Below are 53,918 nucleotides of genomic sequence, written 5' to 3'. Positions count from 1 at the left end.
CTGTGCCGTGATGTCGGCCTGCGCCGTGATGTCGCTTTTCGCGGTCGCGTCGTGTGTCGTGGCGGCGTCGCCTTCCGCCGAGGCCGCGCCGTTCCGCGCGGGCGGCTCACCGGCACGCGCGGCGCTCCCGTCCGGGTGGGACGTGCGGCGGGTGGTGTCGGAGACGACACGGCCCTCGTGGATGCGGATGACGCGGTCGGCGAGCTCGATCATGGCGGGCCGATGGGCGACGATGACGGCCGTACGGTCCTGGGCCAGGTCCGAGGTGGCCGCCACCACGGCCGCCTCGCTCCGGCCGTCCAGGCGGGCCGTGGGCTCGTCGAGCAGCAGCACCGAGGCCTGGGGACGGCAGAAGGCCCGCGCGAGCGCGACCCGCTGCCGCTGACCGGCCGAGAGGTTGGTCCCGCGCTCGCCCACCACCGTGTCGAACCCCTGCGGAAGCCCGTCCACGAAGTCGGCGTGCGCGGCGGCGGCCGCCCTCCGGACCTCGTCCAGGGTGGCCGAGGGAGCCCCGAGCCGGATGTTGCCGGCCACGGACGTGGCGAACAGGTGCGGCCGCTGCGCCACGAACGCCAGCCGCGCCCGCCAGCTCCCCAGGTCCAGTTCGCGCAGGTCCGTCCCGTCGATCAGGACCCGGCCCTCCGACGGGTGGATGAAGCCGAGGATGAGGTGGAGCAGGGTGCTCTTGCCGCCGCCGCTCTCGCCGACCAGCGCCACCCGTTCGCGCGGGCCGATGGTGAGCGAGACGTCCTCCAGCGCGGCGCCGTCCCGGCCGGGGTAGCGGACGGTCACGTTCTCCAAGCGGATCTCCGGCGCCCCGGCCGAGGGCGCCTTGACGGAGGACGCACCGCCCGAGGACTCATCGCCCGACGACGCCGGCGCGGGCCCCCGTACCGGATCGGAGCCGGATTCGTCCAGCACGGCGAAGGCCGCGTCGGCGGCGGCCACCCCCTCCATCGAGGCGTGGAAGCGCGTCCCCATCGCCCGCAGCGGCAGGTACGCCTCCGGCGCCAGCAGCAGCACCAGCAGCGCCGTCGTCAGATCCAGCGACCCCCCGAGCAGCCGCAGCCCGATCGGCACCGCCACCAGCGCCAGCGACAGCGACGCGCACAGCTCCAGCACCAGCGACGACAGGAACGCCACCCGCAAGGTCCGCATCGTCGTGCTCCGGTGCGCCTCCGCGACCTGCTGGATGACGCCCACCTGGTACCGGGCGCGCCCGAAGGCCCGCAGAGTGGGCAGGCCGCGTACCACGTCCAGGAAGTGGCCGCCGAGCCGCGACAGGGCCAGGAACTGGCGCTCGGTGACGGCCTTGGTGGTCATGCCCACCAGCGCGCCGAAGATCGGGATCAGGGGGAGCGTGACCAGGACGATGACCGCGCTCGCCAGGTCGGCGGCGAACAGCCGTACCAGGACCGCGAGCGGCACCACACCGGCCACCGCGATCGACGGCAGATAGCCGGTGAGGTACGCGTCGAGCCGGTCCAGGCCGCGCCCGGCGAGCGTGACCAGCTCGCCCGAGCGGTGGGCGGTGAGCCGCGCGGGCCCGAGGTCCCGCAGGCGCCCGAGCAGCCGATGGCGCAGCGCCGACTTCACGCCGGTCGCGGTGCGCCCCGCGAAGACGCCCTGCGTCCAGGCGAGCAGGGCGCGCACGCCCACCACCGCCGCCAGCCCCGCCAGGGCCGCGGCGGTGAACCTGCCGGACAGCACCCCGGCCAGCAACTCGGCCTGCACCAGGACGAGCAGCCCCGCGAGCACCGCCGCGACCATGGTCACGGCCAGATGGCGGCGAACCGACCGCTCGGCCCGCATGAGCCGGAGGAGATCCCTGTGCACGTGCCCTCAGAAGAACGATGGGAGTCGGAAAGCGTCCTTCCCTGGGCGGAAAGTGCGCCATACCCATATTTGCGCGCCCAGCACGATGGGCGCGAACGGCAGCACCATGACACTGAGCACATTCAACGTAGCCGGAGGCGCGCTGTGCTCCAGCAGGTACGGCATCGCGCCCGCGAGCACCCCCAGCGCCGGGACCGCCGCCACGAGCGCCGACACCGCCAGGGCGCGCCCCGACCTGGACGCCCCGAAGGCCCCGGGCGTCCGCCAGGCCAGGAACGTCCACCCGTGGAAGGCGAAGAGCAGCGTCACGACCGCTCCCAGCATCACCCCCACCGGATGCACGACCGGAGTAGCGAACCCCGTGGCCGCCGCGTGGATCGCCATGCCCCACCCGAAGGAGAGCCCGAGAGACCCGAACGCGATCATCGCGTCCCAGAACCCGCGCCACCTGAACCCGTGCAGCCGGCGCCTGAACCACAGCCCCGCGTCCCGTACGACCCAGCTCAGCAGCATGGCCACCACCAGCGGGTACAGCTTGAACAGCACCTCGCCCTCGAGCAGCGGATAGACCCCGAACAGCGCCCCGGCGACCGCCACCAGCCAGACCTCGTTGGCCAGCACGTACGGCGCGATCGCGGCCACCATGCGGTCGCGGCCCTCCCGCGTCCTGCCCAGCAGCGGCAGCAGCAGCCCCACCCCCAGGTCGAACCCCTCAAGGGCGAAGTATCCGGCCAGCAGGATCGCGAAGAGAACGAACCACAGCATTTCCATGTCAGCACTCCTCAATAGCTCAGCGCGGGGGAGCGGGACTCAGTGGCGGGAACGGCGCCGAGGTCGAGGTCGCGCGGCCCGCGCCGGATGATCCTGGCGATGAGCACGTAGTCGACGACCGCGAGCAGTCCGAGCACGCCGGCGAACCCCACGAGCGAGCCCGTGATCATGCCCGAGGTCAGCCCGGGGGACATGGCGTCGGCCACGGTCAGCTTGCCCCAGATCATCCACGGCTGGCGCCCCACCTCGCGCGCCAGCCAGCCCATGATCGCCAGGATGAACGGCAGCGGCGTCATCAGCATGAGCAGCGGATGCGTCCAGCGCCACCGGTGGAGCACGCCGACCATCGGCAGCAGCGCGAACAGGACGACCAGTCCGAGCAGCTGGCCGAACTCGATCATGAGCCCGAGCGGGATCGCCGCGCCCGGGTTGCCGTCGAACTTGCCCTCCTGGACCCCGGCGAACTGCGCGTACCCGAACCCCATGGTGAGGAAGATCCCGAGGGCCGCGGCGACCACGCCGGTCCGCAGCGACCTGGTGAAGAACTCCACGTGCTCGGTGCGGCGGCGCAGCTGGTACGCGCTCGCGCCCACCAGCACCATGGCCCCCGTGAACAGGCCCGCCCCGATGACGTGCGGGAAGGAAAAGATCAGCGCCTTGTTCGTGAGCAGGGCGCCGGCGTCCACCAGCTCCAGGCGGCCCCCGCGGGCGACGGAGCCGGCCGGGTTCTGCAGGAACGAGTTGGCCATCATGATGAAGAACGCGCTCGCGTACGCCGTCAGCGTGACGAGCCAGATGCACGCCAGGTGCAGCCATCGGGGCAGCCGCCCCCAGCCGAAGATCCACAGGCCCAGGAAGGTGGACTCCAGGAAGAAGGCCACCAGCGTCTCCATGGCCAGCGGCGCGCCGAACACGTCGCCCGCGTAGTGCGACAGGCCGCTCCACGACAGGCCGAACTGGAACTCCATCACCAGCCCGGTCACGATGCCCAGCGCGTAGTTGACGACGTAGACCTGCCCCCAGAAGCGGGTCATCGCCTCGTGCACCGGTTTGCGGGAGAGCGCCCAGCGCGTGTTCATGATCGCCACCAGCGGCGCCAGGCCCAGCGTGAGCACGACGAACAGGAAGTGGAGGCTGCCCGTCACCGCGAACTGCGTACGTGCCAGTTCGAGTACATCCATCACGACTCCGTCGGTTGTTATGCCTACCTACATATAGACAGCCTACATGTAGACTGTCTACATGAGCGCACACCTCCGTACTTCGGCTGGGCTCTTCGGGGACCTAGGATCGACGTCATGAATCCGGACGCGCTGCGCGGCCACATGGACGCTCTCCTGCTCTCTGTCCTGGAGAGGGAGCCGCTGCACGGGTACGCCATCATCGAGGCGCTGCTGGAGCGGAGCGGAGGCGCGCTGAACGTGCCCACCGGCACCGTCTACCCCGCGCTGCGCAGGCTGGAGCGGATCGGCTACCTGTCCAGCGAGTGGGCGACGGTGGGCGGGCGCAAGCGCCGCACCTACCGGCTGACGGACTCGGGCCGGAAGCGGCTGGAAGGCGAGCGCTCGGCGTGGCAGGAGTTCGCCACCGTGATCGGCGGCGTGCTGCGCCCCGAAGCCGCCGAGGTCAGCTCCGTGCGAGCCGCGGACGGCTGACGCGCAGGCAGCGCGTGGCGCCGTAGATCTGCAGGCCCCAGAAGGCGGACGTCACCACGTTGGCGAGCACGGAGGGCAGGGCGGCCACCTGGCTCGCGCCGTTCGCGCCCAGGGTCAACGCCACGCTGAACACCCCGGTGACGGGCAGCATGGCCCAGACCAGCACGCCCAGCGACCTGGTCACCAGCCGCGGCCGGCGGATCCAGCGGGCGCCCCGGCTCAGGGCGAACAGGGCGAGCCCGCCGTACAGCCCGACGCCGAGCTGGAGCACGTCGAGCAGCCGCGAGACGGGCATGTACCAGACGGGCGCGTGCTGCCAGGTCAGCTCGTTGCCGGGATAGAGGCGCCAGATCACCGACCACATCAGCGCGGTCATCGGCACGCTGATGAAGAGCAGGAAGCCCAGCCGGCGCCCCGCCGAGGCGGTCAGCTCGGCCTGGTAGCCGGGCGCGACCTCGGCGACCTGCCCGAACTCCGCCACCGCGACCCGCTCCGCCTCCACCCGGTCCAGCCCCTCGGCCTCCAGCGCGTCGGCGGTGTCGGTCAGGCTGTCGCGTGCCTCGACGACCAGGTCGCGCTTCGCCCCGTGCGGACCTGCCAGGGCGCGGTCGAGCTCCGCCACATAGTCGTCGATGCGCATGGGACCCAGTCTACGGAGAGCGATCTCGGGGGCCTATCGGGGAAGTCCCCGATATCTTCCAGGGACGACTTGATATGTAGGAAAAATCCTACGTATAGTGTTCGACATGCCGATATCCCAGATCCGCACCGTCACCGTGCCCGTCGCCGACCAGGAGCGGGCGCTCGCCTTCTACGCGGGCGTGCTCGAGTTCGAGGTACGCGCCGACAACCCCTTCCCGATGGGCCGCTGGCTCACCGTCGCCCCCAAGAGGGCCGAGACCACGTTGCTGCTGGCCTCCTGGTTCCCCGGCATGGCGCCGATCGGCGGCCTGGTGGTGGCCGCGCCCGACCTCGACGCGCTGGCCGCGCGGCTGCGCGAGCACGAGGTCGCCTTCGAGGGGCCGAGCGACGAGCCGTGGGGCCGGCAGCTGCTCTTCCACGACCCGTTCGGCAACGGGTTCGTGGTCAGCCAGGCATGACCCCGGACCACGTGTTCGCCGCGCTGGCCAGCCCGGCCAGGCGGGAGCTGCTGCGCCTGCTGCTCGACGAGGGTGCCCAGCCCGCCGGGCGGCTGGCCGAGCGGTTCGACATGAGCAGGCCCAGCGTGTCGGAGCATCTCAAGGTGCTCAGGGACGCGGGGCTGGTCGCCGAGACCCGCATGGGGCGGGAACGGCACTACCGGCTGGAGGCGGCGCCGCTCATGGAGATCCGCGACTGGCTGACCCCGTACGAACGGTTCTGGCGGGAGAAGCTCGCCGGCCTCACGACCCTGCTCGACGAGATGGAGGACGACGACCATGCCCCACGACAGGACGGCTGAAGACCTGCGCGCGATCAGGCTCGACCAGTTCATCGCGCACCCGCCCGCGAAGGTGTGGCGGGCGCTCACCGAACCCGAACTGCTGGCGCGCTGGCTCATGCCCAACGACTTCAGGCCGGAGGTGGGGCACCGGTTCACGTTCACGACCGAGCCCAAGCCCCAGGTGGGCTTCGACGGGATCGTCCACTGCGAGGTGCTGGAGCTGGAGCCGGAGAAGCTGCTGAAGCTCAGCTGGAGCGACCGCAAGAAGGCCGACTGGACGGTCACCTGGCGGCTGGAGCCCGAGGGCAGGGGCACCCGGCTCTTCCTCGACCACGAGGGCTTCGACCCGGACGACGAGATGCAGCAGCTCTCCCGCCGGATCATGGGCGGCGGCTGGCGCTCGCACGTCTTCCGCGCTATCGCCGCACTCGTCGACGAGCTCTAGGGGCTCTAGGGGTGCACGGCCGGGCTGGGCGGCTCGGCCTGGCGGTCGGCGTGTGAGGTCGAGGTCCACAGCACGGCGGCCGCGACGATCGTCAGCAGCATCGCGAACCAGCCCGCCGCCCGCCCCATGCGCAGGCCGTACCCGCACAGGAGCCAGGAGAGCGACAGCCACCAGCGGTGATCGGCCTGGCGGCGCATCTCCATGGCCGCGAACGCGAAGTCGGTCGAGGTGGCGCTGTCGCTGGGCCGCAGCCCCGCGTAGAGCGCGGCCAGCCCGTCGGGCGTGGCGCCGGGGTCGCCCGCCGCCGCCCAGCCGCGCATGGTGTGCTCGTCGGCCAGTGCCCGGCGGCGGGAGAACCAGCGCAGCATCGGCCAGCGCAGGCTCACCCGCACGCCGCGCGGCGTGAGAGCGAACGTGCAGTCCTTGACGCGCACCCCCGAGGGATGGGCCAGCCCGGCGAACCGGCACGCCGACAGGTCCAGCCCGAACAGCGCCAGGCTGGCCGCGTCCACCAGCCGCAGCGACGACAGCATGGACCTGCCCCGGCCGGTCACGGTGGCGGGGCCGCGCAGCACCGCGCCTTCGAGGTCGGCCTGCGAGTCGGTCAGCCGCAGCGTCGTCGAGCCGGCCACCTCGACGCCGCGCAGGTCCACGCCGCACCGCGCCACCGCCACGTCCAGCAGCCCGTCGGCGCGGGCCCTGGCCACCGAGAGCCGGCCGGTGGCCGAGAGGTACGCGTCGGCGGCGAAGTGCGCGCCCTCGAACCCGGCGTGCCCGCTGACCTTGCGGAAGGACACGGTACGGCCGAAGCGCGCCCCCCTGAAGGTGGCCCCGTCGCCCAGCCTGGCGCCGTCGAAGGTGGCGTACCCGTCGAACCTGGCCCGCTCGCAGGACAGCCCGTGACCGAACACGGCCTGGCTGAACAGCGCGTCACGCGACATCACGGCCCGGTCGAGCGAGACGTGCCCGCGCACGGTGACGCCGTGGAAGGAGAGCTCGCGGGTGAACCTGGCGCCCGCCAGCGACACGTTGCCCTCGAAGCGGGCGTCGAAGAACGAGGCCAGCCGCTCGAACCTGGCTCCGTCCAGCGACACGTCGCCCGTGAACGTCACGCCCGCGAGCCGCACGTCGCCGGTGAACCTGACCCGGTCGAGCCGGGCCCTGCCCGGCTTGGCGCCGACGGCCTCCAGGACTCTGGACAGCAGCTCGCTGTTGATCGTGGTGCCGCGCAGGTCGAGCAGGCGACCAGGGACCATCTCGTCAAGGACCTCGGAGAGCCGGTCAGGAGTGAGGTGTGCGAGGCAGAAGCCGGTCGGACGGCTAGCGATTCCGGTGCAGGCAGCCGAATACGCGCAGGTGACCCAGTCCATGCACTGGTTCATACCCGCGGGACGCCGATGTCAAGGTTCGAGTTTTTGGCGTGCTATTCACTTTTCGGGGGCATCGGCCCGGCGCAGGGCGGCGGCGGCGCCACTCCGCCCTCTTTTCTCGTTCTGGGATCAGCCGTAATCTCGACACCAAGGGGACTCGCTGAGTTGAAGAGGATTCGATGGACGGTAATGCGTTCAATCGCCTCACGAGTGCTCTCGCCACGAAAGTCTGCCCCGCCGGAGCGGGCGTCCTGTCTCCCGTGACGGCCCGCAATTTGCTGCGCATGGCCCTGGGGCAGCTGGCCGGCGATCCGGCGCAGCGGGAATCGGTGGCGCGCCGTTCGTACGCGCATCCGAACGGGTTCGACCGTATATCGCTTTACTCCGAGTCCGGAGGCATGGAAGTCCGCGTGCATCTCTGGTGGACCGGGATTGTCTCGGACGAGACCATTCACAACCACGCCTGGGATTTCAGCTCCCTCGTGCTGTGCGGATCGCTCCGTTTCCAGCTGCTCCAGGACGTCCCCGGCGGCGATCCGTACGACCGTTACGACTCCACGATGCCGCCGGGCGGCGTGCCGGGCGACTACGGGTTCGAGCTGACCGGACACGCCTCGCTCGAGGTGGCCGTGGACGCCGAGGTGCCGGCGGGCTCGTTCTACCGCATGCACCGTGACACCTATCACCGGGTGCTGGCCGCGCGGGAGGGGGCGCCGATGACCGCCACCATCGTGGTCAGGGGGCCGGTCCGGCGGAGCTTCTCGCACGTGCTGGTGCCCGCGGGGACGCCGATCCCGCGTACGCGCTCCATGAAGCGCCTCGAGGGGGACGAGATCATGGAGAAGCTCGGCTTGCTCCTCGGCCTGCTGGGCGGGCCGTGACCGTCATTCGGCGTCGAAGACCTGCTCCTGGCCGGGCCACCAGGGCGGCGTGGAGGTCAGCAGCATCCTCAGCCCGTCGCCCTCGTAGGTGAACTTCGAGCCCTTGGGGATGGTGACGAGATCGCCCGGGTTGCAGTGCTCGCAGCGGTCCTCGATGTGGAACGTGCCGCGCCCCTCGATCACGTAATAGACGAAGTCGCACTCCTGCTGGAGCAGCCGGGCGGGCACCCGGCCGGTGATCTCGATGATGAGGTGGCTGCTGCTCGTCAACCGGCCGCTCGACCCGAAAAGCTTGCCCCGATGCCCCAGCTTGTCGAAGCTCCATTCGGCCGGCTCGACGAAAACGTGGGTGGTCATCGTCACCTTCCCGGTCCGGTGCAGAGCTGTGGTAGAGCCTAGGCGGTGGTGCGGCCGCTTGTCGGGGAAATGGTGCTCGGGCATACTGATTTTTCTATGATCGCACCTGGGGGCGCGATCTTCAATTGCCGGTCAAGGCCGATTCTTCTGCGCTTTGCCGATGCGTTTTCCGGCCCAGGCCAGGGCGAGCGTGAGCGCCAGCCAAATGAGAGAGCTAATCAGGTTCGTCCAGATGCCGGGGATGTCGATCTTGAGGCCGCCGAGAGCCGCGGCCAGTACCGGCTGGATGTATTGCCAGGTTTGGGCCACCAATAAAGCCCCGAAAGCCAGATAAAGGAACGACTCGCGCGCCCATGTGCCGGCCCTGCGCAGGACCTTGGTCAGCTCGCTTTCCAACGTTCCAACCGGCTGCGTGGGACGGACCTCCAGCCATTTGGTCAGGGCGACCATGATCTGCGTGGTGCACCAGACGAACTCCGTCGGGTCGTACTCCTCGAACAGCCACGCCCCGGACGGCCGCTGGCGCTCGAGCAGGTAGCGGACCGCCCGCTCCGCCGCCTGCCGGCAGCGCGGATCGGAGGGGAAGTCGGCGAGGGCCAGCAGCGCCCACCCCGTGCCGTAGTGGACGCACCGCGACGGCGTGCCCTCCAGTTCGGCGGTGAACCATTCGTCGTAGCTGTTCTCCCAGGACCCGTCCGCCTTCTGGCGTCCCAGGAGGTACGTCACGCCGTCCCTGACCCAGTCGACCTCCTCCGGCACGCCGGCCAGCCGCACCGCGTGCAGGACCTGCGCCGTCGTGGCGGCGTTGGGGGTCGCGCCGACCTTGATGCCCCAGCCCTTGCTCTCCGGCTCCTGCATCAGCCGCAGCCGCGTCGTGATCAGGCCGCGGAGGTCGTCGAGGCCGTCCTGGAGGGAGAGCGCCCAGAGGGTGAGGGCCGTGGGCAGGGTGCGGGGGTTGCCGATGTCCCGTCGCGTGGTGGCCGCGGCGCCCTGGTCGTCCACGCAGCCGCGCAGGTACTCCACCGCCCGCTCCACGTGCGGGTCGTTGCCGCGGTGCCAGCCCATGTCGCGCAGCGCGATGACGACCCAGGCCGTGGCCTCGGCGGGGGAGTACTTCATCTCCCTGGACGGGAAGCCCCCGTCGGGGTTCTGCCGGCGGCGCAGCCAGTCCGCCGCGCCGGTCAGCATCTCGGAGTTGGGCTCGCCCCCCACCGCCAGCATGCCGCGGATGCCGTCGAGGGTGCCGCCCCACTCCGTCGGATCCTCGTCCACGTGGTGACCCCAGCCTGACCCGTTGGGCAGGGACTTGTAGCACCCGCGCAGCCACTCCTTCGCCCGGCGGAGCCCTTCCCTGGCGTCGGGCTGATCCTGTCGAGTCGGTCCTGCCATGTCCCCCCAAGCCGAACGCGATGCCTCTCCTACCCTTCTATCGGAACAGAGTGACGAACGTCACAACACCCGCCGAACCGGGTGTACTTCCGGGCCGATAGCGTCGTGTTCCTGGATGGCGTCGGGCCTGACCCCTGGGGCCCGGGGAATTCTGGGAGAAGGTGAGCGTGCAATGGCGCACGTTGATCGATCCCGGACGCGTGTGCTGCGCGTCGGGACATGGAACATCCACGAAGGCGGCGAAGACTGCTCGGCAGCGCACGACGTGGTGCGGCTGATCCAGGAGCAGGACCTGGACGTACTGGCCCTGCAGGAGGTCGTTTTCGACGGCGCACGCTCGCCGATGCTCGACGCGATCGCCGGGCGGACGGAGCTGCGGCACATCGAGGGCCAGCCGCTGTCACCGGCGGTGCGCGCCGCAGGGTCCTCCGGCATCGCGCTGGCCGCCAGGTTCGAGCTGCGGGACGTCAGGCGCGCCGTCCTGCCCAACCCGGAGCTGGTCAAGGACGACTGGCGCTCCTACGACAAGGGGCTCATGACCGCGCGGCTGGCGTACGGCAGGCGCATGATCACGGTCGGGAGCCTGCACATGGTGCCCTTCCACCGGTTCGGGCGCCGCGCGGAGGAGCCCGTGTTCGGCCACATCTGGGAGCAGGCGGCCAAGGAGATCGCGTACGCCCTGCTGCCCCTGACCTTCGTGGGCGGAGACCTCAACACCGTCCGGCGCGATCTCCTGGGCCTTCCGCTGCTCTCGACCCACGAGGGCGGCGTGGACACCATCCTGCACCCCCCGGCGGTCCCCAGCCGGCCGCTGGAGCCCATCCCGACGTTCTCCGACCATCCCTGCCACGTGGCGGAGTTCGCGGTGGCATAGTCAGTGGAATGCCCGGGAACGGGTAGGGGTTCATACCGATGACTCATTATCAGCGACGAACGAGGAGCCACTTGTGGCGACCATCGAAGTAACCGAGAAGAACTTCAACGACATCGCCGACAAGGGGATCGTGCTGCTCGACTTCTGGGCGGAGTGGTGCCCGCCGTGCAAGAAGTTCGGCCCGATTTTCGAGCAGGCTTCCGACAAGCACGACGACATCACGTTCGGCAAGATTGACACGGACGCCGAGCAGGGGCTTGCGCAGGGCTTCGACATCACCTCGATCCCCACCCTGATGGCGATCCGCGACGGCATCGTGGTCTTCGCCCAGGCCGGCGCCATCCCGGCACCCGCGCTCGAAGACCTGATCCGGCAGGTCCGCGCGCTTGACATGGACGCCATCAGGGCCGAGCTCGCCGAGGAGCTCAAGCAGAACTAGGCGTTGTCCGGCTTGCGTCCCACTCCGACGTACCCGAACGTGATCCCGTTGCCCGGCGCGTCCGGGTCGTCGGGGCGCCAGCCGTTCGGGTACGTCAGCCCCGGCGCCTCCAGCTCGTAGCCGTCGAAGAAGCGCAGGATCTCGTCGTGGGTCCTGAGGCTGAGCGCGGCCGTGGCCCTGCGGTAGATCTCGACGGCCTGCGGGGTGGTGTCCGGCGTGTCGTCGATGGCGTGGCTGATCACCAGCCGGCTGCCGGGCGCGCTCACCTTGCGCACCTTCGCCACCAGGTCGTACGCGATGTCGTCCGGGATGAAGTGCAGGATGGCCAGCATCAGGAACGCCACCGGCCGGTCGAAGTCCACCAGGCCGCCCAGCTTGTCCAGCAGCGCGTCCGTCTCGCGCACGTCGGCCTGCAGGACGTCCACGTCGTCGGTCCTGGCCAGCAGGGCCCTGCCGTGCGCGCACACCACGGGGTCGTTGTCCACGTAGACGACGCGCGCCTCCGGGGCGATCTCGTGCGTGTTCCCCTGGGTCGGCAGCCCCGCGCCGAGGTCCACGATCTGCCGCACCCCGGCCTCGACCAGGTGCCGCACGGCGCGGCGCAGGAACGCCCTGTTCGCGCGGGCGCCCTCCTTGGTGTGGGGGAACGTCTGCAGGATCTGCTCGGCGGCAGCCCGGTCGACCGCGAAATTGTCCTTGCCGTCGAGGTAATAGTCGTACATACGCGCGACGTTGGGGATGTTGGGGTCCACCCCCTCGGGGGCACTGTCCACGGTTACTCCCGAAATTCGCCCTCTTTGCGGGCGATCATAGCCGCGGAACCCCACATTTCTGCCGAATTCGGTTCTCTTTTTCGTCCCAATGAGACGCGTTTCACCCGTTATCAGCGCCTGGTATTGGGGCCGCTTCATTCCGTTCTCGCCGTGGCGCCGGCGTGCTGTCACGCGTCCGCCCCGAGCGGAGTGGAGCACTCGGGGCGGGCAAGGGGTGAGCAGGGGTCAGCCGCGGTAGAGCTCCGCGACGCGGAAGGCGAGGTCGAGGGACTGGCCGCGGTTGAGCCGGGGGTCGCAGGCCGTCTCGTAGCGGGTCGCGAGGTCGCCCTCCACGATCTCGTGCCCGCCCCCGACGCACTCCGTCACGTCGTCGCCGGTGAACTCGATGTGGATCCCGCCGGGGTGCGTCCCCAGCGACCGGTGCACCTCGAAGAACCCCGCCACCTCGTCGAGCACGTCGTCGAGCCGTCGCGTCTTGTGCCCGCTGGGCGCCTCGAACGTGTTGCCGTGCATCGGGTCGCAGATCCAGGCGACCTGCGCCCCCGTGGCCGTGACCTCCTTGACCAGGGCCGGCAGGTGCTCGCGGATCTTGGATGCGCCCATCCGGGTGATGAACGTGAGCCGCCCCGCCTCGTTGCCCGGGTTGAGCTTGTCGATGAGCGCGAGCGCCTCGTCAGGCGTCGTGGTGGGCCCGAGCTTGACGCCGATCGGGTTGCGGATCTTGGAGAAGAAGTCGACATGCGCCCCGTCCAGCTGGCGGGTGCGCTCGCCGATCCAGACCATGTGGGCCGACACGTCGTACGGCCGCCCCGTACGCGAGTCGATCCGCGTGAGCGCCCGGTCGTAGTCGAGGATCAGCGCCTCGTGCGAGGAGTAGAACTCCACGGTGTGGAACTCCTCAGGATCGGCGCCGCAGGCCCGCATGAACGCGAGGGCCTGGTCGATCTCCCTGGCCAGCTGCTCGTAGCGGCGCCCGGCGGGCGACTCGGCCACGAAGTCCTGGTTCCAGGCGTGCACCTGGCGCAGGTCCGCGTAGCCGCCCTTGGTGAACGCGCGCGCGAGGTTGAGGGTCACGGCCGAGGAGTGGTACGCCTTGAGCAGCCGCCACGGATCGGGCCTGCGCGCCTCGGCGGTGAAGTCGAACCCGTTGACCATGTCGCCCCGGTAGGCCGGCAGCTCGACCCCGTCGCGGGTCTCGGTGGGCTTGGAGCGCGGCTTGGCGAACTGCCCCGCCACCCGGCCGATCTTCACGACCGGCACCTTGCCCGCGTACGTCAGCACGATCGCCATCTGCAGCAGCGTCTTGAGCTTGTTGCGCACGTTGTCGGCGGTGGCGCCGGAGAAGGTCTCCGCGCAGTCGCCGCCCTGCAGGACGAAGGCCTCACCGCGGGCGACGGCGGCCAGCTGCTCCTTGAGCTGGTCACACTCCCCGGCGAAGACCAGCGGGGGCAGGCCGCCCAGCTCGGCGACGACCTTGTCGAGCTCGCCGCGATCGGGCCAGTCTGGCTGCTGCGCCACGGGAAGGGCACGCCAGGAATCGAGATCCACGAGATTGCTGCTCACGAGATACGAGGGTAATCCACCGGCTCCGCCCTGCCGACCGTGTTGTCCACGTTTTGGATGCCGCCGGGGCGTGAGAAACAGGTTCCCCCCGCCCCGGCGGAGGTCAGGACTCCCGCACCATCACGTGCTCGGGCCGGACGCCCAGCCCGATGAACCGCCGTACCAGCCGGTTCACCAGCGGAATCTTCGCGAAGTCGCCCGGCAGCGGCGACGGATCGAACTCCTGTCTCAGCGCCCGTCTGATCACCATGTTCTGGACCACTCGCTGGGCCGCCTGCGTCATCCTGGTGGGCAGCATCCGCCGCTTCTGCAGCAGGTGCAGGGTCGACTCGGGGATCGGCGCGCCGGACCTGAGCGAGCCCGCCAGCAGGTTGGCGGCGGCGACCGCGTCCTGCACGGCCAGGTTGATCCCGACCCCGAACACCGGCGACATGGCGTGCGCGGCGTCCCCGATGCACAGGAATCCCGGCCGGTGCCAGCGGCGCAGCCGGTTGATCACCACCGTGAGCACGCTGACCTGGTCGTAGCTCTCGATCTCCCCGATCCGGTCGGCCAGCCACGGCAGCAGCGACGCGACCGGCCGGCGGAGCGCGCCGATGCCCTCGCGTACGAGCTCGTCGAACCCGCCCTTGGGGATCACGTACGCGAGCTGCCAGTAACTCTCCCTGTTGATCGCGACCATCATGCTGCCGCTGGAGATCCGCAGGAACGTGTCGTCGCGGTCGGAGGCGTGCCTCGGCAGCCGGAACCACACCACGTCCATCGGCGCGCCGAGCTCCTCGGGCACAAGCCCCGCCCGTTCGCGCAGGATCGAGTGGCGCCCGTCGGCGGCCACCGTCAGGTCGGCCCTGATCTCGTGCTCGCCGGACGCGTCGCGGTAACGCAGCCCGCGTACGGCCCGGCCCTCGCGGATGAGGTCGTGCGCCTCGGCGTTCATGAGGAGCCGGAAGCCCGGATACTTCTCGGCGGCCGACGTGATGAGCTTGAGGAAATCCCACTGCGGGACCCACGCGATGTAGTCGTAGGCGCCGGGCAGCCCGCGCAGGCTCGCCAGCCTGACGTCCCCCGCGTCGGTCACCATGCTGATCTCGCGCGCCTTGCGGTGCGGGATCTTCAGGAAATCCTCGGCCAGCCCGACCTCGTCGAGCACCTGCAACGTGGACGGATGGATCGTGTCGCCCCGGAAGTCACGCAGAAAGTCGCCGTGCTTCTCCAGCAGCGTCACCTCGACGCCCGCCCTGGCCAGCAGCAGCGCGAGCATCGCGCCTGCCGGGCCGCCCCCCGCGATTACGCAGTCCATAATTCATCACCCGATGAGATTGTCTCACGTCATGAGAAAAGAGCAACCCCCCATGGCCATCCGACATGCCCGAACGGCCGAAGTACATGCGTGAGCCGCCTCTCACACAAGGGAGTGGACATGACCGACGGACTCCACACCCTCTCTGGCGCCTACGCCGTGCACGCACTGCCGTACGCCGAGTGGGTGCTGTTCGAGGAGCACCTGGTGGCGTGCCAGGTGTGCGGGACGGAGGTACGGCGGCTGCGGGAGACGGCGGCCAGGCTGGCGACGGTGGTGGCCGCGCCGCCGCCCGCCGCGCTCCGCCCGCGCCTGCTCGCCGCCGCGCACGACTCCCGGCGTCCCGCCGCCCGGCCGGATCAGGTGCCCGACGACAGCCCCGCTGCCTGGCGCCCCCCGCAGCTCGTGGTCCCGCCCGAGCGCGGACCGGAGAACGCCCCCACGCTCGCGCTCCCGCCCCAGCCGCCGCCCGTGCCGCCTGTGCCGGCGAGCTCGCCGACGGTCCGTGTCCCGGCCGCTCCGTGGCAGCCCGCCCCCACGGAGCCGCCGGAGGTGCGGGCGGTGCTTGAGGAAGGCAGGGTGGTGCCGTTCAGGCGCGGGCGGAGCAAGGCGCTGGCGGGCCTGGCGGCGGTGGCCGCGGCGGCCGCCGTCGCCTTTGGTGCGGTCGCCATCGACGCCCGCCGCGACCAGGACGACCTGGCCGCGCGGAACAGGGAGGTGGCCGCCGTGCTGGCCGCGCCCGACGCCGAGACGGTACGCCGGCCCGTCACCGCGGGCGGCACCGCCACGGTCGTGATCTCCCGGTCCAGGGGGCGCATGGTGTTCGCCTCGTCCGGCCTGCCCCGGCTGCCCGGATCCAAGGGGTACGAGCTGTGGCTGATGGGCCGCGACGGCCCCCGCCCCGCCGGCATGCTGGGCCCCGCCGAGGACGGCGTGACCACGCCCCTGCTGGTCACGCCGGAGCGGGAGGACGACCGGGTGGCGCTGACGGTCGAGCCCGCGGCCGGATCCGGCAGGCCGACGACCCGGCCCATCCTCCTGGCCGATCTTCCGGGAGCCTGACGCATGGTGACGACGTGCTGTCCGGACCGCTCGCCAGGTCCGGCGACACCTACGTCTACCACAGCCCGTTCTCCATGCGGCCCACCGGCGAGGACGACCGCGACGGCAAGCTGCCGCGCGGCCGCCACACCGTCGAATACCGCCCGATCGACGCCGCCGGCAACTACGGAGCGCCGAAAAGCTTCACCGCCACTACGATCGCCGTCAGGCTATCCGCGGGCGCCAGGGGAGGAGCCTACGAGGCGGTCGAGCACCGCGGACAGTGAGCCGAACGCGGCGTCGCGGAGCCCGGCGTACTCGTCCTCCGGATACTGCCGGGGCCCGTTCTCCACCAGCAGGATCAGATAGAGGTAGGCGCGGTAGAGGTCGAGCCGGGTGCGCGCCGCCGGGGTGAGCTCCAGCGGCGTCACCTCGCGGTAGCCCGCCAGCAGCGGGTCGTCCTCCGTCAGCTCGCCGAAGATCGTCGGCGTGACGAACTCGGCGATCGGGTCGCCCCAGAAGGCGCGCTCGTGGTCGATGATGGCCTGGATCCGCGGCGGGCCGCTGAGGTCGAGGAAGACGTTGCCCAGCCACACGTCGAAGTGCACCAGCCGCGGCGTCGTCACCTCGTCGAGCACGGGCGACGCCGCCTCGACCACGGCCATGATCTCCGCCGCGGGGCGCGGCAGCGGCGTCGGGTAACGCTCGGTGTCGCCGAGCAGCGCCCCCACCATCGCCAGGAACCCCTCCCGCCAGGTGGCGCCCACGATGCCGGCGTGCGGGTAGCCGAACACCTCGCCGGTCACCGCGTTGAACCTGGCCAGGTGGCGGCCCAGCTCCCGGCGCAGCTCCTGCTCGCCCTCGGGCTTGGCGTCCTTCCACGGCACGCCGTCGAGCGCGTCAAGCAGCAGGTAGTCGCCGCCCAGCACCGGGTCGTCGAACCCGGCGCGCAGCAGCGTCGCCACCGGCACCCCGGCCTGCGCGACCAGCTCGTAGGCGGCGGCCTCCATGCGCAGCAGGTTGCGCTCGTAGCTGAGCTGGTCGAGGTCGGGCGACGGCGACAGCTTGAGCACCACGTCGCGCCCGTCGTCCAGCGTCAGCCGCCAGACGGCGTTGGCGTAGCCGTCGGTCAGCTCGGTGGCGGCCGTCACTCCCGTGCCCAGCGCGCGCCGCACCAGGGCGTCGAGCTCGGCGTCCGTTAAGCGGCGCTTGGTTCTACTGTCCACGGGAGCCTTTCAGGCGGACTGACGGCGTACGAGATGAGTGTCGAGGATCACGACGGGCTGCCGCAACTGCTCGCCGTTGATGCGGGCCACCAGCAGCTGCGCCATCTGCCGGCCCATCTGCTCGGTCGGCTGGTGGACGGTGGTCAGCGGCGGGTCGGCGTGCAGCGCGGCCTTGGAGTCGTCGAACCCGATCACGGCCACGTCCTCCGGGATCGACCGGCCCGCGGCCTTGAGCACGCGCATCGCGCCCAGCGCCATCGGGTCGGAGGCGGCGAACACCGCGTCGAGGTCGGGATGCTCCGCCAGCAGCTCGGTCATCGCCGTCGCGCCGCTCTCCTCCGAGAAGTCGCCGTACGCCACCAGCTCCGGCAGGCCGGTGAGCAGCAGCGCGTCGCGATAGCCGGCCAGACGGTCGACGCCCACGCCCATGTCCTGGGCGCCGGCGATCGCGGCGATCCGGCGGCGGCCGAGCCCCAGCAGGTGCTTGACCGCCTGCCGGGCCCCCGCCCGGTTGTCCATGTCCACGTAGCTGTACGGGTGGAGCCCGACGGGGAGGCCGCCGAGCACGGTCGGCACCCCCATGTCCTCGAGCCTGCCGGGCAGCGGGTCGGCGCCGTGCAGCGACAGGAGCAGCACGCCGTCGACGTGCTGCCCCGTCAGGTAGGTCTCCAGCCGTTCGTGCTCCTCGGGGGTGCGGGCCATCGCCAGGATGAGCTGCAACCCCGTCTCGGCCAGCGCCGAGCCGATGCCGCGGATGGTGCCGGCGAAGTAGGGCTCGTCGAACACCCGCAGCTGCGACTCGGACACCACCAGCGCCACCGTGTCGGTGCGGCGCGTCACCAGGGCGCGCGCCGCACGGTTGGGCACATAGCCCAGCTCGCGGATGGCCAGCTCAACGGCCTCGCGGGCCCTGGCGCTGACGTTCGGCGAGCCATTGATGACTCTCGACACCGTGCCCCGGCCTACCCCGGCCCGAGCCGCGACTGCCTCAAGAGTCGGTCGGTTCATGGCGCCTATTCTGCCGGATGACCTCCGAGTACCAGAGCGCGCTGTCCTTGAACAGTCTTTCCTGGGTCTCGAAGTCCACGTGCACCAGGCCGAACCGCTTGCCGTAACCCCAGGCCCACTCGAAGTTGTCCATCAGTGACCAGGCGAAATAGCCCTCCAGGGGCACGCCGGCCTCGATGGCCTCCTTGCAGGCGCCGAGGTGCGCCTCCACGTACGCCCGGCGCTCGGCGTCGTGGATCCGGCCGTCATCGAGCACGTCGTCGAAGGCGGCGCCGTTCTCGGAGACCACCATCGGGATCGGCGGGTACTCCCGCGCCACCCTCGTGAGGACCTCCACCAGGCCGCCCTCGTCGATCTCCCAGCCCATGGCCGTCACCGGCTGGCCGCCGCTGACGAACGACACGTGCTCGCTGCCCACCCACGGCGAACCCGTGTCCGTGGGGGCCGCCGCCGCCGACTGCCTGCCGCCTGGTGCTCCCGATACCGTGAAGCGGCTGTAGTAGTTGACGAGCAGCACGTCGATGGGCGCGTTGATGATCTTCATGTCGCCCGGCTGGATGAAGTCGGCCTCGCCGGGGAGGTCCTCCAGCACGTCCTCCGGGTAGCGGCCCAGCAGCAGCGCGTCCAGGAAGAACCGGTTCTGCAGCCCGTCGATGCGCCGGGCCGCGTCCAGGTCCTCCACGCTGTCGGTGGCGGGCGTGATCGCGTACAGGTTCACGCAGCCGCCGACGCGCCGGGCGCCCATCGCCTGCACGGCCAGCCCGTGCGCCAGGTTGAGGTGGTGCGCGCCCCTGATCGCGTTCTCCGGCTCACGCCTGCCCGGGGCGTGCTCGCCCGAGGCGTAGCCGAGGAACGCGGCGCACCATGGCTCGTTGACGGTGCTGAAGGTGTGCACGTGGTCCTTCAGCGCCTCGTGGACCGTCGCCGCGTACTCCGCGAAGCAGTACGCCACGTCGCGGTTCGGCCAGCCGCCCTTGTCCTCCAGCTCCTGGGGAAGGTCCCAGTGGTAGAGGGTCAGCCACGGGTCGATGCCGTGCCCGCGCAGCTCGTCGGCGAGCCGCTTGTAGAAGTCCAGCCCCTTCTGGTTGACCTTGCCGGAGCCGGTCGGCTGGATGCGGGGCCAGGACACCGAGAAGCGGTAGGCCGACAGGCCCAGCTCCGCCATGATCCCGACGTCCTCCCGGTAGCGGTGGTAGTGGTCGATGGCCACGTCCGCGTTGTGCCCGTTGAGAATCCGGCCCGGCGTCCTGGTGAACGTGTCCCAGATGGAGACGCCGCGCCCGTCTTCGGCGACCGCCCCTTCGATCTGGTACGCCGAGGTCGCCGCGCCCCACGCGAAGCCCGCAGGGAAGCGCAGCCCGGCACGCGTCTGTTCCTCTTGTGTCGTCACGCCTTGACCGCACCTTCCATGAGGCCGCCGACGATTTGACGGCCGAATGCGACGAATACTGCGATGAGGGGGATGATGGACAGCGCTGTCCCCGCGAAGATCAGCGTGTAGTTCGTGGAGAACCTGGCGTTCAGCGAGGTGATCGCGATCTGCACGGTGGGGTTGTCCGGGGTCAGCACGATCAGCGGCCACATGAAGTCGTTCCACATGAGCATGAACGTGTTGATGCCGAGCACGGCCATGCCGGGGCGCACCGCGGGCAGGACGACGTTCCACCAGATCCGCAGCGTGGCGGCGCCGTCCACCCTGGCCGCCTCGACCAGCTCCATCGGCACGGCCTGCCGCGTGTACTGCGTCATCAGGAACACCCCGAACCCGTTGAGCAGGTACGGCAGGATGACCGCCTTGAGCGTGCCGGTCCACTCCAGGCTCACCATCAGCCGGTAGAGCGGCACCACGCCCATCTGCTGCAGCGGCACGGCCATCGTCAGCAGCACGAGCACCAGCAGCACGTTCCTGCCCTTGAAGGTCAGGTTGGCGAACGCGAAGCCGGCCAGCGTGGAGATGATCACCACGGAGACGGTGACGATGCTCGACACGATGAACGAGTTCGACAGGCCCAGCAGGAACTTGGCGTCCTCGTTGTTGAGCACCGCGACGATGTTCTCACCCAGGTTCCCGCCCGGCAGGAACGGCGGCGGCACCGCGACCGCGTCGGCGTTCGTACGGGAGGCGATGACGAGCATCCAGTACAGCGGGAACGCCGACAGCACGACGGCCAGCGCCAGCATGAGCCGGGTGGCGAGGGTCGGGGAGAAGTTGTTCATCTGGTGCCCCCGATCCTGCGCACGAACAGGAAGTTGATCGCCGCTCCGATGAGAATGAGGAGGAACAGCAGCCAGGCGGCCGCCGCGGCGTAGCCGTAGTCGAACTCGCGGAAGCCCTGCTTGACGATGAACATGGCCACCGTCTGGAACTGTCCCTGCGAGCCGCCGTCGACGTTGCCGTTGTAGAACGTGGTCGGCTCGGAGAACAGCGTCAGGCCGCCGATCGTGGAGTTGAGCACCACGAAGATCATGGTGGGGCGCAGCATCGGCAGCGTGATCTGCCAGAACTGCCTGCGCCGGGAGGCGCCGTCGATCGCGGCGGCCTCGTACAGGTCGCGGGGGATCGTCTGCATGCCGGCCAGGAAGATGATCGCGTTGTAGCCGGTCCAGCGCCAGTCGACCATGGTGGCGATGGCGATCCACGACGGGATGCGCTCGGCCCGCCAGTTCGTCTTGTCCACGCCGAACCAGCTCAGGACCCAGTTGACCAGGCCCCAGTCGCGGGCGTACAGCTGCGTGAACACCACCGCGACCGCGACCACCGAGGTGACCAGCGGCAGCAGCACGCTCATGCGGATCGGCAGGCGGAACCTGAACCGCTTGTTCAGCCCGTTGGCCAGCAGCAGCGCGAGCAGCATCTGGGGGATCGTGGCGATGAGGAACATACTGACCGTGTTGACCACGGCGTTCCAGAAGTCCTCGTCGCCCAGCAGCGCGGTGTAGTTGCCCAGCCCGGTCCATTCGACGGTCCCGGCCAGGTCGTAGTCGTAGAGCGAGTAGTAGAGCGTGAAGGCCAACGGGAACAGCCCGAAGGCGGCGAACAGCAGGAAATAAGGGGACACCAGGGCGTACGGCATCGCCTTGACGTCCAGACGGGAACGCCAGCGGCGGCCGGGCGGCCGGTCGCGGCGATGGTTGTTCCGCACCGCCCGCGGAAGGGTGTCGAGGCTCATGGCAGAACCTTTCGGCAGCTTGTCAACGGCAACGAGCCCGGCCCGCTGATGGCGGGCCGGGCGGAGGGACTAACCCGCGGCCTTCACCGCGTCGTCGACCAGCTGCTGCCAGGCCTTGTCGTACTTGACGGAGCCGTCGTCCATGCCCTGGATGACGGACTCGATGGCGTTCTTGACCTGGGCGTGCTTCACGCCGAGGAAGACCGGCTGCAGGCTCGAGGCGGACTTGGCGAAGATCTCACCGATGGGGGCGTCGTTGAAGAACTCGTTCTTCGCGCCCTGCACGGCCGGGTCCTGCTGGGCCTTCGTGTTGCTCGGCATGTTGCCGAAGTCCTTGAAGATGCTCGCCTCGGTCTCCGCCTGGGTCAGGTAGTCGGCGACCATCGCGGCCTCCTTCGGGTGCTTCGACTGCTTGGGCACGGCCACCCACGAGCCGCCCCAGTTGCCGCCGCCGCCCGGCACGGACGCCACGTCCCACTTGCCCTTGCCGCCGTCGCCGGCGTTGCCGCTGACCACGCCGAGCATCCAGGACGGGCAGCCGACCGTGGCGAACGCGCCCTTCTGGGTGCCCGCCGCCCACTCGTCGGTGAAGTTGCGCAGCTTGGCGGTCAGGCCCTGCTGGCTCATCTTCGTGGCGAAGTCGAAGGCCGCCTTCACCGCCGGGTTCTTGTCGACGATGAGGTTGTTGTCCTTGTCGAAGTACGTCACGTTGCCGTTCTTGGCCGCCTCCTGGTAGAGGACGACCTGGTACAGCGTGTTCGTGCCGTCGGCGAACTTCGTGTCCTTGACCTTCGACTGGAACGTCTTGCCGACGTTCATGAACTCGTCCCAGGTCGGCCAGAGCGCGCTGACCTTCTCACGGTCGGTCGGCAGACCGGCCTTCTTGAACAGGTCCGTGCGGTAGCAGAGGCTCATGCCGCCGATGTCGGTGCCCAGGCCGAACAGCTTGCCGTCGGCCGTGACGCCGTTCTCCCACTTCCACGCCGGGAAGTCGGCCTTGCGGGAGTCCAGGCCGTACTCCTTCAAGTCGGCCCACCACTCGGGGTGCGCCTTGGCCAGGCCCATGCCGCCCTCGTCGATGCCGACCACGTCGCCCGCGCCGTTGCCGGCCTGCAACCACTGGATCATCTGGGGCCAGTACTGCTGCTCGAACTGGTCGGTGAGGTGCTCCTCCTTGATCTGGATGTCCTTGTGCTCGGCGTTCCACTTCTCGATGGCTTTCTTGTAGCCGAAGTTGGTGCCGCCGCCGAAGGTCTGCACGCGGATGGTGACCGGCTCGGCCGCGGCCGAGGAGGCGGGAGCGCTGCTGGAACCTGTACCGGTGCTGCCTGAGCTACAGGACGCGACGGTCAGCGCCGCCGCGGCGAGGGCCGAGGCCGCGGCAAGACCGCGACGCTTGCTGATCATCATGGTGAACCCCTTCTCGGGTGAATGTGTGGGGAGTGCACCGCGGCACGCGCTCCGCCGCGGTGGGAGTCTTTGGGAGCGCTCCCACAAAGGGTGCACTTACGTGGTCTGCACGTCAATCCACCGAAACGCAACCGTTACCAATGGGGCGGTTTGCACCTTAAAAACCGGATTTTTAGTGTTATAGTGCGCAAAGAGCTTCTTGGGAGCGCTCCCACCACAAGAGGCATCTTTTGTGTCGCATCAAGGGCATGTCACCCGCACCGACCACGCTTTCTCCCGGTCACACCACCTGTGAGAACGAATGTCGGAAGCCCGCATAGCATGGATCGTCATGGAATTGACGGAACGATTCGAGTGGCGTGGGAGGCGGATCGCCTGGGGACGCGCGGGCACCGGTCCGGCCGTGGTGTTCTGTCATGGCACGCCGTTCTCGTCGGTGTTGTGGCAGCCCTTCGCGGAGACCTTGAGCCGCGACTTCACCGTCTATCTGTGGGACATGCCCGGCTATGGCCGTTCCTCCAAGGATGCCGGGCATCCGGTGGATTTCGGCGCGCAGGCCGAGGCGTTCGCGGCGCTGCTCGCCCACTGGGGGCTGGACCGTCCGCACGTGGTCGCCCATGACTTCGGCGGTGCCGTGTCGCTGCGTACGCACCTGATCCTGGGCGCCGAATACGCCTCACTCATGCTCGTCGACGTCGTGGCCATCCCGCCCAGCGGCTCGCCCTTCTTCACGTTCGTGCAGGACCACCCCGACGTTCTGGCACAGCTGCCGGCCTACATCCACACCGCCGTCGTGCGTGCCTACATCCAGGGCGCCAGCCACCGCGGCCTGCGCGACGACGATCTCGAGGCCCTCGTGCGGCCGTGGACGGGGGAGGACGGCCAGCCCGCCTTCTACCGGCAGATCGCCCACTACGACGAGCGCTTCCTCGAGGAGAACGAGGAACACCTGGGGCGCATCGGCATCCCCGTACGGATCCTCTGGGGCGCTGACGACGCGTGGATCCCCACCGATATCGCCCGGCGCCTGCAGAGCCTCATCCCCGCCGCCGAGCTCTCGCTGATCGAGGGCGCCGGCCACCTGGTCCACCACGACGCGCCCGTCCCGCTCATGGACGAAATCCGCGCCTGGCTCACCGCCGGCTGGTGCCGCTATCCGCGCGCCGTCTGAGCGTCGAGCAGCCGCTGGAGGTCCTCCAGCAGTTTGGCGTCGGCCGCCAGATGTGCCTCGGCGTTGTCGAACAACGCGTCGGCCAGCGGTGAGAGCCCTGCCTTCGCCTCGCGGCCGTCGGCCAGGGTCGCGAGCCTGGCCTGCAGTTCCCGGGCGGAGGCGGCGATCAGATCCCGGGCCTCGCCTGACTCCAGCAGGGTGTGCCAGCGCAACGCGAGGGCGAAGTCGGAGCGGGCGGAGTGGGGCGGCGCGGCCAGGGCCTTGCGCAGCAGGCCGTGGAGCGTGCGGCGGCCCTCGGCTGTGATGGCGTAGACGCGCCTGAGCCGGTCGCCCGTGCGCTCCTCGGCATGGGTCCGCGCCAGCCCTTCGTCCTCCAGCTTCGCCAGCGCGTGGTAGATCGAGCCGGGTTTCACGTCGGTCCACTGCTCCAGCGCTCCGGCGGTCACGAGCTGGTTGATCTCGTAGCCGTGCCGTGGCCCCTCATGGAGCAGGCCCAGAACGAGCAGTCGGGTCGACGACACGCAACACCTCCACTGGATAGTCAAGCTTGACCATATCAGCGAGCCCGTGCTCTGATAGTCAAACTTGAATAAGCAAATTGGAGTAAGGATGATCCTCTTACGACGCCGGATGCACGCGCTGGTCAGCGCGTACACACGACTCGGCAGGTTCAGCGGCGCGGTGCTGGTCGCGCGCGGCGAGCGCGTCCTGTTCGCCCAGGGGTACGGCCTCGCCAGCCACGAGCACGACGCGCCGAACACGCCCGCCACGGCGTTCCGCATCGGCTCGCAGACCAAGATGTTCACCGCGATCGCCATCCTCCAGCTCCAGGAAAGGGGCAGCCTGCACGTACACGACCGGATCGAGCGGCACCTGCCCGGCTACCCGCGCGGCGACCGGATCACCCTGCACCACCTGCTCACCAACACCTCCGGCATCCCCGACTACGTCACCACGGAGGGCTTCACCCGCGTCATGGGGACGCCGCGCACCAGGCGGCAACTCATCGACGACTTCAAGGACCGGCCGCCGCTGTTCGAGCCCGGCGAACGCATGAGCTACAGCAACTCCGGCTGGATCCTGCTCGGCGAGGTGATCGAGCGGGTCTCCGGCCTGACCTACGACCAGTACCTACGCCGGCACGTCTTCGACCACCTCGCCATGCGCCACACCGGCCTGGACGACGGCCGGCAACTCGTCAAGGACCAGGCCCGCGGCTACACATCCGCCGACGGCCTGATCACCCCGGCCCCGCACCTCGACAACTCCAACCAGGACGCCGCCGGCGGCCTCCACTCCACCGTCGAGGACCTGCACCGCTGCGACCGCGGCCGCCACCGCCTGCTGCGCCCCGATTCGTTCGCCCAACTCGTCAAGCCGCACGTCGAGGCCGACGGCACGGCCTACGGCTACGGCTGCGCGGTGAGCCCCGGCCGTGTCGAAAGCGGCGGCGGGACCATCGGCTTCGTCAGCATCTCGGCCCGCTACGACAGCGACGACCTCTTCGTGTCCGTACTGTCGAACATCGAGAACGCCGCCTTCACCGACATCGAGCAGGGCCTGACGGCCATCGCCCGCGGCGAGCCGTACGAACTGCCCAGCAGTCGGGTCTTCGTCACCGTCGATCCCGCCGTCCTCGATCGGCACGTCGGCCGCTATACCATGCAGTACGCGGGACGCACGTCCATCATGGACATCACCCGAGAGGGCGAACGGCTCATGGCCGAAGTCCACGGGCTGCCCAAGACCGAGCTGCGCCCCATGTCCGAATCGCAGTACTTCGCCAGGATGAAGGGCGAAGTGGAACTGGACTTCCACCCGAGCGGAAAGGCGATGCTCACCTGGGCAGGCCGCGGCATCACCGCCGAACGAGAGGATCCCGGACAGTCTGCTGACGGCTGATCCGACGGATCGAGGCCACGTCGTAACGTGCGGCTCAGTCCCCGACCTGACCGGTCGGAGCCGGGCCGCCGAGCCCGGCGAGCAGTTCGCGCAGCAGGTCGGCGAGCTGGTCGCGGCGTTCGGGCGCGAGGTGGCCGATGAGGCGGTCCTCGGCCGCGAGCAGGCCGGCGACGACGCGGTCGAGCAGGGCGTGGCCCGCGTCGGTGAGCGTGACCGCGCGCGCGTGGTAGCCCGACCCGGCGGTGGTCCGTTCGACCAGCCCCGCTCGGGCCGCCCGCTCCACGCGCTGGGTGATCGCGCCGCGCGTCACCATGCAGGCGTCGGCCAGCCCGCCCGGGCTCATCCGGTACGGCGGGCCGGAGCGCCGCAGCGTGGACAGCAGATCCAGCGTCGCGACGTCCACGCCCAGCTTCGCGAGCAGACGGCGGCGCTCGTCGCCGAAGGTCTTGGCGGCCCACCAGATCCGGGTGATGACCCCGATCGACTCCACCGGGACGCCCGGCAGCTCGCGCCGCCAGGCGTCCTGGATGGCGTCGGCGCCGTCGCGCGGCGGGTCAGCGGCCACGTTCGGCGCCGCCGTTCACCTGGATGATCTGCGCGGTGACGTGCCCGGCGCCGGGCGAGGCCAGCCAGTGCACGGTCTCGGCGATGTCCTGCGGCGTCCCGGCCCGGCCGGTGGCGGTCTGCGCGACGAGCATCGCACGGCGTTCGTCGTCCAGGGTGCCGCTGAAGAACTCGGTGTCCTCGATGAACCCCGGCGCGACCACGTTCACCGTGATGCCGCGCGGCCCGAGGTCGGCGGCCAGGTCGGCCGCGTACGGGTGCAGGGCCGCCTTCATCGGGCCGTACGAGGTGCCGCCCGAGCCCCGGAAGGCCGCGATCGAGCTCATGAACACGATCCGCCCGGACGGGTTCAGCAGATCGCGGAGCGCCTCGGTCGGCAGCACCGACGTCAGCACGTTGGCCCGGAAATTGCCCGTCCACCGCTCCGCGACGCCGCCGGAACCGTCCTGCATCTCGACGTTGCCGCCCGCGTTGTTGACCAGCACGTCGATCGTGCCGAAGCGCTCGGCCAGGTCGGCGCGCACCCGCTCGACCTCCGTCGGCTCGCTCAGATCGGCCGCCAGAGCGGTGCCGCCGATCTCCTTGGCCGCTTCCTCCAGCACGTCGGCGCGGCGACCGATGATCACCACCCGGTCCCCGTCGGCCGCGAAGCGCGCCGCCACCGCCTTGCCGATGCCGGTGCCCCCGCCGGTGACCACTGTCGTGCGCGTCATGTTCATCCCTCCTTGAGTTTAGGCCTAAACTCAGACTAGCAGAGGGGACCGACCGCGTTGACCCGGGGGTGACGGCCCTCGCCGGCGACACCGCCCCGGGATCTCCACCTCCCCGCCCAGTGCGACCTCAGACCTACGACCTGAGCCCGATCCGTTGCCCATGTGCCTGTTGCGACACTGGCCGCCATGCTCCGCTCCTCCCCCCGGACCCCGGCGACCGGTCCCTTCCTTGTGGGCATGTTCGTCGACGCGCTCGGCAACGGCCTCTACGTCCCGCTGACCCTGCTGTTCATCCAGGAGGTGACCGGCCTGCCCACGTCCACGGTGGGAGTGGGGGTGACCGTGGCGGCGACGATCGGGCTGGCCGCCAACCCGCTCGCCGGGGTGCTCATCGACCGGTTCGACGCCCGTACCGTTCTGGTGGGCACGTACGTGATCCGCGCGCTCGGCTTCGCCCTGTACCCGTTCGTGTCCGGCTTCGGCCCCCTCATCGCGGTCGCCGCTGTGATCGCGTGCGGAGACCGCGCCTTCTACCCCGCCTCGAGCAGCTACGTCGCGGTGCTCACGAAGGACGGCGGCAGAGACCGTCTGTACGCGCTCATGGCCACGGCCCGCAACGTCGCCTTCGGCCTGGGCGGCCTGCTGTCGGCCGCCGCGGTGTCGCTGGCCGGTGGCTACGCCCTGATCGCGGTACTCAACGCGGCCAGCTTCGTCATCGCCTCCGCCTGCCTCCTGCGCATCCGCCTCGCCCCGGGTGAACGCCCTCCGCACCCGGCCCGCGGCGGCTACCGCCAGGTGCTCACCGACCGGCCGTTCATGGGCCTGGTGGGCGTCGAGCAGGCATTCACGCTGACCAAGCTGATCCTCTCCGTGGGGCTGCCGCTGTACGCGGTCTCGGTGCTCGGCACCCCGCCCGCCGTGCTCGGCATCCTCTACACGATCAACACGCTGCTGGTCGCGGCCGGGCAGCTGGGAGTGCGCCGCCTCCAGCGGCACGCCCGCCGCACGCACGCCATGGCCCTGTCCGGCGCCGTCTTCATCGCCTCCTGCGCCTTGTACGCCCTCGCCGCCCCGCTCCCGCCCGGCCCGCCGCGCATCGCCGCCCTGGTGGCCGCCACCCTCGTCTTCACCCTCGCCGAACTTATGCACGCCACCCCGTCCGCGTCCCTGGCCGCCGGCGCCGCGCCCCCCGCCCTGCGCGGCCGCTACCTGGCGGTCCACCAGATGACCTGGTCCGTGGGCCAGGTCGTGGCGCCCGCCGGGTTCGCGCTCCTGCTCGGCCTCGCGCCACTGCCGCTGTGGGGCGTGCTCGCCACCCTCCTCGCGCTGGCCTCCGCCGGGCTGCTGCGACTGTCGGCCCACCTGCCCGCGGAGGCGGTCTCCGAGAAGATCTCCTGAGGGATGGAGTAGGCCGCCGTGTGAGGGAACGCGATGCCGTCGATGGCTGTCCTTCAGAGGGCGAAGGGCAGCGCGTCGCTGGCGCGGCGATCATCACAGCTCAGCGGTGCGGAGAAGGTTTCAGCGCCGAGCCGGCCCGGGCGCTGTGCCGCCTGAAGCCGGCGGTCTGCGAGCCAAGGATGAGCACGCCGCCGGCGGTCAAGGCCATCCACAGTCCCGTCAGCCCCCAGGCGGCCGCTGCGGGAATCATCGTGAGGGCGAGCAGGCCGTGTCCGGCGAGGGCCGAGCCCAGCGTCCAGGTCGACCGTTTGAGTCCCATCAGGCTCCAGGACATCACGATCCCGCAGTTGTTGATGAGGGCGTAGGCGCCCAGCAGTGGCAGCAGGGCGAGGGCCATAGTCCGGACCGTGGCGTCCGAGGTGAACAGCCCGAGCACCGTTTCGCCGAGCAGGAGCAGCACGAGCGCGCCGCCGAGCACTCCGGTGGCCGCGATCGTCACGGCGGCTCGGTTGAGGCGGCGGGCGTCGTCAGGGGAGGCGGCTCTGGCGATCTCCGGCGTCACGGCCTGCGCGACGGCGAACGCGACCAGCCCGAGGAACCCCTCCAGCGACGTGAGGATCGCATGGGCGGCGGCCCCCTGGGCTCCTGTCCGTGCGGCGGCGTAGGTCACGCCGCCCATGACCGTGAACTTGAAGACCAGCGTGGCGGACATCGGGATGCCTACTTTCGCCATGCGTACGATCTCCCGCGGCCGGGGACGTCCCGGCCACAGAGACTGCCCGGCCAATTCAGGCACCCGCAGCAGGAGGACGTTCGACACGGTGACACCCAGGGCGGTGGACGCCAGGAGCGCGATGCCGGTGCCCTGGACGCCTATCCTGGGCACCAGCGTGAGGTGCAGGGCGATCCCGGTGGCCGTGCTCGACAGGCTCGACCAGAGCACCTGCCGGCTGCGTCCCAGCGCTATCAGCATCCCGTTGGCCCCGCTGCCCCCGGCGAACAGCAGCACCTGGAGAGCCAGGAGCAGGGGTAAGACGCCGAACTCGGCTGTCACCTCACGCGGCGCCCCGTTGATCCGCGCGATCAGGGGGACGCCGAGCATGACGCACGCGCCGAGCGTCCCGAGCCCGATGGTGAGCCAGCGCGCGTCTTTCAGGATGGGCAGCGCCTCGGCGGGGCGGTCACGGCAGGCGGCGATGAACGGGGCCATGCCGCGCAGACCGCCCGACACCGCGGCCGTGACCGGGGCGAGCACCGCACTCGCGAGCGCGAAGGCCGCCAGCTGGGTGGTCGCCTGGTGCCCGAGGAGGGAGGCGCTGATGAGCTGGGCGACGACGCCGGCGCTCAGGGACAGGAAGAGCGGAGCTGCCGCGCTCAGTATCGCGCGATGAGGAGAAGGCATGAAAAGCAAAATCCCGAGCGGTCGATCGCTCGGGATGCGGGATAAGTATATCATCCCGGCCGCCGAAGATCAGGTTACGGCCTGGTGGCGTCCAGGCGCGCGGCATACCGGGCATGCGAGGCATACGGGGAGCGATCGATGAGGCGCTACATTCTGACGGGCACTCCTGGGGCAGGGAAGACGGCGATCCTGCGCCGGCTGGAGTGTGACGGCTACACCGTCGTCGAGGAGGCGGCGACAGACGTCATCGCCCTGCGACAGGCCCAGGGCGAACCCGAGCCGTGGACGAAGCCGTCCTTCGTGGAGGCGATCATCGCCTTGCAGCGCCGACGGCAGGAACAGGCCGCGGCTCTTCCCGGCGACGTGCAGATCTACGATCGATCGCCTGTCTGCACCTACGCCCTGGCCACCTATCTCGGCCACCCCGTCCCTCCGGCGCTGTCCCGGGAGCTGGAACGCATCCAAGCCGGGCAGATCTACGAGAAAACGGTGTTCTTCGTGCAGAATCTGGGGTTCGTCACGCCGACCGACGCGCGGAGGATCACCTTCGAGGAGTCGATGCGGTTCGAGCAGGTCCACCAGGACGCCTACACCGCACTGGGCTACGAGTGTGTGGCGATCGCCCCCGGCACGCTGCTGGACCGGGTGGCGGCGGTCAGGAAACAGCTCCAAGCCGGCTGACCGTCGAGCCTGGGGCCGGTGCGGGCTCAATGCGTCGGCTGCGGCCTGTTACGGCAGGCGGCGGCGCGTTCCTCGAGGAGCTTGCGTTCGCGGGTGTTGCGGGTCATCGCGGCGGCCCGCTCGAACTCGGCGCGGGCCTCCTCCCGCCGGCCCAGCTTGAGGAGCAGGTCCCCTCGTACGCTCGGCAGCAGGTGATAGTCCTTGAGCGAGGGCTCGTCCACGATCTGGTCCAGGAGCTGCAGGCCCACCGCCGGACCGTAGGCCATGGCGAGGGCCACCGCCCGGTTGAGCTCGACGATGGGGGAGCGGGACAGCTTGGCCAGGGCCTCGTACAGGTTCGCGATGCGCTCCCAGTCGGTGTCCTCCGGGGCGACGGCCCTGGCGTGGCAGGCGGCGATGGCCGCCTGGAGGGTGTACGGGCCGGGCGCGTCCCCGAGTTGCTCGGCCTGGCCGAGGGCGGCCAGGCCGCGCCGGATGAGCAGCTGGTCCCAGAGTGCCCTGTTCTGCTCCAGGAGCAGGATCGGCTCGCCTGACGGGCCCAGCCGGGCGGCGGAACGGGAGGCCTGGATCTCCATGAGCGCGACCAGGCCGTGTACCTCGGGCTCCTTGGGCATCAGACCCGCCAGGACCCGGCCCAGCCGGAGGGCGTCCTCGCACAGGGCGGGGCGCATCCAGTCGTCCCCGGCGGTCGCCGAGTAGCCCTCGTTGAAGACCAGGTAGATGACTTCGAGCACGGAGGCCAGGCGGGCCGACAGCTCCGACGCCTGGGGCACCTCGAAGGGGATCTTCTTGTCGGCCAGCGTCCGCTTGGCCCGGACGATCCGCTGCGCCACCGTCGGCTCCGTGACCAGGAACGCCCGGGCTATCTCGTCGGTGGTCAGGCCGCCGAGCACGCGCAGCGCGAGCGCCACTCGCGCCTCCATGGAGAGCGCGGGATGGCAGGCCGTGAACACCAGGCGCAGGAGGTCGTCCTCGATCTCGTCCACCTCGGGCAGGTCCTCCTCCGTGTCGAGGCGGTGGCCGAGCTCGATCAGGTGGCGTTCGAGGCGTTCGTTCCTGCGGATCAGGTCGATGGCGCGGCGCTTGGCCACGGTCATCAGCCAGGCGCCCGGGTTGCGCGGCACGCCCGTCTCCGGCCACTGCTCCAGCGCGGCGACCAGCGCGTCCTGCGCCAGCTCCTCGGCCAGGCCGACGTCGCGCACGTACCGGGCGAGCCCGGCGATGAGCCGGGCCGCCTCGATCCGCCACACTGCCTCGATCGCCCGGTGAGCGCCCTGGGGGGTGGGGTCGGAAGCCATCACCGGCCCATGAGAGCAGCACCAGACCGCCGATGGCAACCGACCACCGGCCGCGCCTCAAGGGCACCAGCGCTTCTCCGCTCCACCGGCACGCCGGCCGAACGGGCAGCAGCCCCGGACCGGTCGGGAAGGCGCGGGTCGGGCGTGAGTCGGGACGCGTGTGAGGCGCGGGTCGGGCGCGTGTGAGGCGCGGGCGCAGGTGAGGCGCGGGCGAGGCGCGGGTCAGGCGTCGGGCTGGTCGACGCAGAGGCGCTCGCGCAGCGCCTCCTCACGTGCGCGCTCCTCCGCAGGCAGCGAATCGTCCGGTACGTCCGAAGCGTCGAACACCCGCCACACGTCCAGCCCGATCCCCTCATGCCCCGGCGGCACGGGCAACCGCAGCGCCCACTCGATCGCCTCCTCCCGCGACTTCACCTGGATCAGCCAGAAGCCGGCGATGAGCTCCTTGGCCTCGGCGAACGGCCCGTCGATCACCGTCGACTTCCCGCCGCTGTAGGCGATCTGCGCGCCCTGCGAGCTCGGGTACAGCCCCTCGGCCGCCAGCAGCACCCCCGCCTTGGCCAGCGACTCGTTGTAGGCGTGCATGTTCTCCACGAGCTCCGGGCTCGGCAGCGCCCCGGCCTCGGTCTCCGCGTTCGCCTTGCCCACGATCATGAACTTCATCGGTGTCGCTCCCTGGGGTCCGTATCGGTCTCATGGAACGCGTCGAACAGCGACGGGCGGGATCGACGCGTACCGGAGAATTATTCGGCGAAGTGCCGGGCCGCGATGCCGGACCGCCAGTTCCCAGGGCTGACCGTCGCTCCGTCCTCAGCGGGGACTCACCGCCCGTGGGGACGGGGCGGCATGGACCCACTTTTGAACGCGTTCAGCCAGCCGCGCTAGGCTTGTCCCACTCGCCTTGGGGGGAGCCGGATGAAGATCGTGATACCCGGGGGAACCGGGCAGGTAGGCACCATCCTCCGTCGCGCGCTGACCGCCGCCGGCCATGACGTTGTGATCCTGACCAGACGGCCGGTGCGCGATCGCGACGTCCACTGGGATGCCGAGACGCTCGGCCCCTGGGCGAAGGAGATCGACGACAGCGACGTCGTGATCAACCTGGCCGGACGCAGCGTCAACTGTCGCTACACGCCGGACAATCTGCGGGCCATGATGGATTCGCGGGTGCATTCCGCCCGGGTGGTGGGTGAGGCGGTCGCGGCCGCCGCACGGCCTCCCCGGGTCTGGCTGCAGATGAGCACCGCCACCGTCTACGCCCACCGCTTCGACGCTCCCAACGACGAGGCGACCGGCGTGCTCGGCGGCACCGAGCCGGGTGTGCCGGGCTACTGGGCCTACAGCGTTGAGATCGCGAAGGCGTGGGAGCGGGCGCAGGAGCAAGCCGAAACCCCGCACACGCGCAAGGTCAGCATGCGCACTGCCATGGTGATGAGCCCCGACCGTGGCGGGGTCTTCGACGTCTTGCTGCGGCTCGTGCGCCTCGGACTCGGCGGCCCGGTCGCCGGCGGCGCGCAGTACGTGTCCTGGATCCACGACCGCGACTTCGTCCGCGCCGTCGAGTTCCTGGTCGAGCGGGAGGACCTCGCCGGGCCGGTGAACCTCGCCGCTCCGTCTCCTCTACCGCAGCGCACGTTCATGCGTGTGCTCCGCGCCGCGTGTGGTGTTCCCGTGGGCCTGCCCGCGACGAAGTGGATGGCCGAGCTGGGGGCGTTCGCGCTGCGCACGGACACCGAACTCCTGCTGAAAAGCCGCCGCGTCGTCCCCGGCCGCCTGCTCGAAGCGGGTTTCGCGTTCGACTGTCCGCAGTGGCCGGAGGCCGCCGACGACCTTGTACGACGCCTGCGCGGCGGGCCCGGACTCTGATCCTCCTTGATCGGGATGGCCCCAAGATGAAATCTACAATGTAAAGGCAGTCAGCTGGTCAAGGAAGGCCCGAGCCGTCGGGGCGCAATCGGTCAGCGAAGGGACGGCCAGAGCCAGGGAGCGGGTCATCGCCGGCTCGAGGGGCCGGGTGACGACGGCGCCCAGGTCGGCGGGCAGGCCCAGGGTGGGGACGATGCTGACGCCCAGCCCAGCGGCCACCATCTCGAGGATGGCGGCGGGGCCGCCGGCCTCGAAGGCGACGTCGAGCCGGACCTGGGCGGTCATGGCCGCGCCCATGATCAGCGGGCGGCAGCCGGCGGTGGTCAGGATGAACGGCCGGCCGGCCAGGTCGGCGAGGGTGATGGCCGGGCGGGTGGTCAAGGGGTGGCCGGCGGGCAGCACGGCGACCATGTCGTGAGTGCTGAGGGGGACGGTGTGCAGGCCGGGGGCGGGGAGTGTGACCACGCCGACCTCGGCGGCGCCGCGATGCAGCCATTCGCGGATGTCGTCGTCCACGCCCTCGAAGAGGCGGACCCGTACCTGCGGGTAGCGGTCGGAGAAGGCGCGGAGGAGCTTGGCGATGAGCGTGCCGGTGGCGCTGGGGAGGCTGGCCAGGCGGAGTTCGCCGGTGATCTGGCCGGTGGCGGCGGCCACGTCGGGGCGGATGAGGTCGAAGTGGCGCAGGGCCTCGCGGGCTCGGGCGAGCGCTGCCTGGCCGGCCTCGGTCAGGGCGATGCCGTCGCGGTGGCGTACGAACAGGGCGGCGCCGAGCTCGCGCTCCAGGGTGGCGATGGCGCGGCTGACGGCGGGCTGGGACATGCCGGTGTGGTCGGCGGCGGCGGTGAAGCCGCCGTGCTCGGCGACCGCGACCAGCACCCGGAGCTGCACCAATGTCATACTGGCATACCTTAGTTGGTATTTGACCATGGGGGTTCCAGAACACCATGGTTATGGCATGTCGAAGCGAATGACGGTCGAGGTCGACGGCCGGATGGCCAGTTATCTGACGGCGGGCGAGCGGGGCCCGGTGGTGTTGCTGCTGCACGGCACGTACTGGAGCCGGGTCTGGCAGCCGGTGATCGACGAGCTGGCGGCGGCGGGGTTGCGGCCTGTGGCGGTCGATCTGCCGGGGCTGGGGCGTTCGGAAGGGGAGCTCACGGGGGAGACGGCGGCGGTGCCCGCGCTGGCGGCCTGGGTGGGCCGGTTCGCGGCCGCGCTGGGGGTGGAGGCGCCGCTGCTGGTGGCGGGGCATGACATCGGGGGCGCGGTCGCGCAGCACCTGCTGGTGGAGTCGGAGGTGGCGCGGCTGGCACTGGTCAATTCGGTCACGTACGACTCCTGGCCGGTGTCCGGGGTGGCGCATTACCGGGATCCCGCGGTGGTGGCGGCGACGACCGTGGAGGAGTTGCTGGCCGCGCGCCGCAAGGCCGTCACGACCGCGCTGGGGCGGCCGGCCTCCGAGGCGGAGCTGGCGGACTACCTGGATCCATGGAATGACCTGCGGGTGGGCCGGTCCTGGATGGCTCTGGCGGGTGCGGCCGACAGCCGCTTCACGCTGGAGCTCGTGCCCGCGCTGCAGGCGGACGAGACGCCGAAGCTGCTGGTGTGGGGGGAGGATGACCCATTCCAAAAGGTCCGGTACGCCGAGCGTTTCGTCGCGGAGATGCCGAACAGCACGCTCGTCCGCGTTCCCGGGGCCGGGCACATCCCGATGGAGAACGACCCGGCCGGGGTCGCCCGGGCTCTGGCGGATTTCTTTCTTTCGTGACGGGGCTCAGCTCGCACGGCGGGTGCGTTCGTGGGCGGCGACGGCGACGACCACCAGGAGGGCCAGGGCGACGGCGAGCGGCAGTGCGGGGCCGACGTGCAGGTACAGGGTGGCCCCGATGAGGGCGCCGAGGAACATCGCCACGACGGACGCGGACCGGCGCAGGGCCGCCCGGCCGGGGGTGTCGGCGGCCAGGCCGGTGAGGGTGCTGGTGAGGACGTTGGTGACCAGGTCGGGGACGGCCAGCCCGCGTACGGAGGCGTTCTGCAGGCCCATGCCGTACGCGAGCAGTCCGATGAGCGCCGCCCTGGGGCCGGTGTGATGGTGACCTGAGATCAGGTCCACGGCGAAAGCGGTGGCGACGAGCAGGGCGTGTGCGGCGGTAGCGGTGGCGAACGCGCGCCGGGCGTTCGCCACCCACCTGCTCGCCTGCCCGACGGTCCACGCGCCCGCTCCGAAGGCCGCGAGGGCCAGGAGGGAGGCCCATGCCGACATCTCGCGATCTCCGGCCAGGGCGAAGCCGAGGAAGACGATGTTGCCGGTCATGTTGGCCACGAAGACGCGGCCCAGGCCGAGGAAGCTGATGGCGTCCACGAGGCCGGTGACGACGGCCAGGAGGATCAGCAGGGCGGGCAGGACGCCGTGCGGGTTCGCGCCGCGGGGGAACAGCCCGTCGGCGACCCACTGGAGTCCGCCTCTCACGGACGCTCCGCGAGCACGGCTCCGGGTGGGCTGGGTCCCATGGCGGCTCCTTGGCGGGCGAGGCTTCGCGCGTGGCTCTTCTCCGGAGCCTGCTCCCCTGAGGGGTCTTCCCAGGTGACGGGCCCCTCACCCGAGCCGGCCGCCGCCACCCGCCCCGCCCGGCCTGCGCTGCCCGGCCCGCACTGGGGTGGAGCGGCGCGCTGCCGGGTGATCGGCCTGTACGTCCGGGCTCCGGCCCGAGCACTCGAAGGAGCCCGAGCACTCGAAAGAGCCCCGCCCAGCGTTGCCTGCACAAACGCGACGAGCGCGCACCCCCGAGGGGACGCGCGCTCGTCGCGGTGGCGGGAAGGGTCAGCCGGCGTACTGCGGGTAGCCGTAGCCGACGACCTGGGAGGTCGGGCGGATGCGCTCCTCGACCTTGCCGTTGCCGGTGTTGCCCTCGACGGTCGAGATGGTGCCGTCGCCGTTGTCCTTCTCGACGAACCCGACGTGGTTGATGGCGTCGAGGTCCTTGCTGCCGTTCCAGGCGAAGAAGACGACGGCGCCGGGCTTGGGCTCGGTGCCGAAGCGGTGGTTGGCCTGGAACCACTTGGCGTAGGCGACGGTGTAAGCGTCCCAGCCGACCTGCGGGCGGGCGCCGATCTGCTCGCCGACCCAGGAGACGAACATCGCGCACCACGGCGCGTTGATGTATTCGGCGCGGGTGCCGCCGTCACGGGCGATGGTCTCGGCGGCCCGCTGCGAGGCGGCGTACCACTTCTGGTACGGCGTGCCGCCGCCGTAGGCGTTCTCGGAGATGCCGACCTGGGACTTGGCGAGCGCCAGGACCTGGGCGGCGGTAACGGTGATCTTGGTTTCCCGCTTGGCACGGTCGTCGTCGTGCGTGTTCGCGGCGGCCGCGGTGACCGGCAGCTTCTCCTGGGCGGCGGCGGTGCCCATGTGGGCGCCGAACCCGGAGGCGAGGACGGTGGCGCCGAGCACGGCTCGGGCGATGTTGGTCTTCGTGGCACCGGTGATGCGGAATTTGGCCATCGAGGGGGTTGCTCCTTGCTTCCATGCCGCTTACCGGGTTAGCTGACGGGTTCGGGCGTGGAAGCTGCCCTACGGCACCGAAGTGCCGATTCACCCCAAGGACGTGGGTCCCCGGTTCCGCACGCAGGCGGATTCAGCGGTCACAGGACGGTCCTGTGATGTGTTGTGCGATGGTCGGACATCGCCGGACAAACCGGACGAATGTCACAAGAATGCCTTAAACGTAATACATAAGGCAAGAGGTTACAAATCCGTAACCCTCCCGCTAGGCGAGCTGCCTGCGGGCAGCGGCCAGGAGCCCCATCATGGCAAGGGACTCGTCAAGCGGCATGACCGAGCTCTCGGTCCTGCCTTCGGCCGTCGCGGCGCGGACTTCGCGGAGCTCCCCGGCGTAGCCGTTGTCCGCCGGATCGAGCACATGCTCCTCCGGCTCCATGGCGGGCCCGGAAAGTAAAATCCGCTGCGGCGCCCAGAACGGGGCCTGGATGTCCGCGCGCATCCGAGTCCCTACAACACTGGCCTGGTTCGGGTAATTCCCGAGCAAGGAAGTTTCCACCAGAGCCCGCCTGCCGTCGGGGTAGAGCAGCACCCCGGCCGCCTCCGCGTCCACCCCGTTGGGCGCCAGGGAGCCGGTGATTCGCAGGTCGGAGGGCATGCCGAGGAGCAGCTGAGCCAGGCCGAACGGGTAGATCCCCAGGTCGAGCAGGGCCCCGCCGCCCAGCTCCGGCGCCCAGAGCCGGTGCTCCGGATTGTAGGGCTTGGCGAAGCCGAAGGTGGCGTGCACGGAGCGGATGTCGCCGAAGCGCTCGTCGGCCGCGATCTTCTGGATGAGCGGGTTGAACCGCATCCACATCGCTTCCATCAGGAACACGCCTGCCTCGCGCGCCAGCCGTACCATCTTCTCCGCGTCGTCCACGGTGGCGGCCAGCGGCTTCTCGCACAGAACGGCCTTGCCCGCGGCGATGGCGGCCTCGGCCACCTGCAGGTGCTGGGCGTGCGGCGTCGCGACGTAGACGGCGTCCACGGCCGGATCGGCGCACAGCTGCTCATAGGAGCCGTACGCCGACTCCGCGCCCAAGGTGGCGGCGAGCTCCTGCGCCCGGCCTAAGTCCCTGGACCCGACGGCGGCCACCCGCATTCCCGGCTCGGCCACGATGGCCGCTCCCACGGTCCGCGCGATACCGCCTGTCGCCGCAATGCCCCACGCAAAATCCCGCACGCGGAAGATCGTAGACCAATCACCTCATGTTGAACGTGTCCGGGTCGGGGCCGAAGCGCTCGCCCCTGTTCAGCGCGCCGATGGCGGCCATGTCCTCCGGGTCGAGGACGAAGTCGAACACGTTGATGTTCTCGGCCATCCGCGAGGGGGACACCGACTTCGGGATGACGACGTTGCCGAGCTGCAGGTGCCAGCGGAGCACGATCTGGGCGGGAGTCCTGCCGTACTTGCCGGAGAGCACGGCCAGCGCCGGGTCGTCGAGCAGCCCCCGCCCCTGGCCGATCGGGCTCCACGCCTCGGTGAGGATGCCGTTGGCCTCGTGGAAGGCGCGCATCTCGTGCTGCTGCAGGTACGGGTGGAGCTCGATCTGGTTGATCGACGGCACGATGCCGGTCTCGTTCATCAGCCGGGTCAGGTGCTCCACCGTGAAGTTGGAGGTGCCGATGGCCTTGGCCCGCCCGTCACGGTAGATCTTCTCCATCGCCGTCCACGCCTGCACGTACCTGTCCTGCTTCGGCAGCGGCCAGTGGATGAGGAAGAGGTCGATGTGGTCGAGGCCGAGCCGGGTCAGGGACTCCTCGAAGGCCGCCTCGACACGGCCGTGGTCGGCGTTCCACAGCTTGGTGGTGACGAACACCTTCTCGCGGGGCAGCCCCGATTCGCGCACGGCCTGGCCCACGCCGTCCTCGTTGCCGTACGCGGCGGCGGTGTCGATGTGCCGGTAGCCGGTCTTGAGCGCGGTCGTGACGGCCTGCGCGGCCTCGTCGGCGGGGATCTGCCAGACCCCGTAGCCGAGCTGCGGGATCTGCACGCCGTCGGTGTTGAGCAAGAGTGAGTTCATGCACTCCATTGTTCATGTCGCGTTTCTGGGGGCTTAAGGCGGTGGGGCTAGCTTGAAGCGGTCGTGAACGGGCCATCACCCGGCTGGGAGGAGCAGGAGTGGTCGAACAGGCGTCGGCCTGGGTGGAGTCCCCGCTCCAGATGCTGTGCGCCGTCGAGGCCCACCACGCGGGAGTGCTCGGCCCCAGGACGGTCGTCGTGCCGCGCTCGGGCCTTCGGCCGCTGAAGGCCACGCGCCGGGAGCTGAGGTCTCTGGGCCTGCCGGACGGCCTGGAGCTGGCCGAGCCGCGTGAGCGCATGCCCAGGCGCGTGCAGGCCGTCGGCGACGCCTTCTCCGGCAAGGTGCAGGTGCGCTGGCTCACCTCGCGCCCCGGCCGCATCGTGATCGTGGACGACGGCCTGGCCACCCTCCGGCTGCTCGAGCTGCTGGCCGCCGGGCCGTACCGGCCGCTGCTGCGGGCCAGGGCCCAGCCGACCAGGCTGCGCACCGCGCTGGGCCTGGCGGCCGCGCTGCGGCTGCGCCTGAGCGACGTGTCCGTCTTCACCGCCCTGCCCGTGGACCAGGCCTTGGAGGAGGCGGTACGGCGGGCCGGCATCGACCTGGTACGCCACGAGTTCGCCTGGCTGCGGGCCCAGCCGCCCAGCGCAGAAGGGCCCGCTGAGCGCACGGTCGTCCTCGGCACCTCGCTCGTCAGGAACGGCCTGGTGCACCGCGACCACTACCTGCGCTGGCTGATGGACCTGGCCGCGCGCGAGCCGCTGGCGTACTACCCGCATCGCCGCGAGGACCCCGTCGACGTCGCGCTGATCCGGGAACGCCCGGGGATCACGGTCCACGACGCCGGCGTGCCCGCCGAGCTGACGCTGCGCGGGCTCGACGCGGGACAGCGCGTGCTCAGCCTCCCCTCGACCGCGATCACCTCGCTGCGGGTGCTGCTCAGCCCGCGCGGTGTCGCCGTCGAGCCCGTGGAGGTCCCCGACAACTGGTGGACCAGCAGGGCGGCCCCCGCCCTTCGCTCGCATCTGACAGGAGTGTCCGGTTGAAAGTGTTGGCGGTCGCCGACTCCGACTCGTACCTGAAGTGGGCGGCCTGCCTGCTCGGCGACCTGCCCGGAGGTGAGGCGGAGCTGGTGGTGGTGCGTACGCCGATCACGCCGTCGGCCGAGCAGATCGCCGCCGCCGTGGCCGGTACGGGGTCGCCGTCGGGGCCGCCGCCGGTGCTGTCGGCCAGGTCCGTGCGGCGGCTGGCCGAGCGCACCCGGCCGGACGTGGTGCTGGTCGCCTGCACGGGTCCGGTCGTGGACGTGCTGGTGGCCGACGTGTTCGCGGGGCTGCGGCCGCGGCCGGTGTTCGTCAGCGGGCTGCCGGGCATCTCGGTGCCCGCGACGGAGAAGGCGTGGCTGTTCCGCAGCGGGTGCGACCTGTTCGTGGTGCACAGCGAGCGGGAGGTGGCCGAGTTCTCCGAGATCGCCGCCAGGCTCGGCGGGGGAGGGGCGGTGGGCCTGGCCAGGCTGCCGTTCCTGCGCTCGGAGTCGGCCGCGACGGGCGGGAACCGGGTGGTGTTCGCCACCCAGGCCAAGGTGCCGCGCGAGCGGGAGGAGCGCGAGCGCGTGCTGTTGGGGCTGGCCGAGCTGGCCCGGCTCCGCCCCGAACTGGACGTGGTCGTCAAGCTGCGCGCGCTGGAGGACGAGCGGCAGACGCACAACGAGCGCCACCACTACCAGCGGCTGTGGCGGGAGATGGGGGAGCCGGGGCAGCTCTCCTTCCAGGCCGGCTCGATGCACGACCAGCTCACGCGGGCGGCCGGGTTCGTCACGGTGAGCTCGACGGCGGCGCTGGAGGCGATCGCGCTGGGCGTGCCGTCGCTGGTGCTGAGCGACTTCGGCGTGAACGCCGAGATGATCAACCTGGTGTTCGAGGGCAGCGGGCTGCTGGGCACGCTCGACGACGTGGCCAAGGGGGACTTCCGGGCCGCCTCGGGCGAGTGGTGCGCGGCCAACTACTTCCACCCGGCCGAGCGCAACGACTGGGCTCGGCTGCTGGCCGGGCTGGTGGCGGGCGGCGGTTCGCGGGTGCCCGCGTCCTCGCTGCTGGACGGGCCGGAGCACGCGGCGGCGCGGCGCCGGGCCCGGCTGCGGGTGGAGGTGCACCCCTCGATGCTGCGGGCGGGCTACCGCGCCAAACGGCGGATGCGCCGCTACCTCAAGGCCCTGGGCTGACCACCGTCGTCGATTGTTGGCTGGACGGCATCGCCCAGGGCATCAGCTCGGCGGCCAGAGCCTTGCTCCACGGCCGGGCGAGAGAGCGCAGTTCCTCGCAGCGGGCGACGCCCAGTGCGGTGTACGGAGCCGTCCCCATCCGGTCCGTGGCCTCTTCGATCTCCGCACGCCGCCTTCGGCCTTCCTCGGTGAGAGCTCCCTCGAAGAGCCAGCCACGCTCCTCCAGCCCTTGTACGGCGGCGGCCCAGTCGGCCTCGGGCCATCCTCGCGTACGCCTGAGCACCTCGGATGCGACGGCGCCGGTGGCCGCGTGGGTGACGAGGGCTTCGATGCCGCTCAGGCCGGCGGCCAGGAGGGCGGCGAGATGGCCGTCGCCGCGATACTCGCGCAGCAGGGTCTGGGCATGCCAGAGCACCAGGTGGGGAGCCTTGGGCCAGGGCAGTGCCGCGTGCGCGGCATACAGAGGCCGCCCGCTGAGCTCGGCCGCGACGGTCTCCGCCGCCTGGCGGGCCAGTGCTGCTGCCCGCGACATCTCCGGCGAGTCCACGGCATCGCCCAGCACGCGGCGCAGCGTGGCGTCCACCGATTCGAGCCGGGCGGCCAGGATGTCGGAGGGGGAGGCGATCTGCCAGGCGGCCGGGATCGCCTGCCGTACCAGATCAGGGTTGAAGTTGTAGAAGGTCGCGATCACCACTTCAGCGGGAACCGGGCCGAGAGCGGCGGCCCGGGAGGCGAAGTACCCCATCCGGCCGCTCAGCCCGAGGCTCTCGTAGGCGGCTCCCGCCTCGGGAGAGAAGTAGATCATGCCGTGCAACGGCTCCAGAGTGCGCCAGGTCCGGCGTTCCTGCGTCATGCCAGCGAAAATACCGACCGGTCAGTATGGCGTCCACCATTCTTCAGCCCTGGTCCGGGAACGGCCGGCTCAGATCGCCGAGCGGATCTTCCTGCGCAGCCGGGTGAGCGCGGTCGGCCGGGCCACCAGGCCCAGTGTCTCCAGGCGCTTGCGCTTGAAGTAACGCCCGTCGAACCCGATGCTCGCGGGCCGCAGCTCCGGGTACGTCTCGGCCTGCATGCAGTATCCCACGGCCGCCACCAGCGCGCGCAGATCCACCGCGGGCGGCGGGGTGACGGTCCCGTCCTCCGACAGGCGGGGCAGCAGCGCGTCCACGATCGTGACCGGGATCCGGTTGCTGTTCTCGTAGGGAGCCAGCCGGTCGAGCACCAGGCCGGTGCCGTACGAGGCGACGGGCAGCCCGAAGTAGCGCTGCGCCGTCAGCAGGCCCGTGGAGAAGCACCCCACGACGAGCTCGGGCCGCAGCGCGGCGAAGCAGACCTCGGCCGGCACGCTCTCCGGCGCCACCGACAGCCGCACGCCCAGGGGCTCGGCCGCGGCCCGCAGCAGCTGGGCGTGGCGCCGCCCGGCCGCCGGGTGCGGCTTGAAGACGACGTCGGTGTGGCCGCGGGCGACCAGGGCACGCAGCATGGTCTCGTGCAGGGCCGCCTCCTCCTCCGGCGTGACGATCTCCAGCGCCGACAGGTACTGGCCGAGGATCATCGCCTGCCCGTGCATCATGTCGGGCGCGGTGGCGGTGACCTGGTCGACGACCGCCAGGAAGCGCTCGTCCGGGAGGATCGAGGGCGCGACGCCGTACTCGCTGAGCAGCAGCGGCGTGAGCCCCGGCACCAGGTCCAGGTGGAGCAGCCGCTCGATGCGGCGGAAGATCTCGGCGGGCAGCGGGTCGCGGGTCGGGCCGTAGCTCATGAGCCCGTCGGAGTAGACGGTGATCGGGCAGTCGCGCACCAGCCCGGCGATCGTGCGGGCCGGAGGCACCGCGATCGACTCCAGCACCAGGTGCTCCACCCCGTCCAGCCCCCAGTGGGAGCGGATGAGCCGCTCCATCATGGGCACCTCGATGACGCGGGCCTTCCAGTCGGAGGGGTGCAGCGGCGCGATGAGCTCGTTCCACGAGTGGACCTCGTCGAAGCGGGAGCGCAGCACGGCGAAGCCGGGCGTCTTGTCGAGCGGCGTGGCCACCTCGGGGATGGCCGCGTTGCTGGACACGACGAGGACGCGGCGTCCGTCGCCGAAGCGGCCGTCGTCGATGGCGGCGGCCAGTGACATGGCGCCGAACAGCGTCGAGGCGTAGAAGACCTTCACGACGTCTCCTCCCGGTCGCGGCGGACCCGGATGTGCGGGCCGGTCGGCAGGTCGGGCACCAGGGCCCGTAGCGTGGCCTCGCGTTCGGCGGACATTCGCGCGACCGACTCGGACACCACGTCGGCGGGCAGCGCGCGCACCATGTGCGCGCCGCGCTCCTCGAAGCGGGCCCGCAACGCCGGCGTGAACCGGTCGGCGATCTCCAGGTGGTGGGCGAGCAGCGCGCAGAAGTTCCGCACCGCCTTGGGCAGGAACTCCGGCTCCAGGTCCTTGAAGACCAGCTCGAACGCGTCGAAGAAGTGCAGCTGGCGCTCGTCGCCCACCTGTGTCAGCGACCCGGACACCATGCGCCGGTAGAAGACGCCGGCCAGCGAGACCACCGCGAACGTGGCGGCCTCCCTGTGCAGGCGCCAGATCCACGGCCGGTCCTCGGCGGTGTGCAGGGAGCCGGGGAAGTGCAGCAGGTCGCGCAGGGAGCGCCGGTAGATCCCGGCCCACGCGTACGGGTAGTCGACCATGGTCCGCACGCCCGCCGGCAGGATCGCGTCCCGGGGGTTGAGCACCGCGCCCCGCCGCGCCAGCGGAGCGCGGTGCACGACCCGTTTGCGGCCCTCGGCCTGCACGTGGTCGGCGCGGACGAAGTCGCAGCCGAGCCCGTCGATGGCCTCGACGAGCTGCGCCAGGTAGCCGGGGGCGAGCCAGTCGTCGCCGTCCATGAAGGTCACGTACCGGCCGGAGGCCGCCGACAGGCCCGTGTTACGGGCGTCGGCCAGCCCCACGGGCGCGGGGTTGCGCAGCACGGACAGCCCGGGCAGCTCGTGGGCGAAGTCCTCGACGATGGCCCCGGTGGCGTCCACGGAGCCGTCGTCCACGACGATGAACTCGAAGTCGTGCCGGGCGTTGCGGCAGAGCGAGGTGAGCGCGTCGGCGATGAAGCGCTCGCCGTCCCGTACCGGCACGACGACCGAGAGTGTGATCAAGGGGTTGTCTCTCCAGAGCGCGGGCGAGGTCAGACGGTCACCCGGCGCAGGCGGGCCTTGGGGGCCTCCTCGCCGGGGAAGACGCGCTTGACGCCGTCGCCCATGGCCTGCTCGATGATGCGGATGTCGCGTACCAGGTGCTCGAGGCCGGCCGGCTCCAGCGAGGCGGCGTGGTCGGAGCCCCACATGGTGCGGTCGAGCGTGATGTGCCGCTCCACGCAGACGGCGCCGAGTGTGACGGCGGCGAGCGAGATCTGCAGGCCGCGCTCGTGTCCGGAGTAGCCGACGGGCACGCCGTAGCGCTCCTTGAGCGTGGTGATCGTACGCAGGTTCGCCTCTTCCGGCGGCAGCGGGTACGTGGACGTCGCGTGCATCATGATCAGCTTGTCGGTGCCGAGGATCTCGACGGCCGCGTCGATCTCCGACAGCGTGGACATGCCGGTCGACAGGATGATCGGCTTGCCGGTGGCGGCCAGGACGCGCAGCAGCTCGTGGTCGGCGACGCTGGCCGAGGCCACCTTGTGGACGAGGACGTCCATCTCCTCCAGGAACTCCACGGAGGGCACGTCCCACGGCGAGGCGAACCAGTGCAGGCCGCGCTCGTCGCAGTATTTCGCGATCTGCCGGTACTTGTCGTAGCCGAACTCGGTGCGCTCCTTGTACTCCAGGTACGTCATCTCGCCCCACGGCGTCTGCCTGATCTGGCCCTTCTGCTCCTCGGGCACGCAGATCGCGGGGGTGCGCTTCTGGAACTTGACCGCCTGGCAGCCGGCGTCGGCGGCCACGTCGATGAGGCGGCGGGCGATGTCGAGGTCGCCGTTGTGGTTGATGCCGATCTCGCCGATCACGTACACGGGCTCGCCGTCGCCGACCAGCACGTCGCCGATCGCCACAGGACCCAGCCTGGGGCGCTCCTTGACCTCGACCACCGGCAGCTCGGGCCGGGCGGCCACGACGCGGTCGCACAGCTCGCGCACGGCGCCGGACCCGCCCGGCCTGGTCAGCACGGTCCTGGCGGCGGCGCGCACGCGCGGGTGGGCGTCGGGGGTGGCGACGGGCCAGCCGACCTCGGCCATCGGGCCCAGGTCGTTGACGTCGTTGCCGACGTAGGCCACGCGGGCCGGGTCGAGGCCCTCGATGGTGAGCCAGTCGCGCAGCACGGTCCGCTTGTCGGCCAGGCCCTGCAGCACGGGCACGCCCAGCTTGCGGGCGCGGGCGGCCACCACCGGGTTGTGCTCGGTGGACATGACCAGCACCTTCACCCCGGAGCGCTTCAGCAGCGAGACGCCCATCCCGTCCGAGCGGCTGACCAGCACCATCTCGCGGCCGTCGGAGTCGACATAGGCGCGGTCGTCGGTGTGCACGCCGTCGAAGTCGGTGATGACGGCGTCCACGTCGATCGGCTCCGGCTGGTCGATGAACGGGGCGAGCGCGCGCACGAGCTCCAGGTCCTCCGGGTTGTCGATCTCGATGGCGTGCTGCGGCGGCACCGGCTGGACGGCGACCTCGCCGAAGAAGCGGTGGCCGTGCTCGCGCAGGCCGGAGGTGCGCATGACGTAGAAGGCGCCGTTCTCGCGGAACTGGGTCTCGCGGTCCTGCCGGCGCTGCCGGACGGCCGGGTCGTGGTTGATCCCGGCTCCGGCCGCCGTCCACAGGAACTCGTGCGTCGGCAGCCCGGACACCACCGAGTCCGCCTCGCCGTCGAGCACCTTGCGCACCGCGGCGTCCAGGTTCTCCGGGTCGATGAACGCGCTCGTGCACTGCACCAGCACGACGACGTCGGGGTCCGCGCCGAGGGCGTCGAGCGCGTGCAGCACGGCCGACTCGCTGGAGGCGGTGGCGCCGCTCAGCTCCTCGGGCCGCTCCACGACGACCGCCCCCGCCTGCCTGGCGGTCTCGGCGATCCCCGCGTGGTCGGTGCTGACCACGACCTGGTCCACCAGCTCGGCCCGCAGGCAGGCGCGCACCGCGCGGGTGACCAGCGGGACACCGCCGACCAGGGCGAGGTTCTTCAGGGGTACGCCCGCCGAACCTCCGCGGGCGGGAACTACGGCCAGGACTCGCAAGGTGTGTCTCCTCAGTGCAATGGACTGCACCCAGAAGCTAGAGGCCCGGATTGAACGGCCAGCGTCACCGTCATTAACTTTCCATGGGGATCCGGTAGAGCAACTCTGGCCGGCCCACCCCGCCGTACTGCGGGATGCGGGCCGCGACCCCCAGCTCCACCAGGTATTCCAGGTAGCGGCGGGCCGTCACGCGGGACACCCCGATCGCGTCGGCCACGGCCTGTGCCGCCATGCCCTCGGGGCTGTCGCGCAGCTTGGCCGCGACGGTGTCGAGCGTGTCGCGCGCCATGCCTTTGGGCAGCTCGGAGCTGCCCCGCAGGGTGCCCAGCACGCGGTCCACGTCGCCCTGCCCGACGGCGACGCCCGCCTCGTCCTTGAACTTGGCGTAACGCGTGAGCTTTTCGACGAGTGTCGCGTAGGTGAACGGCTTGAGCAGGTACTGGGACACGCCGAGCGAGACGGCCGAGCGGACCATGGCCAGGTCGCGGGCCGAGGTGACGGCGATCACGTCGCACATGAGCCCGCCCGCGCGGATCGCCCGGCACACCTCCAGCCCGTGCATGTCCGGCAGGTGCAGGTCGAGCAGGACGAGGTCGACCGGCTTGCCGCGCAGGAAGCGCAGCGCCTCGCCGCCGGTCCTGACGACGCCGGTCACCTCGAAGCCCGGGATCCGCTCGACGTAGATGCGGTTGGCCTCCGCGGTGATCTCCTCGTCCTCGACGATGAGCACGGAGACCGGCGAGCCTGAGATCGTCATCGCACACGCTCCGGCACGGGCAGCCGCACGGTGAACACCGAGCCCGCCACGTCGATGGTGCCGCCCAGCCGCCGCACCGACTGCCCCACCAGCGCCAGCCCGAGCCCGTGCCCGTCGCCCTTGGTGGTCCAGCCCTTGTCGAAGGCGTGCGGGTCGGCCAGTCCTGGGCCGTTGTCGGCCACCCTGATGACGACGCCGCCCCGGTCGGCGCACAGGTGCACCTCCACCCGGGAGGCGGCGTCGATGGCGTTGTCGATGAGGTTGCCCACGATCGTGACCATCTCGCGCGGGTCGAGACCCAGGTCGTCCAGCTCGCTGTCCTCGCTGATCACCAGCTCGACGCCGCGTTCGGCCGCCTCGGCGCTCTTTCCCAGCAGCAGCGCCGCCAGGACCGGCTCGCGGACCGCGGCGACCACCCGGTCGGTGAGCTCCTGCGCCGCGCGCAACTCCGCCGTGCCCAGCGCCACCGCCTGTTCAGTACGGCCCAGCTCGACCAGGGTGATGACCGTGTGCAGCCGGTTGGCGGCCTCGTGGGCGGCCGAGCGCAGCGAGTCGGCGAAGCCGCGCTCGGCGTCGAGTTGCCCGGTGAGCGCCTGCAGCTCGGTGTGGTCGCGCACGGTCACCACGGTGCCGAGCCTGCTGGCGGCGCTGTTGACGGCCAGCACCCGGTCGCCGACCAGGTGGACGCGCTCCTGGTCGTCGGCCAGCACCTCGGACAGGCCCAGCTCGTCCACGTGCCGCCCTTCGGCGTCCGCGGGCAGGCCGAGCAGGTGACGCGCGGCGTCGTTGCAGAGCGTCAGCGTGCCGTCCTTGCCGACCAGCAGCAGGCCCTCCCTGACGGCGTGCAGGACCGCGTCGTGGTGCTCGTGGATGCGGCCGAGCTCCACCGGGCCCAGGCCGTGCGTCTGGCGGCGCAGCCGCGCCGTGACCAGCCACGTGCCGGCCGCGCCCAGCGACATCGCGAGGGCGACGACGAGGCCGCCCCAGGCGAGCTGGTCGCGGACCCTGGCGCTGATCTTCTCGACCGTGATGCCGGCGCTGACCAGCGCCCGCGCCCGGCCGCCCGACATGACGGGGGTCACCACGCGCCTGGACTCGCCGAGCGTGCCGGTGTAGGTCTCGGTGAACGTCTCGCCCGCCAGCGCCCGCTCGGTGTGGCCGAGGTACCGCTTGCCGATCTCGGCGGGGGTCGGGTGGGTGTAGCGGGTGCCGTCCGGCTTCATGATGGTGATGAAGTCGACGCCCGTCTGGTGGCGTACGTGCTCGGCGTACGGCTGCAGCCGTACGGACGGGTTGGGGTCGTCGAGCGCCTCCAGCACGTCGGGCGAGGCCGCCACGCTCACCGCGACGGCCCTGGCCTTGCCGCTCGCCTCGTCGGTCACCAGCTCACGCGCCTGGACGACGGCGAGCACCGCGAGGCCCGCCACCGTGACGGCGACCACGAGCAGCTGCAGGACCAACATCTGTCCCGCCAGGCTCCACCGCCGCACTTTGCCACCTCCCCCGTGAACGAAACTTACTCAATGGTGACCTAGGTCACTGTGAGGGCGATACTCGGAAAGCTAGAAGGAAATTCCATCACCGCTGGAGAACCCCCCATGCGTGATCGCACTCGGTATCTCTACCTCGCCGTCATCGGCGCCGTCCTGCTGGGCATCCTGGTCGGATTCGTCTGGCCGGACGTGGGCAAGGAGCTCAAACCGCTGGGCACCGGCTTCGTGGCCCTCATTCAGATGGTGATCGGGCCGATCATCTTCTGCACGATCGTGCTCGGCATCGGCTCGGTGCGCCAGGCCGCCAAGGTCGGCAAGGTCGGCGGCCTCGCGCTCGGCTACTTCATCGTCATGTCCACGGTAGCCCTGCTCATCGGCCTGGTGGTCGGCAACGTCATCGACCCGGGCTCGGGGCTGCACCTGAGCGACGCTGCCAAGCAGGCCGCGGAGGCGCAGGCGGCCAAGGGCGGCGAGGCCAGCACGGTCGACTTCCTGCTCGGCATCATCCCCAAGACGCTGGTGTCGGCGCTGACCGGCGGCTCGGTGCTGCAGGCGCTGCTCGTCGCGCTGCTGACCGGGTTCGCGCTGCAGGCCATGGGTGACAAGGGCGCGCCGATCCTGCGCGGCATCGAGCACTTCCAGCGGCTGGTCTTCCGCATCCTCGCCATGGTCATGTGGGCCGCGCCCGTCGGCGCGTTCGGCGCGATCGCCGCCGTGGTGGGCGAGACGGGGATTGAGGCGCTCAAGAGCCTGGCGATCATCATGGTGGCCTTCTACATCACCTGCCTGCTGTTCGTCGGCGTCGTGCTGGGCTCGATCCTGTGGCTGGTCGCCCGGATCAACCTGTGGTCGCTGCTGAAGTACCTGGGCCGCGAGTTCCTGCTGATCCTGTCCACCTCGTCCTCGGAGACGGCCCTGCCCCGGCTCATCGCCAAGATGGAGCACATGGGCGTCAGCAAGACCGTGGCCGGCATCACCGTGCCGACCGGCTACTCCTTCAACCTCGACGGCACCGCCATTTACCTGACCATGGCCACGCTGTTCATCGCCGAGGCCACCGGCGCGCCGCTGAACTTCGGCGAGCAGCTCGCGCTGTTGCTGTTCATGATGGTCGCCTCCAAGGGCGCCGCGGGCGTGACCGGGGCCGGGCTGGCCACGCTGGCCGGCGGCCTGCAGGCGCACCGCCCGGCGCTGGTCGACGGGGTCGGCCTCATCGTGGGCATCGACCGCTTCATGTCCGAGGCCAGGGCGCTGACGAACTTCGCCGGCAACTCCGTCGCCACCGTGCTCGTCGCCCACTGGACCGGCGAGTTCGACCGTGAGCGGGCCGCGATGGTGCTGGCGGGTCAGGCGCCGTTCGACGAGGCGACGCTGCTGGACGAGAACGAGGGCAAGGAGCCGCCGGAGCCCGACGAGTCGGGCGACCGGGAGCTCACGAAGGTCTAGCGCGGGTCTAGCGGGGTCTACGGCTTGCGGGCGATGGCCGCGTACCCCATGAGGGACAGCTCCGGGTCGAGGAAGACGGGGGTGTCGGGGTCGACGTACGGCCAGGCGAGATCCGCCCCCACACCGTTGACCAGATGGCCCGGCGGGATGAACTCGAAGTCGCCGAAGAAGGCGGCGATCTCCTCGCCGGGCCGCGGCCTGAAGGGCATGTTGGCCCGCTCGTAGAACTGGCTCACCCGGTCCGTCAGCGAGGAGTGGGAGTCGCCGCCCACGTGGGAGACGGCCAGGTAGCTCCCCGGCGCCAGCGCCTCGCGGTAAGCGGCCACGAAGCCCTGCGGGTCGTCCTCGTCGGGGATCAGGTGCAGGACGAACATCATCAGCAGGGCCACCGGCCGGTCCAGGTCCAGCAGCCCGCGCACCTCCGGGTTCGACAGGATCTCCTCCGGCCGGCGGATGTCGCCCAGCACCATGGCCACCCGGTCGGGGTCGGCCAGCAGCGCCCTGCCGTGGGTGGCCACCACCGGGTCGTTGTCCACGTACACCACGCGCGCGTCGGGGGCGTGCCTGAGGGCGACCTCGTGCACGTTCTCCTGCGCCGGCAGGCCGGAGCCGAGGTCGAGGAACTGCGTGATGCCCTGCTCGCACAGGTAACGCACGAACCGGCCGATGAGCGCGCGGTTCTCCCGGGTGCCGTCGCGGGTCTCCGGGATCACACTGAGCACCAGGTCGGCCAGGGCCCGATCCGCCTGGAAGTTGTCCTTGCCACCCAGGAAGTAGTCGTACATGCGCGCCACGTTAGGGGTGTGAGGGTCGACGCCCTGCGGCGCTTCTTCCTTCATGACACCATGATCTATGACATGAGCACCGGAAATCTACGAGAACCGGTCAAACAGTCGGAAGTCTCACCACGAACCTGGCACCACCCTTGCAGTCCTCGACAGTGATCTGACCGCGGTGGGCCATCGCCACGTCCCGCGCGATGGCCAGGCCCAGCCCCGTGCCCCCGGCGTCGCGGCTGCGGGCGGCGTCCAGCCGGGTGAAGCGCTCGAAGATGCGCTGCCGGTCCTCCTCGGCGATCTCCATGCCGTCGTTCTCGACCGCCAGGACCGCCGTGGCGGTCCCCTCCTTGTACACCTGGATCCGGACCCGGTGCTCGGCGTGCCGCTGGGCGTTGTCCAGCAGGTTGGTCAGGACCCTGGCCAGCTGGAGCCGTACGCCCTCGACCACGACCTCCTTGTCCACCTCCACCTGCACGGGCACCTTGTCGGAGCGCACGGCCAGCTCCTGGCGGACCAGTTCGGCGAGGTCCACCCGCTCCTTGACCACGTCCACCCGGGAGCCGATCCGGGCCAGCAGCAGCAGGTCGGTGATGATCGCCTCCAGGCGGTCGGTGTCGCGCAGCGAGCTCTCCACCAGCGCCTCGATGTCGGTGTCCTCCGGGTAGAGCTGGGCGCTCTCGAGCTGGGCGCGCAGCCCGGCGATCGGGGTGCGCAGCTCGTGCGAGGCGTCGGAGGCGAACTGGCGCTGCTGCTCGGCGGAGCGTTCCAGCCGGGCCAGCGTGCCGTTGACGGACTTGGCGAGCAGGGCCACCTCGTCCTGCCCCGGCGGCTGCGTGACCCGGCGGCTCAGGTCGCCCGCGTGCACGGCGTCCAGTTCGGCCCGCATGGTCGCCACCGGCCGCAGCGCCCGCCCCGTGACCAGCCACGTGGCCCAGGACGCCAGCGCGATCAGGATCCCGACCTGGGTGAACACGACGACTTCCAGGGTGCGGCTGGTGAGCAGGTCGGGCGTGCTCCGGCCCGAGTAGACGACGGGCGAGTCGGCGAACATGCTGACCCTGACGGCCGTGAGGTGGATGCACTCGGTCGGCAGGCAGTTCGTCATGTTGATCAGCCGGTTCTCGGCCGTGGGGCGCACGTCGCTGAGCGGCGGCAGGTTCCTGGCCGCGTCGCTGCTGGCCAGGATCTGCCCGTTGGGGCCGACCACCTGGATCAGCGGGACCGACGGGTTGGGCACCGGGATGGAGGCCCCCATGGGCAGCGCGCCGCCGCGCATCTCGTACGCGATGCGCTCTGCCGTGTCCCTGGTGTCGCGGAACACGCTGGCCGACATCAGCGACCTGGTCACGATCACCCCGCCGACGGCTGCCGGAATCAGCACGAGGGCGGCTACGGCCGTCGCGATGAGGGTTACGCGGCCACGAAGAGATCGGGCCCACCAGGGTGCCACCCTGGCAGGCTACCGAGCGTGATTACCGGCATATGCCGCGTTAGTGGAAAGATTCCACCAACCCCTGTCAGTGCTGGAGCCAAACGGTGGTGTCCGGCGGGATCGTCCCGTCGTCGGCGAGCGGGCCGCTGGACAGCAGGACCTCGCCGCCCAGGTCGAGCCGGACCGGCTCCTGCCCCGTGTTGAGCACCACGACCAGCCCGGGGTCGCGCTCGATGGCCAGCACGTCCTTGGGGGAGTCGAGCCAGGCCAGAGTGCCGCCGCCGAGCGCCGGGTGCTCCCTGCGGAGCCTCAGTGCGGCCCGGTACAGGTTCAGGGTGGAGCCGGGGTCGTGCTCCTGGGCCTCGGCCGACAGGGGCCCCCAGGAGCCGGGGATCGGCAGCCACGGGTCACGCCAGCCGAAGCCGTCGGAGGCCGTCCACGGGATCGGCACGCGGCAGCCGTCGCGGCTCTCGCCGGTCCGCAGGAACGCCGGGTCCTGGCGGAGCTCGTCCGGGAGGTCGAGCACCTCGGGCAGGCCCAGCTCCTCGCCGTTGTAGAGGTAGGCCGAGCCGGGCAGCGCCAGCATGAGCAGCGTGGCCGCCCTGGCCCGGGCCAGGCTGCCGTGGCGGGTGACGTGGCGCGGCTTGTCGTGGTTGGACAGCACCCACGTGGTGGGCGCGCCGACCAGCTCGGCCTCCTTGAGGGACTTCTCGATGACCGTACGGAACGACTTGGCGTGGAAGTCGGCCATCATGAACTCGAAGTTGAACGCCTGGTGCAGCTCCTCCGGCCCGACATAGCGGGCCAGCCGCTCGGGGGAGGAGACCCACGCCTCGGCCACCGCCATCCGGCCGCCGGGGTAGGAGTCGAGGATCGGCCGCCACTCGCGGTAGATCTCGTGCACGCCGTCCTGGTCGAAGTAGGGCAGCTGCTCGTCGCCGAGCATCTCGGCCTGGCGGCCCTCCTTCGGCCCCACGTCGGGCAGCCCCTCGGCCTTGATCATGCCGTGCGCCACGTCCACCCTGAAGCCGTCCACGCCCCGGTCGAGCCAGAAGCGCAGGATGTCGCGGAACTCGGCGCGCACGTCGGGGTTGTCCCAGT

Annotated in this window: 54 protein-coding genes and 1 riboswitch (1 of these 55 cut by a window edge); of the genes, 18 read left to right on the top strand and 36 right to left on the bottom strand. The window is 70.7% G+C overall.

The genetic code is table 11. The features are described from left to right. From cydD to AB0H84_RS17890, 3 genes are all read right to left on the bottom strand, one after another. The coding region (gene cydD / locus AB0H84_RS17900) for a thiol reductant ABC exporter subunit CydD (protein WP_357604654.1) at positions 1 to 1,836 on the bottom strand (1,836 nt) is incomplete at its 3' end. 6 nt (positions 1,837 to 1,842) lie between these two features. Further along, positions 1,843 to 2,607 carry a cytochrome d ubiquinol oxidase subunit II gene (locus AB0H84_RS17895; protein WP_357604651.1) on the bottom strand — a complete coding sequence of 255 codons (765 nt, stop codon included), beginning with the start codon at positions 2,605 to 2,607 and terminating at the stop codon, positions 1,843 to 1,845. Between the two features lie 11 nt (positions 2,608 to 2,618). Further along, positions 2,619 to 3,788 (bottom strand): cytochrome ubiquinol oxidase subunit I, encoded by a 1,170-nt coding sequence (locus tag AB0H84_RS17890; RefSeq protein WP_357604648.1) that lies wholly within the window; start codon positions 3,786 to 3,788, stop codon positions 2,619 to 2,621. Between the two features lie 117 nt (positions 3,789 to 3,905). On the opposite strand from AB0H84_RS17890, the gene AB0H84_RS17885 reads away from it, so the two are divergent. After that, positions 3,906 to 4,262: a helix-turn-helix transcriptional regulator gene (locus tag AB0H84_RS17885; RefSeq protein WP_357604645.1), complete on the top strand. Its 357-nt coding sequence runs from the start codon at positions 3,906 to 3,908 to the stop codon at positions 4,260 to 4,262. Here AB0H84_RS17885 and AB0H84_RS17880 read toward each other — a convergent pair. Beyond that, positions 4,234 to 4,902 (bottom strand): permease prefix domain 1-containing protein, encoded by a 669-nt coding sequence (locus tag AB0H84_RS17880; RefSeq protein WP_357604642.1) that lies wholly within the window; start codon positions 4,900 to 4,902, stop codon positions 4,234 to 4,236. The two genes, AB0H84_RS17885 and AB0H84_RS17880, sit on opposite strands and share 29 nt — an antisense overlap. Positions 4,903 to 5,008: 106 nt before the next feature. Between AB0H84_RS17880 and AB0H84_RS17875 the strand changes: the two genes are divergently transcribed. From AB0H84_RS17875 to AB0H84_RS17865, 3 genes are read left to right on the top strand one after another with little or no spacing between them, the layout of a single operon-like run. Further along, the gene (locus AB0H84_RS17875; RefSeq protein WP_357604640.1) at positions 5,009 to 5,362 is read left to right on the top strand and encodes a VOC family protein; all 354 of its coding nucleotides are present in this window, start codon (positions 5,009 to 5,011) and stop codon (positions 5,360 to 5,362) included. Beyond that, entirely contained in the window at positions 5,359 to 5,703 is a 345-nt protein-coding gene (locus tag AB0H84_RS17870) for a metalloregulator ArsR/SmtB family transcription factor (protein ID WP_357604637.1), read from the top strand. Before AB0H84_RS17875 ends, AB0H84_RS17870 begins: the two co-directional genes overlap by 4 nt. Continuing rightward, positions 5,681 to 6,130 (top strand): SRPBCC domain-containing protein, encoded by a 450-nt coding sequence (locus tag AB0H84_RS17865; RefSeq protein ID WP_357604635.1) that lies wholly within the window; start codon positions 5,681 to 5,683, stop codon positions 6,128 to 6,130. Before AB0H84_RS17870 ends, AB0H84_RS17865 begins: the two co-directional genes overlap by 23 nt. 5 nt (positions 6,131 to 6,135) lie before the next feature. On the opposite strand, the gene AB0H84_RS17860 is transcribed toward AB0H84_RS17865, so the two are convergent. Further along, positions 6,136 to 7,500 (bottom strand): pentapeptide repeat-containing protein, encoded by a 1,365-nt coding sequence (locus AB0H84_RS17860; protein ID WP_357604633.1) that lies wholly within the window; start codon positions 7,498 to 7,500, stop codon positions 6,136 to 6,138. A 260-nt stretch (positions 7,501 to 7,760) separates the two neighbouring features. Between AB0H84_RS17860 and AB0H84_RS17855 the strand changes: the two genes are divergently transcribed. Continuing rightward, positions 7,761 to 8,381, top strand: a complete 621-nt coding sequence (locus tag AB0H84_RS17855; RefSeq protein ID WP_357604630.1) for a hypothetical protein — start codon at positions 7,761 to 7,763, stop codon at positions 8,379 to 8,381. 3 nt (positions 8,382 to 8,384) lie between these two features. Here the strand turns inward: AB0H84_RS17855 and AB0H84_RS17850 are convergent, their stop codons facing one another. Both AB0H84_RS17850 and AB0H84_RS17845 read right to left on the bottom strand, forming a co-directional pair. Then, on the bottom strand, positions 8,385 to 8,738 hold the full coding sequence (locus AB0H84_RS17850) for an AraC family ligand binding domain-containing protein (RefSeq protein WP_357604629.1): 354 nt from the start codon (positions 8,736 to 8,738) through the stop codon (positions 8,385 to 8,387). Between the two features lie 132 nt (positions 8,739 to 8,870). Continuing rightward, on the bottom strand, positions 8,871 to 10,127 hold the full coding sequence (locus AB0H84_RS17845) for a prenyltransferase/squalene oxidase repeat-containing protein (RefSeq protein WP_357604626.1): 1,257 nt from the start codon (positions 10,125 to 10,127) through the stop codon (positions 8,871 to 8,873). A gap of 172 nt (positions 10,128 to 10,299) precedes the next feature. Here AB0H84_RS17845 and AB0H84_RS17840 point away from each other — a divergent pair, with 172 nt between their 5' ends. Next, positions 10,300 to 11,001 carry an endonuclease/exonuclease/phosphatase family protein gene (locus AB0H84_RS17840; RefSeq protein ID WP_357604623.1) on the top strand — a complete coding sequence of 234 codons (702 nt, stop codon included), beginning with the start codon at positions 10,300 to 10,302 and terminating at the stop codon, positions 10,999 to 11,001. A gap of 73 nt (positions 11,002 to 11,074) precedes the next feature. Further along, positions 11,075 to 11,440 carry a thioredoxin family protein gene (locus tag AB0H84_RS17835; RefSeq protein WP_349450233.1) on the top strand — a complete coding sequence of 122 codons (366 nt, stop codon included), beginning with the start codon at positions 11,075 to 11,077 and terminating at the stop codon, positions 11,438 to 11,440. On the opposite strand, the gene AB0H84_RS17830 is transcribed toward AB0H84_RS17835, so the two are convergent. The 3 genes from AB0H84_RS17830 to AB0H84_RS17820 form a co-directional block, all read right to left on the bottom strand. Beyond that, positions 11,437 to 12,213, bottom strand: coding sequence for an SAM-dependent methyltransferase (locus tag AB0H84_RS17830; protein WP_357604621.1), 777 nt, complete (start codon positions 12,211 to 12,213; stop codon positions 11,437 to 11,439). The genes AB0H84_RS17835 and AB0H84_RS17830 overlap by 4 nt on opposite strands. Positions 12,214 to 12,438: 225 nt before the next feature. After that, complete coding sequence (locus AB0H84_RS17825; protein ID WP_357604618.1) at positions 12,439 to 13,776, bottom strand: class II 3-deoxy-7-phosphoheptulonate synthase; 1,338 nt, start codon at positions 13,774 to 13,776, stop codon at positions 12,439 to 12,441. A 103-nt stretch (positions 13,777 to 13,879) separates the two neighbouring features. Then, entirely contained in the window at positions 13,880 to 15,076 is a 1,197-nt protein-coding gene (locus AB0H84_RS17820) for an FAD-dependent oxidoreductase (RefSeq protein ID WP_357604615.1), read from the bottom strand. A gap of 120 nt (positions 15,077 to 15,196) precedes the next feature. Between AB0H84_RS17820 and AB0H84_RS17815 the strand changes: the two genes are divergently transcribed. Both AB0H84_RS17815 and AB0H84_RS17810 read left to right on the top strand, forming a co-directional pair. Continuing rightward, complete coding sequence (locus AB0H84_RS17815; protein WP_357604612.1) at positions 15,197 to 16,138, top strand: anti-sigma factor; 942 nt, start codon at positions 15,197 to 15,199, stop codon at positions 16,136 to 16,138. A gap of 14 nt (positions 16,139 to 16,152) precedes the next feature. Next, positions 16,153 to 16,404, top strand: a complete 252-nt coding sequence (locus AB0H84_RS17810; RefSeq protein ID WP_357604609.1) for a hypothetical protein — start codon at positions 16,153 to 16,155, stop codon at positions 16,402 to 16,404. On the opposite strand, the gene AB0H84_RS17805 is transcribed toward AB0H84_RS17810, so the two are convergent. The 6 genes from AB0H84_RS17805 to AB0H84_RS17780 form a co-directional block, all read right to left on the bottom strand. Continuing rightward, the gene (locus AB0H84_RS17805; RefSeq protein WP_357604606.1) at positions 16,348 to 17,343 is read right to left on the bottom strand and encodes an aminoglycoside phosphotransferase family protein; all 996 of its coding nucleotides are present in this window, start codon (positions 17,341 to 17,343) and stop codon (positions 16,348 to 16,350) included. The two genes, AB0H84_RS17810 and AB0H84_RS17805, sit on opposite strands and share 57 nt — an antisense overlap. Positions 17,344 to 17,352: 9 nt before the next feature. Then, positions 17,353 to 18,351, bottom strand: coding sequence for a LacI family DNA-binding transcriptional regulator (locus AB0H84_RS17800; RefSeq protein WP_357604603.1), 999 nt, complete (start codon positions 18,349 to 18,351; stop codon positions 17,353 to 17,355). Continuing rightward, entirely contained in the window at positions 18,332 to 19,741 is a 1,410-nt protein-coding gene (locus AB0H84_RS17795; protein ID WP_357604602.1) for a GH1 family beta-glucosidase, read from the bottom strand. Before AB0H84_RS17795 ends, AB0H84_RS17800 begins: the two co-directional genes overlap by 20 nt. Beyond that, positions 19,738 to 20,568 carry a carbohydrate ABC transporter permease gene (locus tag AB0H84_RS17790; protein WP_357604599.1) on the bottom strand — a complete coding sequence of 277 codons (831 nt, stop codon included), beginning with the start codon at positions 20,566 to 20,568 and terminating at the stop codon, positions 19,738 to 19,740. Before AB0H84_RS17790 ends, AB0H84_RS17795 begins: the two co-directional genes overlap by 4 nt. Further along, positions 20,565 to 21,521: a sugar ABC transporter permease gene (locus tag AB0H84_RS17785; RefSeq protein WP_357604596.1), complete on the bottom strand. Its 957-nt coding sequence runs from the start codon at positions 21,519 to 21,521 to the stop codon at positions 20,565 to 20,567. The genes AB0H84_RS17790 and AB0H84_RS17785 overlap by 4 nt, the downstream gene beginning before the upstream one ends. A gap of 69 nt (positions 21,522 to 21,590) precedes the next feature. Next, a complete protein-coding gene (locus AB0H84_RS17780; protein WP_357604594.1) occupies positions 21,591 to 22,931 on the bottom strand; it encodes an extracellular solute-binding protein in 1,341 nt (446 codons plus the stop codon). A gap of 331 nt (positions 22,932 to 23,262) precedes the next feature. Here AB0H84_RS17780 and AB0H84_RS17775 point away from each other — a divergent pair, with 331 nt between their 5' ends. Continuing rightward, a complete protein-coding gene (locus AB0H84_RS17775) occupies positions 23,263 to 24,102 on the top strand; it encodes an alpha/beta hydrolase (protein ID WP_357604591.1) in 840 nt (279 codons plus the stop codon). Here AB0H84_RS17775 and AB0H84_RS17770 read toward each other — a convergent pair. Beyond that, positions 24,084 to 24,623, bottom strand: a complete 540-nt coding sequence (locus AB0H84_RS17770) for a PadR family transcriptional regulator (RefSeq protein ID WP_357604589.1) — start codon at positions 24,621 to 24,623, stop codon at positions 24,084 to 24,086. The genes AB0H84_RS17775 and AB0H84_RS17770 overlap by 19 nt on opposite strands. A gap of 88 nt (positions 24,624 to 24,711) precedes the next feature. Between AB0H84_RS17770 and AB0H84_RS17765 the strand changes: the two genes are divergently transcribed. Beyond that, a complete protein-coding gene (locus AB0H84_RS17765; protein WP_357604586.1) occupies positions 24,712 to 26,004 on the top strand; it encodes a serine hydrolase domain-containing protein in 1,293 nt (430 codons plus the stop codon). A gap of 34 nt (positions 26,005 to 26,038) precedes the next feature. On the opposite strand, the gene AB0H84_RS17760 is transcribed toward AB0H84_RS17765, so the two are convergent. Together AB0H84_RS17760 and AB0H84_RS17755 are read right to left on the bottom strand one after the other, a co-directional pair. After that, on the bottom strand, positions 26,039 to 26,569 hold the full coding sequence (locus AB0H84_RS17760) for a MarR family winged helix-turn-helix transcriptional regulator (RefSeq protein WP_357604583.1): 531 nt from the start codon (positions 26,567 to 26,569) through the stop codon (positions 26,039 to 26,041). Next, positions 26,559 to 27,281 carry an SDR family oxidoreductase gene (locus AB0H84_RS17755; protein ID WP_357604581.1) on the bottom strand — a complete coding sequence of 241 codons (723 nt, stop codon included), beginning with the start codon at positions 27,279 to 27,281 and terminating at the stop codon, positions 26,559 to 26,561. Before AB0H84_RS17755 ends, AB0H84_RS17760 begins: the two co-directional genes overlap by 11 nt. 186 nt (positions 27,282 to 27,467) lie before the next feature. Here AB0H84_RS17755 and AB0H84_RS17750 point away from each other — a divergent pair, with 186 nt between their 5' ends. After that, positions 27,468 to 28,679 (top strand): MFS transporter, encoded by a 1,212-nt coding sequence (locus AB0H84_RS17750; RefSeq protein ID WP_357604579.1) that lies wholly within the window; start codon positions 27,468 to 27,470, stop codon positions 28,677 to 28,679. A 100-nt stretch (positions 28,680 to 28,779) separates the two neighbouring features. On the opposite strand, the gene AB0H84_RS17745 is transcribed toward AB0H84_RS17750, so the two are convergent. Then, positions 28,780 to 30,081 (bottom strand): MATE family efflux transporter, encoded by a 1,302-nt coding sequence (locus tag AB0H84_RS17745; protein ID WP_357604576.1) that lies wholly within the window; start codon positions 30,079 to 30,081, stop codon positions 28,780 to 28,782. A 138-nt stretch (positions 30,082 to 30,219) separates the two neighbouring features. Here AB0H84_RS17745 and AB0H84_RS17740 point away from each other — a divergent pair, with 138 nt between their 5' ends. Then, a complete protein-coding gene (locus AB0H84_RS17740) occupies positions 30,220 to 30,762 on the top strand; it encodes an AAA family ATPase (protein ID WP_357604573.1) in 543 nt (180 codons plus the stop codon). A gap of 26 nt (positions 30,763 to 30,788) precedes the next feature. Here the strand turns inward: AB0H84_RS17740 and AB0H84_RS17735 are convergent, their stop codons facing one another. Beyond that, positions 30,789 to 32,060 carry an RNA polymerase sigma factor gene (locus AB0H84_RS17735; protein ID WP_357605050.1) on the bottom strand — a complete coding sequence of 424 codons (1,272 nt, stop codon included), beginning with the start codon at positions 32,058 to 32,060 and terminating at the stop codon, positions 30,789 to 30,791. Between the two features lie 222 nt (positions 32,061 to 32,282). Further along, a complete protein-coding gene (locus AB0H84_RS17730) occupies positions 32,283 to 32,723 on the bottom strand; it encodes a YciI family protein (RefSeq protein ID WP_357604571.1) in 441 nt (146 codons plus the stop codon). A 252-nt stretch (positions 32,724 to 32,975) separates the two neighbouring features. Between AB0H84_RS17730 and AB0H84_RS17725 the strand changes: the two genes are divergently transcribed. Beyond that, positions 32,976 to 33,926: a TIGR01777 family oxidoreductase gene (locus AB0H84_RS17725; RefSeq protein ID WP_357604569.1), complete on the top strand. Its 951-nt coding sequence runs from the start codon at positions 32,976 to 32,978 to the stop codon at positions 33,924 to 33,926. A 33-nt stretch (positions 33,927 to 33,959) separates the two neighbouring features. Here AB0H84_RS17725 and AB0H84_RS17720 read toward each other — a convergent pair whose 3' ends face one another. Next, positions 33,960 to 34,823: a LysR family transcriptional regulator gene (locus AB0H84_RS17720; protein ID WP_357604566.1), complete on the bottom strand. Its 864-nt coding sequence runs from the start codon at positions 34,821 to 34,823 to the stop codon at positions 33,960 to 33,962. 58 nt (positions 34,824 to 34,881) lie between these two features. On the opposite strand from AB0H84_RS17720, the gene AB0H84_RS17715 reads away from it, so the two are divergent. Then, positions 34,882 to 35,694 (top strand): alpha/beta hydrolase, encoded by an 813-nt coding sequence (locus tag AB0H84_RS17715; protein WP_357604563.1) that lies wholly within the window; start codon positions 34,882 to 34,884, stop codon positions 35,692 to 35,694. Between the two features lie 6 nt (positions 35,695 to 35,700). On the opposite strand, the gene AB0H84_RS17710 is transcribed toward AB0H84_RS17715, so the two are convergent. The 4 genes from AB0H84_RS17710 to AB0H84_RS17695 form a co-directional block, all read right to left on the bottom strand. Further along, positions 35,701 to 36,396 (bottom strand): YoaK family protein, encoded by a 696-nt coding sequence (locus tag AB0H84_RS17710; protein WP_357604561.1) that lies wholly within the window; start codon positions 36,394 to 36,396, stop codon positions 35,701 to 35,703. 351 nt (positions 36,397 to 36,747) lie between these two features. Next, entirely contained in the window at positions 36,748 to 37,428 is a 681-nt protein-coding gene (locus AB0H84_RS17705) for a CHAP domain-containing protein (protein WP_357604558.1), read from the bottom strand. 12 nt (positions 37,429 to 37,440) lie between these two features. Then, positions 37,441 to 37,577, bottom strand: a riboswitch (cyclic di-AMP (ydaO/yuaA leader). Between the two features lie 116 nt (positions 37,578 to 37,693). Next, a complete protein-coding gene (locus AB0H84_RS17700; RefSeq protein ID WP_357604555.1) occupies positions 37,694 to 38,647 on the bottom strand; it encodes a Gfo/Idh/MocA family oxidoreductase in 954 nt (317 codons plus the stop codon). A 19-nt stretch (positions 38,648 to 38,666) separates the two neighbouring features. After that, positions 38,667 to 39,488 carry an aldo/keto reductase gene (locus AB0H84_RS17695; protein WP_357604552.1) on the bottom strand — a complete coding sequence of 274 codons (822 nt, stop codon included), beginning with the start codon at positions 39,486 to 39,488 and terminating at the stop codon, positions 38,667 to 38,669. A gap of 98 nt (positions 39,489 to 39,586) precedes the next feature. Between AB0H84_RS17695 and AB0H84_RS17690 the strand changes: the two genes are divergently transcribed. Further along, a complete protein-coding gene (locus AB0H84_RS17690) occupies positions 39,587 to 40,531 on the top strand; it encodes a hypothetical protein (RefSeq protein WP_357604549.1) in 945 nt (314 codons plus the stop codon). A gap of 2 nt (positions 40,532 to 40,533) precedes the next feature. After that, positions 40,534 to 41,706, top strand: coding sequence for a DUF6716 putative glycosyltransferase (locus AB0H84_RS17685; protein WP_357605047.1), 1,173 nt, complete (start codon positions 40,534 to 40,536; stop codon positions 41,704 to 41,706). Here the strand turns inward: AB0H84_RS17685 and AB0H84_RS17680 are convergent. The 6 genes from AB0H84_RS17680 to AB0H84_RS17655 all read right to left on the bottom strand — a co-directional run bounded on the left by AB0H84_RS17680 (position 41,690) and on the right by AB0H84_RS17655 (position 49,157). Continuing rightward, a complete protein-coding gene (locus AB0H84_RS17680; RefSeq protein WP_357604546.1) occupies positions 41,690 to 42,559 on the bottom strand; it encodes a hypothetical protein in 870 nt (289 codons plus the stop codon). The two genes, AB0H84_RS17685 and AB0H84_RS17680, sit on opposite strands and share 17 nt — an antisense overlap. 69 nt (positions 42,560 to 42,628) lie before the next feature. Continuing rightward, positions 42,629 to 43,864 carry an alpha-2,8-polysialyltransferase family protein gene (locus AB0H84_RS17675; RefSeq protein WP_357604543.1) on the bottom strand — a complete coding sequence of 412 codons (1,236 nt, stop codon included), beginning with the start codon at positions 43,862 to 43,864 and terminating at the stop codon, positions 42,629 to 42,631. Beyond that, the gene (locus tag AB0H84_RS17670) at positions 43,861 to 44,844 is read right to left on the bottom strand and encodes a glycosyltransferase family 2 protein (protein ID WP_357604540.1); all 984 of its coding nucleotides are present in this window, start codon (positions 44,842 to 44,844) and stop codon (positions 43,861 to 43,863) included. Before AB0H84_RS17670 ends, AB0H84_RS17675 begins: the two co-directional genes overlap by 4 nt. Positions 44,845 to 44,873: 29 nt before the next feature. Further along, positions 44,874 to 46,910, bottom strand: a complete 2,037-nt coding sequence (locus tag AB0H84_RS17665; RefSeq protein ID WP_357604537.1) for an N-acetylneuraminate synthase family protein — start codon at positions 46,908 to 46,910, stop codon at positions 44,874 to 44,876. 73 nt (positions 46,911 to 46,983) lie between these two features. Next, entirely contained in the window at positions 46,984 to 47,667 is a 684-nt protein-coding gene (locus AB0H84_RS17660; protein ID WP_357604534.1) for a response regulator, read from the bottom strand. After that, entirely contained in the window at positions 47,664 to 49,157 is a 1,494-nt protein-coding gene (locus tag AB0H84_RS17655; protein WP_357604531.1) for a sensor histidine kinase, read from the bottom strand. Before AB0H84_RS17655 ends, AB0H84_RS17660 begins: the two co-directional genes overlap by 4 nt. Positions 49,158 to 49,265: 108 nt before the next feature. On the opposite strand from AB0H84_RS17655, the gene AB0H84_RS17650 reads away from it, so the two are divergent. Continuing rightward, positions 49,266 to 50,606, top strand: a complete 1,341-nt coding sequence (locus tag AB0H84_RS17650) for a cation:dicarboxylase symporter family transporter (RefSeq protein ID WP_357604528.1) — start codon at positions 49,266 to 49,268, stop codon at positions 50,604 to 50,606. Positions 50,607 to 50,623: 17 nt separating this feature from the next. Here the strand turns inward: AB0H84_RS17650 and AB0H84_RS17645 are convergent, their stop codons facing one another. The 3 genes from AB0H84_RS17645 to AB0H84_RS17635 form a co-directional block, all read right to left on the bottom strand. Continuing rightward, complete coding sequence (locus AB0H84_RS17645; RefSeq protein ID WP_357604525.1) at positions 50,624 to 51,445, bottom strand: SAM-dependent methyltransferase; 822 nt, start codon at positions 51,443 to 51,445, stop codon at positions 50,624 to 50,626. Positions 51,446 to 51,491: 46 nt separating this feature from the next. Continuing rightward, complete coding sequence (locus AB0H84_RS17640) at positions 51,492 to 52,835, bottom strand: HAMP domain-containing sensor histidine kinase (protein ID WP_357604523.1); 1,344 nt, start codon at positions 52,833 to 52,835, stop codon at positions 51,492 to 51,494. Positions 52,836 to 52,902: 67 nt separating this feature from the next. Then, positions 52,903 to 53,918, bottom strand: the 3' portion of a protein-coding gene (locus AB0H84_RS17635; protein WP_357604520.1) for a glycoside hydrolase family 13 protein. The gene runs 478 nt beyond the window's last position; the window shows 1,016 of its 1,494 coding nt (coding positions 479-1,494); the start codon falls outside the window, past its right edge; it ends in the stop codon at positions 52,903 to 52,905.

It is taken from the genome of Nonomuraea sp. NPDC050786 (assembly GCF_040654115.1).
In the GTDB taxonomy this organism is placed as follows: domain Bacteria; phylum Actinomycetota; class Actinomycetes; order Streptosporangiales; family Streptosporangiaceae; genus Nonomuraea.
Note: the sequence above shows the minus strand (reverse complement) of the source record. Positions and strands in the feature narration are given on the sequence as shown.

Coding starts and splice junctions, on each gene's coding strand:
- AB0H84_RS17800 (WP_357604603.1), bottom strand. CDS start 18,351: ATGAACCGACCGACTCTTGAGGCAGTCGCGGCTCGGGCCGGGGTAGGC.
- AB0H84_RS17840 (WP_357604623.1), top strand. CDS start 10,300: ATGGCGCACGTTGATCGATCCCGGACGCGTGTGCTGCGCGTCGGGACA.
- AB0H84_RS17660 (WP_357604534.1), bottom strand. CDS start 47,667: ATGACGATCTCAGGCTCGCCGGTCTCCGTGCTCATCGTCGAGGACGAG.
- AB0H84_RS17750 (WP_357604579.1), top strand. CDS start 27,468: ATGCTCCGCTCCTCCCCCCGGACCCCGGCGACCGGTCCCTTCCTTGTG.
- AB0H84_RS17815 (WP_357604612.1), top strand. CDS start 15,197: ATGACCGACGGACTCCACACCCTCTCTGGCGCCTACGCCGTGCACGCA.
- AB0H84_RS17845 (WP_357604626.1), bottom strand. CDS start 10,127: ATGGCAGGACCGACTCGACAGGATCAGCCCGACGCCAGGGAAGGGCTC.
- AB0H84_RS17890 (WP_357604648.1), bottom strand. CDS start 3,788: ATGGATGTACTCGAACTGGCACGTACGCAGTTCGCGGTGACGGGCAGC.
- AB0H84_RS17880 (WP_357604642.1), bottom strand. CDS start 4,902: ATGCGCATCGACGACTATGTGGCGGAGCTCGACCGCGCCCTGGCAGGT.
- AB0H84_RS17775 (WP_357604591.1), top strand. CDS start 23,263: ATGGAATTGACGGAACGATTCGAGTGGCGTGGGAGGCGGATCGCCTGG.
- AB0H84_RS17735 (WP_357605050.1), bottom strand. CDS start 32,060: ATGGCTTCCGACCCCACCCCCCAGGGCGCTCACCGGGCGATCGAGGCA.
- AB0H84_RS17720 (WP_357604566.1), bottom strand. CDS start 34,823: ATGACATTGGTGCAGCTCCGGGTGCTGGTCGCGGTCGCCGAGCACGGC.
- AB0H84_RS17730 (WP_357604571.1), bottom strand. CDS start 32,723: ATGAAGTTCATGATCGTGGGCAAGGCGAACGCGGAGACCGAGGCCGGG.
- AB0H84_RS17790 (WP_357604599.1), bottom strand. CDS start 20,568: ATGAACAACTTCTCCCCGACCCTCGCCACCCGGCTCATGCTGGCGCTG.
- AB0H84_RS17725 (WP_357604569.1), top strand. CDS start 32,976: ATGAAGATCGTGATACCCGGGGGAACCGGGCAGGTAGGCACCATCCTC.
- AB0H84_RS17765 (WP_357604586.1), top strand. CDS start 24,712: ATGATCCTCTTACGACGCCGGATGCACGCGCTGGTCAGCGCGTACACA.
- AB0H84_RS17850 (WP_357604629.1), bottom strand. CDS start 8,738: ATGACCACCCACGTTTTCGTCGAGCCGGCCGAATGGAGCTTCGACAAG.
- AB0H84_RS17695 (WP_357604552.1), bottom strand. CDS start 39,488: ATGAACTCACTCTTGCTCAACACCGACGGCGTGCAGATCCCGCAGCTC.
- AB0H84_RS17870 (WP_357604637.1), top strand. CDS start 5,359: ATGACCCCGGACCACGTGTTCGCCGCGCTGGCCAGCCCGGCCAGGCGG.
- AB0H84_RS17745 (WP_357604576.1), bottom strand. CDS start 30,081: ATGCCTTCTCCTCATCGCGCGATACTGAGCGCGGCAGCTCCGCTCTTC.
- AB0H84_RS17740 (WP_357604573.1), top strand. CDS start 30,220: ATGAGGCGCTACATTCTGACGGGCACTCCTGGGGCAGGGAAGACGGCG.
- AB0H84_RS17895 (WP_357604651.1), bottom strand. CDS start 2,607: ATGGAAATGCTGTGGTTCGTTCTCTTCGCGATCCTGCTGGCCGGATAC.
- AB0H84_RS17820 (WP_357604615.1), bottom strand. CDS start 15,076: ATGGACTGCGTAATCGCGGGGGGCGGCCCGGCAGGCGCGATGCTCGCG.
- AB0H84_RS17645 (WP_357604525.1), bottom strand. CDS start 51,445: ATGAAGGAAGAAGCGCCGCAGGGCGTCGACCCTCACACCCCTAACGTG.
- AB0H84_RS17860 (WP_357604633.1), bottom strand. CDS start 7,500: ATGGACTGGGTCACCTGCGCGTATTCGGCTGCCTGCACCGGAATCGCT.
- AB0H84_RS17650 (WP_357604528.1), top strand. CDS start 49,266: ATGCGTGATCGCACTCGGTATCTCTACCTCGCCGTCATCGGCGCCGTC.
- AB0H84_RS17680 (WP_357604546.1), bottom strand. CDS start 42,559: ATGACGCAGGAACGCCGGACCTGGCGCACTCTGGAGCCGTTGCACGGC.
- AB0H84_RS17865 (WP_357604635.1), top strand. CDS start 5,681: ATGCCCCACGACAGGACGGCTGAAGACCTGCGCGCGATCAGGCTCGAC.
- AB0H84_RS17780 (WP_357604594.1), bottom strand. CDS start 22,931: ATGATGATCAGCAAGCGTCGCGGTCTTGCCGCGGCCTCGGCCCTCGCC.
- AB0H84_RS17715 (WP_357604563.1), top strand. CDS start 34,882: ATGTCGAAGCGAATGACGGTCGAGGTCGACGGCCGGATGGCCAGTTAT.
- AB0H84_RS17755 (WP_357604581.1), bottom strand. CDS start 27,281: ATGACGCGCACGACAGTGGTCACCGGCGGGGGCACCGGCATCGGCAAG.
- AB0H84_RS17875 (WP_357604640.1), top strand. CDS start 5,009: ATGCCGATATCCCAGATCCGCACCGTCACCGTGCCCGTCGCCGACCAG.
- AB0H84_RS17885 (WP_357604645.1), top strand. CDS start 3,906: ATGAATCCGGACGCGCTGCGCGGCCACATGGACGCTCTCCTGCTCTCT.
- AB0H84_RS17785 (WP_357604596.1), bottom strand. CDS start 21,521: ATGAGCCTCGACACCCTTCCGCGGGCGGTGCGGAACAACCATCGCCGC.
- AB0H84_RS17705 (WP_357604558.1), bottom strand. CDS start 37,428: ATGGCCAAATTCCGCATCACCGGTGCCACGAAGACCAACATCGCCCGA.